A 56952-nucleotide genomic window follows, 5' to 3' on the forward strand; every position below is an offset into this window, starting at 1 on the left:
TTTCGCATGTGGCACCGCCGTCCTTCCCGGGGTCGGCATAAATGCCTCGCCCGGGCTACCCATCCCACAGGCCGCACCACCAGTACCCCGTCCAGGCGCAGCGCCGCCGGGAAAAAACGAAGCTAATCCTCTTCCATCCGCTGATACTCTTCGCTGAGATAATCCACCAGCGCTCTGACGGAAGGTAATAAACCACGCCGCGAGGCGAACACCGCATGAATGACTTCCCGACGTGGTTGCCACTCATCAAGCACGATTTCCAGCTCCCCTGACGCCAGCTGATCGCGCACCATTAATAAAGGAAGTTGAACCACGCCAACGCCCGCCATGGCCGCCTCGCGCAGCGCCAGCATATCGCTGGTCACCATCCGCGGGGTGAAATAAACCTCGGCTCGCGCCCCCTCCGGGCCGGTCAGCTGCCATTTATGCTGATGTTTTCCGGCGCCAATACTTAGCCCCGGCCAGGTACTCAATTCCGCCGGCGCCTGTGGGCGCCCAAGCCGAGCGATCAGCGCCGGACTCGCCACCAGGCGATGACCGCGATCGGCCAACACCCGCATGACCAGGTCGCTATCTTCAAATGGCCTTGGCCGCACGCGGATGGCCACGTCAACCCCCTCGCCCACCACATCCACCCGCCGATTGGTGGCTTCCAGATGCAGCGTTACTCCAGGGTATCGCACCATAAAGCGTGCCAGCATCGGGCCAACATGGGCATGCAGCAGGGTTACCGGGCAGGTGAGCTTGACGCTGCCGCGCGGTTCAGATTGCAGCGTTTCTACCGCCTGATGCGCCGCTTCGGCTTCTATCAACATCGCCTTGCAATGTTGGTAGAAAGTTTGGCCGACTTCCGTGACGGCGAACTGTCGGGTGGTTCGTTGAATCAGGCGCACGCCCAAGCGTTCTTCCAGTTGCGCAATGCGGCGGCTGAGTTTGGATTTAGGCTGGTCGAGCGCCCGACCGGCAGCGGCAAAACCGCCATGGTCTACCACCTGAACAAACCAGGCCAGGTCGTTGAGATCCTGCATCCTTTTCTCCATCGTTCCATTTTTAGAACAGTATAGGTCATTTTCGCTATCTACCGGAGTATTAGCCCCAGATATAAGCTTATTCACATCAGATACAGACACGCAGGAGATAACCATGAAACAGATTACTGGCGTTTACACCGCCCCTTCGCAGCACTGGGTGGGCGACGGTTTCCCGGTTCGCTCAATGTTTTCTTACCAGACCCACGGCGAACAACTGAGCCCATTTTTACTGCTCGACTATGCCGGTCCGCATACTTTTCCGGCGGGAAACGGTAAACGCGGCGTCGGCGAGCATCCGCATCGCGGATTCGAAACCGTCACCATTGTCTACTCCGGTGAAGTAGAGCATCGCGACTCAACCGGCAGAGGCGGCATTATCGGCCCTGGCGACGTGCAGTGGATGACGGCTGGCGCCGGGATCCTGCATGAAGAGTTCCACTCGGAAGCGTTCACCCGCTCCGGCGGTGAACTGAAAATGATGCAGCTGTGGGTCAACCTGCCGGCGAAAGACAAGATGACGACCCCGGGCTATCAGAGCATTACCGCAGACGTCATTCCGCAAGCGACGCTGGAAGACGAGGCCGGCAGCGTCAGAGTGATTGCCGGGCGTTACGGCGATGTCGCCGGCCCAGCGCATACGTTCTCACCGTTGAACGTGTGGGATATGCAGCTCAAACAAAGTCACGATGTGACATTGCATCAGCCGGAAGGCTGGAGCACCGCGTTGGTTGTACTCGAGGGCGAAGTCACCGTCAACGGTACCGAAAACGCACGGGAAGGACAGCTGGTAGTGCTGAGCCAAAAAGGTGAAGCCTTCCATCTGGAAGCGGGCTCCAACGCGAAGGTTCTGCTGATGGCCGGCGAGCCGCTCCAGGAGCCGATCGTGGGCTACGGCCCGTTTGTGATGAATACCAAAACGCAAATTGCCGAAGCAATTCGCGATTTTAACAGCGGCCGTTTTGGCCAAATCTAACGAAATTGAGGTGAAGAATATGTCTACTCCAGCTAACTTTAACGGTTCTCGTCCGGTGATTGATGTTAACGATACCGCGATGCTGTTGATTGACCACCAAAGCGGCCTGTTTCAGACCGTCGGCGATATGCCGATGCCGGAACTGCGCGCTCGCGCCGCCGCGCTGGCGAAAATGGCATCGCTTGCCGGGATCCCGGTGATCACCACCGCTTCCGTGCCGCAGGGCCCGAACGGTCCGTTGATTCCGGAAATTCATGAGAATGCGCCGCATGCGAAGTATATTGCGCGTAAAGGCGAGATCAACGCCTGGGATAACCCGGAGTTTGTCGCCGCGGTGAAAGCCACCGGGCGTAAAACCTTAATCATTGCCGGTACTATTACCAGCGTGTGCATGGCTTTCCCGGCGATTGCCGCCGTCGCCGACGGTTATAAAGTGTTTGCCGTTATCGATGCCTCCGGTACCTACAGCAAAATGGCGCAGGAGATCACCCTGGCACGCGTAGTCCAGGCCGGCGTAGTACCAATGGATACCGCCGCGGTAGCCTCAGAACTGCAGCGCACCTGGAACCGTCCGGATGCCGCCGAGTGGGCTGAGGTGTACACCAAAGTCTTCCCGGCGTATCAGTTGCTGATTGAAAGCTACAGCAAGGCGCAGGACGTCGTGAAGAATAACGAAAAGCTGGACTCCCAGCGTTAAAATAGCTGCCCCGTCGATGAATCGACGGGGCAGTGTTCATTGCTTAACCGAACGGTAAAGAAAGAAAAAAATATGCTTGACCGTTTTAGCTCAACTCCCTATAGTAGCGCCCCGTTGCCCACCCAAGGTGAGCAGCAAGACAATATGGTGAGGTGTCCGAGTGGCTGAAGGAGCACGCCTGGAAAGTGTGTATACGGCAACGTATCGGGGGTTCGAATCCCCCCCTCACCGCCATATTTTAAGAAGAGCTCGTACGAAAGTACGGGCTTTTTTTTCGCATGTGGCACTCGCAGGGGGGATGAGAATCCCCGACCGGGGTTCGACAACTGGCACAGCCAGTTGGACAGACCGCGAACGCAGTAAGCGGGCTGCCCCGCAGGGGCGAGCGAAGCGAGTCAATCCCCCCCTCACCGCCATATTTTAAGAAGAGCTCGTACGAAAGTACGGGCTTTTTTTTCGCATGTGGCACTCGCAGGGGGGATGAGAATCCCCGACCGGGGTTCGACAACTGGCGCAGCCAGTTGGACAGACCGCGAACGCAGTAAGCGGGCTGCCCCACAGGGGCGAGCGAAGCGAGCCAATCCCCCCCTCACCGCCATATTTTAAGAAGAGCTCGTACGAAAGTACGGGCTTTTTTTTCGCATGTGGCACCGCCGCCCTTCCCGGGGTCGGCATAAATGCCTCGCCCGGGCTACCCATCCCACAGGCCGCACCATTAGCCAGTAGCCCGTCCAGGCACAGTGCCGCGGGAAAATGCTGCAAAAACAACAAAGCCCGGGATATCCCGGGCTTTGCACACTCACTAGCGTTTAGTAATAGGCTTTCAACGTTCGTTGGCAGAGCGTTGAACGCACGCAGTCATCGGTGGTAAAGCGCACGATGCCAATCATGTCGTCTTCTTCAAAACGCGACAACGCATCGCTCAGACCCGATTTTACGCCAGAGGGCAAATCACACTGGGTAATATCGCCATTGACGATAACCGTGACGTTCTCCCCGAGGCGGGTCAAAAACATCTTCATTTGCGCCGCGGTCACGTTCTGGGCCTCGTCCAGAATCACCACCGCGTTTTCAAAGGTGCGTCCGCGCATATAGGCGAACGGCGCGATTTCTACCTTGCCGATTTCCGGACGCAGGCAGTATTGCATAAAGGAAGCGCCCAACCGCTTCACCAGCACGTCATATACCGGTCGGAAATAGGGAGCGAATTTTTCGGCGATATCTCCCGGTAAGAAGCCGAGATCTTCGTCGGCCTGCAGAACGGGACGGGTAACAATAATTCTGTCCACATCCTTATGGATCAGGGCTTCAGCTGCTTTAGCCGCGCTGATCCATGTCTTCCCGCACCCGGCTTCGCCGGTGGCGAAAATCAGCTGTTTATTGTCGATGGCATTCAAATAATGCGCCTGAGCTTCATTACGCGCCTCAATCGGCGAAAGATCGCGGCTATCCCGCGCCATGCCGATTGCTTCTACGCCACTCATTTGCACAAGCGATGTGACCGATTCTTCTTCACGTTGTTTATGGCTACGCGAATCCCGTCTCAGCACACGTTTTGCCTCACGACGAGCTTTGATCACTGCTTTTTGTCTTCCCATGGATAGCACCTTGCGTTGTTGGTTTACATCACGCGCGTCAAGAGCAACGCGATTATGCGCACGAACGATTGAGGTTTGGCTTCCTTGTAAGCCATTGCTTGCCGATTGAATGGACAACGAGTCGCGGCTACGCGCACCGCGTACCCTGCCAGAGTTAGCCTGATTAGTAGTGGAAGAGATTGGGGTTACAGAGTGAAAATCGCTGCCGGAAGCTGGGCCTCCGTGCTGGAAAGTACGGTATGTGGTTTTACGTTGTCCGCTACAGGACCTTACCATTCGCGATCTCCATAGTGAGCGACATCACTGCCGGGAACTACCGCGTATGTAATAAGTACATCAAAAATTATTCTTAATGCAACTTATTTTTTACATTGACGCAACAATGGTTTCTAAAATCATTGTAGAAAACTATCCGTCATTTGTATTACAGAAATATAACACATGGCAGGAAATATATTGAATCCGAGAAAAACAGCAGAAAACGCCCTGCCTTCGCCGGCAGGACGTCTATCAGGCTTGCAACAGCGATTGTCCAAGATAATGCTGGTTATTCATCACGCCGGGCAATACAAAGAAGTATCCGCCGCCAATCGGTTTAACGTACTCCTCCAGGGCCTCGCCGTTCAGCCGTTTCTGCACCGTCAGGAATCCCTTTTCCAGATCGTGCTGATAGCAGACGAACAACAACCCCATATCCAGTTGCCCCGAGTTGGTGGCTCCCAACGAATAGCTGTAACCGCGGCGCATCATCAGGCTGGACTGCGTTTCCGGCGTACGCGGGTTCGCAAGGCGAATATGGCTATCAAGGGCAATCACTTCGCCGTTTGGATCGCGACTATAGTCCGGAACATCATGTTCATGCTGCATCCCTAACGGCGCGCCAGAATGTTTATCGCGGCCAAAAATAGTCTGCTGCTCTTTCAGCGGCGTACGATCCCAGAACTCAACGTGGAACTGAATGATACGCGCAGCCTGATAACTACCGCCGATCGCCCAGGCCGGTTCGCCCTGGTCGGCAGTAACCCACACCACATTATCCATTAGCGCTTTATCCTGGCTCGACGGATTAGCGGTACCGTCTTTAAAGCCCAGCAGGTTAATAGGCGTTTCTTTGCCTTTGCTACGGGCCGCGCTATCAGAAATAAACCCTTCCCGCTTCCAGCGCACGCTCAGCAGATCGGGCGTGTGCTTGATAATGTCACGCAGTGCGTGAATGACCGTATCCTGGGTATTGGCACAAATCTGCAGTAGCAGATCGCCATGGCACAGCGCGGCATCCAGCGAATCATTCGGGAAACGCGTCATTGCCTGCAGTTTTTTAGGCGCTTTATCCGCTAATCCAAAGCGCTCATCGAACAGCGAATGGCCGACCGAGACGGTGATAGTCAGGTTATCCGGCGCAATCCACGGCCCTAAAATCCCGGAATCCATCGGCGGCAATCGGGGATTCGGGGTATCCGGCGCCGGACCGCCTGTGGTTAAAAAGGCGATCCGCTGGGTCAACAAGCGGAACAGGCGTTCGAGGTCGGCTTTATCCGCCGCCAGCACATCAAACGCCACCAGCATCATCGAGGCCTGCTGCGGCGTCAGGATGCCCGCCTGATGCGGGCCATAAAATGGCTGTTTTTCCTGACGCGCATCCGGTGCAAGCGTACCGGGAGAGCTTTCCGCTTTCGCCGCCTGCGCCATCGGGCAGCCACCGCTGATGGCCAGCGCGCCGCCAAGCGCGCCGATCCCCTTCAGTAAGCGGCGACGTGACGGTTCATTCACGTCGCGTGATTTTTGTTGTGTCATCGAATTAATCCAGGCCCAAAATCCCACGCAGCTGTGCCAGATCTTCTGCCAGCGTCGTGATCGGCCCTTTCAGCGCATTACGGTCAGCGGTGGTGAGCTTGTCATAGGTCTCGAAACCGTCTTTCGTGCGATATTTAGCGAGGATGGCATCAACTTTTTTAAAGTTGGCGTCAACTTTAGCCAGCAGCGCGCTATTATCTTTTTGCAGCTGCGGGCGCAGCAGGTCAACGATTTTTTGCGCGCCGTCGATGTTAGCCTGGAAGTCCCACAGGTCGGTATGGCTGTAACGATCTTCTTCGCCGCTAATTTTGCTGGCCGCCACTTCTTCGATCAGCCCAGCCGCGCCGCCTACCACTTTCGACGGCGGGAAAGCCAGCTCGCTAATGCGTTTTTGCAGTTCCAGCACATCGCTGTTCAACTGTTCGGCATAGTTTTCCATTCCCTTCACGCTGTTATCGCCAAACAGCGCTTTTTCCAGGCGGTGGAAACCGGTGAATTTCGGATCCTCAGCTTTTTTCTCAAAATCATCTTCACGGGCGTCAATGCTGCCGTCGAGGTCAGAGAACAGCTCAGCAATCGGCTCGATGCGCTCGTAGTGCTGACGGGTCGGGGCGTACAGCGCCTTCGCTTTCTCGATATCACCGGCTTTTACGGCATCGGTAAAGGCTTTAGTGCCGCTAACCAGCTGCGCGGTTTCCGCGGTAACGTAAGCTTTATAGGCAGTAATCGCCTCGCCAAGACTCAGCACCGCATTGGCTTTCGCCGCATCTTTGCTGGTTTCACCGGTGACAATAAGCTTACCTTTCGGGTTAGTCAGCAGGCCGCAGGTCATATCGTATTCGCCCGGCTGCAGGTTGGCCGTCAATTTTTGCGTAAATCCAGGCGCGATGTTTTCACGCTCCTCGACCACCATCACTCCTTTCAGGATCTCCCACTCCAGCGCTTTTTGGCTGTGGTTCTGGATGATGAACTGGGTTTTACCCGCCTTCACCGTCACCTTCATCGGTTCGCACTGCTTGTCGTTGACGGTGACCTTCACCTGCGGGATATCCGCAGCCTGAGCGTAAAATGCGGAACTAAACAGCGCGGCGACGGTTAACTGCAGCGCAGTACGGCGAAAATGAATTATCATGACCATCCCTTTCGAAAAGTATGTTGTAACTATATTAATCAGCGGCGCCTGAATTACGCGGCTCGCGATGCTGTCGTTTTGCTGCCCGGCGGCAAGGCAAAGCACACCAGCGCCGGGATCAAATAGAGGAGATAAACCGCCACTTCACTGACGGTTGGCGTCTCCTGATAACCAAAGATGCCTTCCAGCAACGTGCCGAACAGCGTATGCGTCGATACCACGTTGCTAAGATCAAAGGCGACGTTCTGGAAATAATTCCACAGTCCCGCCTCATGGAAAGCGCGAATCGCCCCGGCGGCCAGACCGGCCGCCACCAGCAGGATAAACAGACTGGTCCATTTGAAGAACACGCCGAGATTAAGGCGGATACCGCCCCAGTAAAGCAGGAAACCTAATACCACCGCCGTGGCCAGGCCGAGCATCGCCCCCAGCGGCGGCCAGATGCCGACATCCTGCTGGAATGCCGCCAGCAGGAAAAAGACCGACTCCAGGCCTTCGCGGGCAACCGCAAAAAACACCATCATCACCAGCGCCCAGCCGTGGTTATTCCCGCGCTGCAGCGCGTTATCCACCGCCTGTTCCAGCTGTTGTTTGACGTTGCGCGACACTTTACGCATCCAGAACACCATCCAGGTGAGGATAAATACCGCTATCACCGCCACGATGCCTTCAAACAGCTCCTGTTCGCGCTGCGGAAATTCTCCGGTGGTCTCGTTAATAAAAATCCCCAGTCCGAGACAGAGCGCCGCCGCGAGGAATACGCCAATCCACATGACGCCGATCCAGCTGCCGCGCTGAGTTCGTTTTAAATAGCTGGCAATCAGGCTGACAATCAGCGCGGCTTCCAGCCCTTCGCGTAACATGATGAGAAATGGAACAAACATGCCGAAACCCTTAAATGTGAACCGCAGTCAACGGATGCAAAGATAGGTAAATATTTCTGATAGTGATTATCATTACAACAATGAGAAACACAAGCGAAATGTTCAGGGAATGATGACTAGTTGTAAATTAATCGCTACAAAATAGTCACTTGCGAAAATATCTCACCAGCTAAGCATTAAAATGGCATATAGCATGATTTTTTATGTCGCATATTTACCGGGCTTGAGCGCTGTGGCTAAATGGCGGTCCTGATTTATCTGCGAAATAAATAACATGACTCAAATTTTGCACTTCCTGCTGGCGCTGGCGGTTATTCTTGGCCTTGCCTGGCTTGCCAGCTATGACCGACAAAAAATCCGCATTCGCTATATTCTGCAGTTAATTATTATTGAAATCGCCCTGGCTTTCTTTTTCCTTCACGCCGAAAGCGGTTTATGGATAGTGAAAAATATCTCTGGCTTTTTTGCTTCGTTACTCGGGTTCGCCGCTGAAGGGACCAACTTCGTATTTGGCGGAATGGGTGAGAAAGGGCTGGCCTTTATTTTCCTCGGCGTACTGTGTCCGATCGTCTTTATTTCCGCGCTGATAGGTATTCTGCAACACTGGCGTATTCTGCCGATCTTTATTCGTCTTATCGGCACCCTACTGTCGAAGGTGAACGGCATGGGCAAGCTGGAATCCTTCAACGCCGTCAGCTCGCTGATCCTCGGCCAGTCGGAAAACTTTATTGCTTACAAAGGCGTACTCGGGGACCTCTCTTCGCGTCGCCTGTTCACGATGGCGGCGACCGCCATGTCAACGGTATCACTGTCGATCGTCGGCGCGTATATGACCATGCTTGATGCGAAATACGTGGTGGCGGCGTTGATTCTTAATATGTTCAGCACCTTTATTGTGCTGTCGATTATTAATCCTACGCGCCCCGGTAGCGAAGCAGAAATAAAGCTTGAAAAGATGCATGAATCGCAGAGCTTCTTTGAAATGCTGGGCGAATATATCCTGGCAGGCTTTAAGGTGGCGATGATTATTCTGGCGATGCTAATCGGCTTTATCGCCCTGATTAGCGCCGTTAATGCGTTATTTGCGACCGTTTTCGGCCTAAGCTTCCAGCAAATCCTCGGTTACGTCTTTTATCCGCTGGCGTGGCTGGTGGGTATTCCTTTAAGCGACGCGTTAAATGCCGGCAGTATTATGGCTACCAAGCTGGTTGCCAATGAATTCGTGGCGATGATCGAGCTGCAGAAAATTGCCGCCAGCATGACGCCGCGCGGGCTAGGGATCCTTTCGGTGTTCCTCGTCTCGTTTGCCAACTTCGCCTCCATTGGCATCATTGCCGGGGCGATTAAAGGGCTTAACGAGCAACAAGGCAACACCGTTTCCCGCTTCGGCCTGCGTCTGGTCTATGGCGCGACGCTGGTGAGCCTGCTGTCAGCCAGTTTTGCCGGACTGGTGCTGTAACTCATCGGGCGGGGGAGCTCCCCGCCCTGCGTTTCAGAAGTGTACGCAGACCGGCTGATCAACGCGCATAACGGACTCCTGGGCGAACCGCGCCTTATAAGTATTACGCAGCGCTTCAATCCCCTGCTCGCTTTTCGCATCTTTGCTATGAATCAGCATGAGCGCCTTGCTGGACTCGCGGGCGACTGCGCCATTGTTGCCTAACCACTGGCCGCGGGCGTCAAAAACCGTCAGGCCATCGCGAAAACGCGGCGTCACATCGCGGTCGACAAACTGCTGCCACTCCTGGGCAGTAATATCTTTCCCCGCCGGCCGGCTAAGGCCGAAATAAAGGGTGGTTTGCATCATCCTGTTATCCGCCGGGCAGGCGTTATTATCAACGTGCGCGGCGCTTTTTTCGGATGGCGCCACGCATCCTGCCAATAGTGCGGCAACGATCAGCGCCGCAGCGCCCTGGGGTAATTTCATTTGCTATCCTCATGGTTTTTTGTACACAGATATCAGCGTATTTTCAGTGAATTAGCAAGAGATGCGCGAACATTACTCTCTGGCGATACGGCGTATTTTCTTTTGTTCTACACTGATAAACACAGCCTGGGCGAAATTCTTTTTTAAATTATTTCCTGCGTTTTTTATTTCAAAGACTTCTCTATAGTTGAGCGTTTTTAACTGGCCTGGCGGCCGCGTAAAATAACAACTGGAATAATTCATGATAGAAAATAATGAGTTAGCTAATATTGAGAAAAGAATTGTCACCCGCTTTCTCGATATGTTTATTAAGTTCGGCTTGATACTGGCGCTGGCCTCCTTCTGCTTTACCGTCTTCTCGCCGTTCCTGAACATGATGCTGTGGGCGCTGATTCTGGCCGTCACCCTCTATCCTTTACATCAACACATCGCGCGACGCATAGGCGGGCGGCAGGGGCTGGCATCGACCATATTAGTATTATTCGGCCTGCTGATTATCGTCATCCCGACCATTTTCATGGTGACCTCGCTTGGCGAAAGCGCCGGTAGCCTGATTGATAAAGTCAGCGGAAGCGATCTGACGCTGCCGCCGCCATCGGCTAACGTCGCCTCTATTCCCCTCGTCGGCGGTAAGCTGTATGCGTTCTGGCTGAAGGCCTCGGCGGACCTGCCGGCGGTACTGAGCAGTTATCACACGCAAATTGGCGAGGCGGCGAAACTGGTGCTCGGCGTGCTGGCAAGTATGGGCGGCGGGCTGCTGGGCTTTGTTCTCTCCTTTATTGTTGCCGGCGCCATCATGACCTGGGGCGCGGCGGGCGCCAACAGCGCCAAACGTATCGCCATCCGTATCACCGATGAAAATAAAGGTCTTGCCCTGAGTCGCCTGTGCACCGGCACCATTCGCGCCGTGGCGCAGGGGGTTATTGGCGTGGCGCTGATTCAGGCCTTGCTGACGGGAATTATCATTGCGTTGGCGGGGATCCCGGCCGCCGGCATCTTCTTCGTGCTGGCGCTGGTGCTCGGCATCGCGCAAATCCCGGTGATTCTGGTTACCGCCCCGGCGATTGCCATTATGTGGATGACCGGCGACCACGGCACCGCGGTGAATGTCGTGTTTACCGTCCTGCTGATTGTCGCCGGGATGGTCGATAACGTCCTCAAACCGCTGATGTTGGGCCGCGGCGTAGATGCGCCGATGCCGATCGTTCTGCTCGGCGCGTTGGGCGGCATGGCCACCGATGGCATTCTCGGGATGTTTATTGGCGCCACCCTGCTCTCCATCGGGTATCTGATCTTCATGAACTGGGTAAACGAAGGCGCGGCGAAGTAACCGCCTTGCCGCCAGTCGCTTTCCGCCGGGCCTTACAGGCGGCGAAAAAAAACGGCTCCCTGATGGGAGCCGTTGCGGTTTCTGATGCTCGCTACTTTTATTCAGCGGTAGCACGTACCGGCGGCGCGGAATGGTAATGCGCGTCCGCTTCGGCAAAACGCTGTTGCATCGCCGCCGATGGCGCTTTGCCCAGCAGGCTGAAGACCACAATCCCGATACTGCCGAACAGGAAGCCAGGGATGATTTCATACAGTCCCAGCCAGCCGAACTGTTTCCAGACGATAACCGTGACCGCGCCAATAATCATTCCGGCCAGCGCGCCGTTACGGGTCATACGCGACCACATCACCGAGAACAGCACGACCGGGCCAAATGCGGCGCCAAAGCCTGCCCATGCGTAGCTGACCAGACCCAGTACGCGGTTTTCCGGGTTAGCGGCCAGCGCAATCGCAATCAGCGCCACCACCAGCACCATAAAGCGGCCGATCCAGACTAACTCTTTCTGACCGGCGTTTTTACGCAGGAAGGCTTTATACAGATCTTCGGTAATAGCGCTGGAGCAGACCAGCAGCTGGCAGCTCAGGGTCGACATGACCGCCGCCAGAATAGCCGACAGCAGGATCCCGGCAATCCACGGGTTAAACAGGATTTGCGCCAGCTCGATAAATACCCGTTCGGCGTTCTGGTTAACCGCGCCCGCCAGGCTCGGGTTGTTATTAAAGTAGGCGATACCGAAGAAACCAACCGATACCGCGCCCGCCAGGCACAGGATCATCCAGGTCATACTAATACGACGCGCATGAACAATGCTGTGATGAGAATCCGCCGCCATAAAGCGCGCCAGAATATGCGGCTGACCGAAATAACCGAGACCCCAACCCATCAGCGAAATAATCGCCACGAAGTTCAGTCCCTTGAGCATATCGATATTTTCGATGCTTTTTTGCTTAATCACTTCCAGCGAATCGCCGAAACCGCCGACCGAGATAATCACCATCACCGGCGTTAAAATCAGCGCGAAGATCATCAGGCTGGCCTGCACGGTATCGGTCCAGCTTACCGCCAGGAAACCGCCCACGAAGGTATAAATGATTGTCGCCGCGGCGCCGGCCCACAGCGCGGTTTCATAGCTCATACCAAAGGTGCTTTCAAACAGACGCGCGCCGGCAACAATCCCGGAAGCACAATAAATAGTGAAGAACAGTAGGATAACCAGCGCGGAGATAATACGCAGCACGCGGCTTTTATCTTCGAAACGGCCGGTAAAATAGTCCGGCAGCGTCAGGGCGTTGTTGTTGACTTCGGTATGCACGCGCAGACGCCCGGCCACCAGTTTCCAGTTAATCCACGCCCCCAGGGTCAGGCCGATGGCGATCCAGCTTTCGGAAATCCCGGAGAGAAAAATCGCTCCCGGTAGCCCCATCAGCAGCCAGCCGCTCATATCCGATGCACCGGCAGAGAGCGCGGTCACAAATGGCCCAAGGCTGCGGCCGCCGAGAATATAATCGTCAAAGTTTTTGGTTGAGCGCCAGGCAATAAAACCTATCAGTACCATGCCAAAAATATAAACAATAAACGTCACCAACATGGGTGTGCTAATAGCCATGCAAATCTCCAGAATTTATTTCGACAACGTCCAACTTTGTCGTTTTAGCCACTACCGGAACGGGGTAATGGCGTATTGGTTGTATTGGGCGAGCGTATCCTGACGGATGCGTCGGTATTTCACAAACGATTTAACACAGCATTTACACGAAAGTTGTCTCAGGAAAAATAGCAATTTTCTATAGGTTGCACTCCCTCACGTTTTTACGGGTTGCACCTGAAAAAACTGTTAAGCAACGCAGATAAATACGTTATTTGAATGAGGCTATTTATTGGAAAATCTTATCAACACTATTAACAATTCATTCATTTCTCAGCTTGCTAGCCAGGTCACAATTAACAAGGTTGCACAAAGTTGCAACATAGGTGATATTTCTACGCAACCGATAAAAGGGCATTACATAGCTAACAGGAGTTCCCGCAATGGGCACCACCACCATGGGTGTAAAACTTGACGACGCCACGCGCGAACGCATTAAGTCCGCCGCGAGCCGTATTGACCGCACGCCGCACTGGCTGATTAAGCAAGCCATTTTCAACTATCTGGAAAAGCTGGAAAACGACGAGACGCTGCCGGAACTGCCGGCGCTCCTCTCCGGCGCCGCCAATGAAAGTGATGAAGCAGGCGCTCCGGCGGACGAGCCGTATCAGCCGTTCCTCGAATTCGCCGAACAAATCCTGCCGCAGTCGGTCAGCCGCGCGGCGATCACCGCGGCCTGGCGTCGCCCGGAAACCGATGCGGTACCGATGTTGCTGGAACAGGCCCGTCTGCCGCAGCCGTTAGGCGAACAGGCGCACAAGCTGGCTTACCAACTGGCGGAAAAACTGCGTAATCAGAAAACCGCCAGCGGCCGCGCCGGGATGGTGCAAAGCTTGCTGCAGGAATTCTCACTCTCCTCACAAGAAGGCGTGGCGCTGATGTGCCTGGCCGAAGCGCTGCTGCGTATTCCGGATAAAGCCACCCGTGATGCGCTAATCCGCGACAAAATCAGCAACGGCAACTGGCAATCGCATATCGGCCGTAGCCCGTCGCTGTTCGTCAACGCCGCCACCTGGGGCTTGTTGTTTACCGGGAAACTGGTGTCGACCCATAACGAGACCAGCCTCTCCCGCTCGCTGAACCGCATTATTGGCAAGAGCGGCGAACCGCTGATCCGCAAAGGCGTCGATATGGCGATGCGCCTGATGGGCGAGCAGTTCGTCACCGGGGAAACCATCGCCGAAGCGCTGGCCAACGCCCGCAAGCTGGAAGAGAAAGGATTCCGTTACTCCTACGATATGCTCGGCGAAGCCGCGCTGACCGCCGCCGATGCGCAGGCCTACATGGTCTCTTATCAGCAGGCGATCCACGCCATCGGTAAAGCCTCCAACGGCCGCGGCATTTATGAAGGTCCGGGTATCTCGATTAAACTCTCCGCGCTGCACCCGCGCTACAGCCGCGCGCAGTATGACCGGGTCATGGAAGAGCTCTATCCGCGCCTTAAATCGCTGACGCTGCTGGCGCGCCAGTACGACATCGGTATTAACATCGACGCCGAAGAGGCCGATCGTCTGGAGATCTCCCTCGATCTGCTGGAAAAACTGTGCTTTGAACCGGAGTTGGCCGGCTGGAACGGAATCGGCTTTGTTATTCAGGCCTACCAGAAACGCTGCCCGTTTGTGATTGATTCGCTGATCGACATGGCGACCCGCAGCCGTCGTCGCCTGATGATCCGCCTGGTGAAAGGCGCCTATTGGGATAGCGAAATCAAACGCGCGCAGATGGAAGGCCTAGAAGGCTATCCGGTTTATACCCGTAAGGTCTACACCGACGTTTCTTATCTCGCCTGCGCCAAAAAGCTGCTGGCGGTACCGAACCTGATTTATCCGCAATTTGCTACCCATAACGCCCACACGCTGGCGGCTATCTACCAACTGGCTGGACAAAACTACTATCCTGGCCAGTATGAATTCCAGTGCCTGCACGGCATGGGCGAACCGCTGTATGAGCAGGTCGTGGGCAAAGTCGCCGACGGCAAACTAAACCGTCCGTGCCGTATCTACGCGCCGGTCGGTACCCATGAAACGCTGCTGGCTTATCTGGTACGTCGTTTGTTGGAAAACGGCGCCAATACCTCCTTCGTTAACCGTATCGCGGATAATACCCTGCCGCTGGACGAACTGGTGGCCGATCCGGTCAGCGCGGTAGAAAAACTGGCGCAGCAGGAAGGCCAGGCCGGCCTGCCGCATCCGAAAATCCCGTTGCCGCGCGATCTCTACGGTAACGGCCGCAGCAACTCCGCCGGTCTGGATCTGGCTAACGAACACCGACTGGCCTCCCTCTCCTCTTCGCTGCTTAACAGCGCGCTGCACAAGTGGCAGGCGCTACCGATGCTGGAGCAGCCGGTGGCCGAAGGCGAAATGCAGCCGGTCATCAACCCGGCAGAACCGAAAGATATCGTCGGCTACGTGCGCGAAGCCAGCGATGCCGAAGTGCAGCAGGCGCTAACCAGCGCTATCAATAACGCGCCAATCTGGTTCGCCACCCCGCCGCAGGAACGCGCCGCCATTCTTGAGCGCGCCGCCGTGTTGATGGAAAGCCAGATGCCGACCCTGATGGGGATCCTGGTGCGCGAAGCTGGCAAAACCTTCAGCAACGCCATTGCTGAAGTGCGCGAAGCCGTCGACTTCCTGCACTATTATGCCGGTCAGGTGCGTGACGATTTCGATAATGAAACCCACCGCCCGTTAGGTCCGGTCGTCTGTATCAGCCCGTGGAACTTCCCGCTGGCGATCTTCACCGGCCAGATTGCCGCGGCGCTGGCGGCAGGCAACAGCGTGCTGGCCAAACCGGCCGAGCAGACGCCGCTTATCGCCGCGCAAGGGGTGGCGATTCTGCTGGAAGCCGGCGTGCCGCCGGGCGTGATTCAACTGCTGCCGGGCCGCGGGGAAACCGTCGGCGCCGCGCTAACCTCAGATGAACGCGTACGCGGCGTAATGTTTACCGGTTCGACCGAAGTAGCGACGCTGCTGCAGCGCAACATCGCTAACCGCCTTGATGCGCAGGGCCGTCCGACACCGCTTATCGCGGAAACCGGCGGTATGAACGCGATGATCGTCGACTCGTCGGCGCTCACCGAGCAGGTGGTGATCGACGTACTGGCCTCGGCTTTCGACAGCGCCGGCCAACGCTGTTCTGCCCTGCGCGTGCTGTGCCTGCAGGAAGAAGTCGCCGACCATACGTTAACCATGCTGCGCGGCGCAATGAGCGAATGCCGGATGGGTAATCCGGGTCGCCTGACCACCGATATCGGCCCGGTAATCGACGCGGAAGCCAAAGAGAATATCGAACGCCATATTCAGGCGCTGCGCGCGAAAGGCCGCAATGTCTTCCAGGCGGTACGTGAAAATAGCGAAGATGCCCGCGAATGGAATCACGGTACGTTCGTCGCGCCGACGCTTATCGAACTCGAAAGCTTCGACGAACTGAAAAAAGAGGTCTTTGGCCCGGTTCTGCACGTGGTGCGCTATAACCGTAACGAACTGGATAAGCTGGTCGAGCAGATTAACGCCTCCGGCTACGGTCTGACCCTCGGCGTGCATACCCGCATCGACGAAACCATCGCTCAGGTCACCGGCAGCGCGAAAGTCGGCAACCTGTATGTTAACCGCAATATGGTTGGCGCGGTGGTCGGCGTACAGCCGTTCGGCGGCGAAGGGTTATCGGGTACCGGCCCGAAAGCCGGCGGCCCACTGTACCTGTATCGCCTGCTGTCCAGTCGCCCGCAGGGCGCGGTCGGCATCACTTTCGCCCGCCAGGATGCGGAGCGTCCGCTGGACGCCCAGTTGAAAACGCTGCTGGAAAAACCGCTGCAGGCGCTGCAGCAGTGGGCGGCAGGCCGTCCTGAACTGCAGGCGCTGTGTCAGCAATACAGCGAGCTGGCGCAAAGCGGCACCCAACGTCTGCTGCCAGGACCAACCGGCGAGCGTAATACCCTGACGCTGATGCCGCGCGAACGCGTATTGTGCGTGGCGGATAACGAGCAGGACGCGCTGATTCAGCTGGCGGCGGCGATGGCGGTTGGCTGTGAAGTGCTGTGGCCGGATAGCGCCCTGCAGCGCGAACTGGCGAAGAAACTGCCGCGTGAGGTCAGCGAGCGGATTCATTTTGCGAAAGCGGATCAGTTGACCAGCCAGGCTTTCGACGCGGTCATTTATCACGGTGATTCCGATCAGTTGCGCGAGCTGTGTGAGCAGGTGGCGGCGCGCGACGGGGCGATTGTATCGGTGCAGGGCTTTGCCCGCGGCGAAACCAATCTGCTGCTGGAGCGCCTGTATATCGAGCGTTCGTTGAGCGTCAACACCGCCGCGGCAGGCGGTAACGCCAGCCTCATGACCATCGGCTAAAACGGGCTCCCCGGTGGCGCTACGCTTACCGGGGCTACATAACCCCGCCAAAGGGTAGCCCGGATGAGGCGCTGTGCGCCGTCTTCCGGGAAATCTACGGCGTGTTCAACTAATGACAGCCGACGTCAGCTGTGCTTAATTAAGGCTCCCGGATGGGAGCTTTTTTTATGGGAGTAGAACGATGAAACGCACTTTAATTGCCGTGGCTGCCCTATTAGCCAGCGGTGCGGCGTGGGCGGATGACTGCAGCAACGCCAACACGCAAACCGAAATGAATCAGTGTGCCGCCGCACAATATCAGGCGGCCGATAAAAAGCTGAATGAGACCTGGCAGCAGGCGCTGAAACGCGCCTCCGGCCAACAGCTGGAATTGCTGAAAAAAGCCCAGCAGGCGTGGATTTCCCTGCGTGACGCCGATTGCGCGTTTCTCGCTTCCGGCGCGGAAGGCGGCAGTATGCAACCGATGCTGATAAGCCAGTGTATGACCGATAAGAGCGTCGAGCGCGAAGCCTTCCTCGCCTCGCTGCTTCAGTGCGAAGACGGCGACCAAAACTGCCCGCTGCCGCCGGCCAATTAACGTACGCGGATCCCTTCGATAATCATCCGCTGCACGTTATCCACGGTTTGCTGGAAAAACAACTCATCCTGCAGCGTTGCGCCGGTCACCGCCTCCACCTGAGTGGCGAAATCGGCGTAATGCTGCGTCGTCGCCCAGATCATAAAGATAAGGTGCTGCGGATCGACCGCCGCCAGCTTGCCGCTATCAATCCATGACGAGATTATCGCCGACTTTTCATCTATCAACGCCTTTAGATCGCCGGTCAGTTCGCCCATCAGCAGCGGCGCCCCCTGCAGCATCTCCAGACAGAACAGCCTGGAGGCCTGAGGATGATCGCGCGATACCTCAAGCTTGAGGCGAATATATTCGCGGATCGCCACCAGCGGACTGATATCTTCGCGAAATGCCCGCAGCGGCGCCAGCCAGATGGCGAGGATCCGCTGCAGCACGGCAACGTACAGCGCCTCTTTTGACGGGTAGTAATAGAGTAAATTGGTTTTCGACACCCCGGCCAGTTCAGCGACCTGCTCCAGCCGCGTACCGTGAATGCCGAACTGCGAGAAGGTCTCCAGCGCAGCGGCCAGAATGGCCTCTTTTTTGGCGCTCACCGCCTGTGAACGCTTGCCGGTTTTTTTCACGGCGCCCTGTGCCATACGTCTTCTCCTTCAGTAGTCGTCTTCAGCATAGCAAAAGCCCCTCGCCGACACGACCCTGCGCACTCCGATCGCGCATGACTGCCGTTTTTTCGTGCACTGATTTTGACCATTCAGTCCACATTTTTACCTTCAAATCCAGCAACCATTACGCAACACATTAATAACAAAACCTTTTTTAAAACTGGCATTACCTTTGCTTTATTTCCACTGCGAGGTGGTTCGGGGAGAGGCAGGATGCCGCACCGCGCGATTTCATCTTCCATGACGACAGAGAGGTAGTTATGAAAATCGGTGTTTTCGTTCCCATTGGTAATAACGGCTGGTTAATCTCCACCCATGCGCCGCAGTATATGCCGTCCTTCGAACTGAATAAGGCGATTGTGCAGAAGGCCGAGCGCTACCATTTCGACTTCGCGCTCTCCATGATCAAACTGCGCGGCTTTGGAGGAAAAACGGAATTCTGGGATCATAACCTGGAATCGTTCACCCTGATGGCCGGTCTGGCGGCGGTGACGTCGAAGATAGAGATTTATGCCACCGCCGCGACGCTGACGCTCCCTCCGGCCATCGTCGCCCGCATGGCGTCCACTATCGACTCTATCTCCGGCGGACGTTTTGGCGTGAATCTGGTGACCGGCTGGCAAAAACCGGAATATGACCAGATGGGGATCTGGCCCGGCGATGAATACTTCGCCAGTCGCTATGACTACCTGACTGAATACGTTACGGTTCTGCGCGACCTGTGGGGCACCGGGCGCAGCGATTTTAAAGGTGATTACTTCACCATGAACGACTGCCGGGTCAGCCCGCGGCCCTCGCAGCCGATGAAGGTTATCTGCGCCGGGCAAAGCGACGCCGGCATGGCGTTCTCCGCCCAACACGCCGACTACAACTTTTGCTTTGGCAAAGGGGTTAATACCCCCGCCGCCTTCGCGCCCACCGCCGCACGTATGATGCAGGCGGCGGAAAAAACCGGTCGCGACGTCGGCTCCTACGTGCTGTTTATGGTGATCGCCGACGAAACCGACGAAGCGGCCCGCGCTAAATGGGAACACTACAAGGCCGGCGCGGATGACGAGGCGCTGGCATGGCTGACCGAACAGAGCCAGAAAGATACCCGCTCCGGCAGCGATACCAACGTCCGCCAGATGGCCGACCCCACCTCCGCGGTCAACATCAATATGGGCACCCTCGTCGGCTCTTATGCCAACGTCGCCCGTATGCTCGATGAGGTGGCAGCGGTCCCCGGTACCGACGGCGTACTACTGACCTTCGATGATTTCCTGCAGGGCATTGACGCCTTCGGCGAACGTATTCAGCCGCTGATGCGCTGCCGTGACCACATTGCTCCCATTAACCGCGAGGTGGCCTGATGATGATTACCCTTCCCGCTCGCCCGGAATCGCTGACCTTGTCGCCGCAGCACAGCGCGCTGATCGTGGTCGATATGCAAAACGCCTATGCAAGCCACGGCGGATACCTGGATCTCGCCGGTTTTGACGTCTCCGCCACCCGGCCGGTTATCGATAATATTAATCTCGCGGTGGCCGCCGCCCGCGCCGCCGGCATGTTAATCATCTGGTTCCAGAATGGCTGGGACGAACAGTATGTGGAAGCCGGCGGTCCCGGCTCGCCGAATTACCATAAATCCAACGCGCTGAAGACCATGCGCCAACGTCCCGAACTGCAGGGTAAATTACTGGCGAAAGGCGGTTGGGATTATCAACTGGTTGATGAATTGCGGCCGCAGGAGGGCGATATCGTCCTGCCGAAACCGCGCTACAGCGGTTTCTTCAATACCCCGCTCGACAGCATTTTACGCAGCCGCGGTATTCGCCACCTGGTGTTCACCGGCATCGCCACCAACGTCTGCGTCGAATCGACGCTGCGCGATGGCTTCTTCCTCGAATACTTCGGCGTGGTGCTGGAAGATGCTACCCATCAGGCAGGCCCCGCCTTCGCGCAACAGGCGGCGTTGTTCAACATTGAAACCTTTTTCGGCTGGGTCAGCGATGTCGGTAGCTTCTGTCGTGCCATAGAAGGCGCCGCCCCGCTCGCTTTTTGCGAGGAGAAACGCTATGCCTAAACAGGTGATTATTCCCCCCGGCACCGCTACGCCGATTGCCCCCTTTGTTCCTGGGACGCTCGCCGACGGGGTGGTATATGTATCCGGCACTCTGCCGTTTGATAAGCAAAACGATGTGCTCTACCCCGGTGACCCAAAGGCGCAAACCCGTCACGTGCTGGAGACCATCAAATGCGTTATCGAAACGGCGGGGGGCAGTATGGCGGATGTGACCTTCAACAGTATCTTTATCACCGACTGGCAAAATTACGCCGCGATTAACGAGGTTTACGCTGAGTTTTTCCCCGGTGATAAACCGGCGCGTTTCTGTATTCAGTGCGGGCTGGTGAAACCCGATGCGCTGGTGGAGATTGCCAGCGTCGCCCATATCGGTACTCCAATATGATGAGGCTCAATATTGCCCCACCGCCGTGGCCCGGCGCGCCGGTGGTGGTGCTGAGCGCCGGTCTTGGCGGCGGTGGCGCGTACTGGCTGGCGCAGCAGGCGGCGCTGGCACAGCATTATCAACTGGTGTTCTATGACCATAACGGTACCGGGGAGAACAACGGCCCGTTGCCGGAAAATTACAGCATGGCGTCGATGGCGCAGGAGCTTTTCCTCGCTCTGCAGGCGGCCGGTCTCATGCGCTTCGCGCTGGTTGGCCACGCGCTGGGGGCGCTGATTGGGATGCAGCTTGCGCTCGACTATCCGCGCGCGGTCCGCGCGCTGGTGCTGGTTAACGGTTGGCTAACCCTTTCCCCGCATACCCGCCGCTGCTTTCAGGTTCGCGAACGCCTGCTGCATGCCGGCGGCGCTCAGGCGTGGGTCGAGGCTCAACCGCTGTTTCTCTATCCGGCGGAGTGGATGGCGGCCCGCCTGCCGCGTCTCGAAGCTGAAGACGCGTTGGCCATTAGCCATTTCCAGGGCAAGGAGAATTTACTGAAACGGCTGCAGGCTCTGAAACAGGCGGATTTTTCGCGCCGCGCGGCGGCTATCGCCTGCCCGACGCTTATCATCAGCGCCGCCGACGACCTGTTGGTACCCGCCTCCTGCTCGCGAATGCTGCAGGCGTCTATCCCCGATAGCCGACTCGTGGAAATGGCCTGGGGCGGCCATGCCTGTAACGTTACCGACAGCGACACTTTTAACCCCCTTTTATGCGACGGACTGGCGGCCCTGCTGCCGGTCGCCGAGGAGAATATATGAGCGAAGCAATCAACCAAAAGGCTTGCGAGACGCTATTCACCCACGCCCGAACCTACAACGGCTGGCGCGAACAGGCGGTTAGCGATCGGCAACTGCAGGAGATTTACGACTTGATGAAAATGGGGCCGACCTCGGCCAACTGTTCACCGGCGCGAATCGTTTTTGTGCGCAGCGCCGAGGGCAAAGCGAAACTCCGCCCAACGCTCTCCAGCGGCAATATGGAAAAAACCATGCAGGCGCCGGTCACCGCCATCGTGGCCTGGGATAGCGCGTTTTACGACCGCTTGCCCGCGCTGTTTCCCCACGGCGACGCCCGGAGCTGGTTTACTTCCAGCCCGCAGCTGGCCGAGGAAACCGCCTTTCGCAACAGCTCGCTGCAGGCGGCGTATCTAATTTTCGCCTGCCGCGCGCTGGGCCTCGACACCGGTCCGATGTCGGGGTTCGACCGCGAGAAAGTCGATGCGGCGTTTTTCGCCGACAGCGGCTGGAAAAGCAATCTGCTGGTGAATATCGGCTATGGCAACCCCGACAAACTGTACGACCGGCTGCCGCGCCCGAGCTTTGATGAAGCCTGCCTGCTGGCATAAGGAGACAGTAATGAACGTAGCGGATCAACACAGTTTTCGTGACGCCATGGCTCATGTCGGCGCGGCGGTCAACATCATCACCACCGAAGGGCCTGCCGGGCGCGCCGGTTTTACCGCCAGCGCAGTATGCAGCGTAACCGATACCCCGCCGACGCTGCTGGTATGTCTCAACCGTTCGGCGTCAGTCTGGCCGGTATTCAGCGAACATCAAACCCTTTGCGTCAATACCCTCTCGGCAGGGCAGGAGACATTATCGAATACTTTTGGCGGCAAAACCCCGATGGCGGAACGTTTCGCCGCCGCCGACTGGCAAACCGGCGCGACCGGCTGCCCGCGGCTGAAAGAGGCGCTGGTCAGTTTCGACTGCCGCATCGACCAGCGGCTGCAGGTCGGCACCCATGACATTCTGTTTTGCCAGGTCGTGGCCATCACCCGCCAACAGGATCCGCGAGGTTTGATGTGGTTTGACCGCAGCTACCACACGCTTATGCGGCCCGTTTGTTAACCTCTCACCCGGGATATCATCATGGCACTCTTCAATTTTCCTCGCTGGCAGTTGACCTCCCCCGCCACGGATGCCGGCGTTGTCGCCCCGGATGAACGTCTATCCGCCGGGCAAACGCTGATCATGGGCGTTCAGCACGCCGTGGCAATGTTTGGCGCAACCGTATTAATGCCTTTATTGATGGGGCTTGATCCGAACCTGGCTATCCTGATGTCGGGAGTGGGCACTCTGCTGTTCTTTGTCGTCACCGGCGGCCGGGTACCGAGCTATCTTGGCTCCAGCGCCGCCTTCGTCGGCGTGGTCATCACCGTGACCGGCTTTACCGGTCAGGGGTTGAATCCTCATCTTAGCATCGCCCTCGGCGGTATTATCGCCTGCGGGTTGCTCTATACCCTGATCGGTCTGGTGGTGATGAAAATCGGCACCGGCTGGATAGAGCGTCTGATGCCGCCGGCGGTAACCGGCGCGGTGGTGATGGCGATCGGTCTTAACCTGGCGCCGATTGCCGTGCACAGCGTTTCCGCCAATGCCTTCGACAGCTGGATGGCGATGCTGACGGTGCTGTGTATCGGCGCCGTCGCGGTGTTTAGCCGAGGACTGCTGCAGCGTCTGCTGATCCTGATGGGGCTTATTATCGCCTGTGCGCTCTATGCGCTGCTGGCCAACGGATTCGGTCTTGGCAAACCGCTGGATTTTGCCCCTGTCGCTCAGGCGGCATGGTTTGGGGTCCCGCAATTTACTTCGCCCACCTTTGACACCCAGGCGATGCTGCTGATTGCGCCGGTGGCGATTATTCTGGTGGCGGAAAACCTGGGGCATTTGAAGGCCGTAGCGGGAATGACCGGGCGTAATCTGGATCCCTGGATGGGGCGCGCGTTTGTCGGCGACGGGCTGGCGACCCTGCTTTCCGGCGCCTGCGGCGGTAGTGGCGTCACCACCTATGCGGAGAATATCGGCGTCATGGCGGTAACCAAAGTCTATTCAACGCTGGTGTTTGTCGCCGCGGCGCTGATCGCCATCCTGCTCGGCTTTTCGCCCAAGTTCGGCGCCCTGATTCATACGATCCCAGGCCCGGTAATAGGCGGCGCGTCAATCGTGGTTTTTGGTTTGATTGCGGTCACCGGGGCGCGGATATGGGTGCAGAATCGGGTCGATCTCAGCCAGAATGCGAATTTAATCATGGTGGCGGTGACGCTGGTTCTGGGCGCAGGCGATTTTACCTTGTCGTTGGGGGGCTTTCGCCTGGGCGGGATTGGCACGGCGACTTTCGGCGCTATTCTACTGCATGCGTTGCTTAACCGCCGCCAGCATCAGGAAAAGGTGGCGAAAGCCACTACGGTATAACGTGAGTATTGGTTCGCCCCGGCGGCGCGGCTGTCGGGGCGAAAATTAGGGCTCGCGCCGATCCGCGAGCTCTGGTGCTTCCTCCGCCACGATCTGCGGCCGCGATTTTTTCTTCCACTTCAGCTCGCTGACCAGCACCCCGGCGAGAATAAACAGACAGCCCACCAGCGCCAGCAGCGGCAGACGCTCGCCGGCGATACGACCAAACACGCCAGCCCAAACCGGCTCGCCGGTGTAAATCAGCGTCGCCCGCGTCGGCGATACGCTACGCTGCGCCCAGTTCATGGTGACCTGAATAATGGCGCTGAAAATCCCCAGTCCCAGCGCGACGGCCAGCAGTTCCGGGCGCATCGGCGGGATAGACTCCCCTGCCGGGCCCATCGCGGCAAAAGCCACCAGCGAGGCGGTCGCCAACTGTACCACCGTCACCCGGCGCACATCGACCTGACGCGCCCACGCGCTGATTAAAATGATCTCGGCAGCGATAGCCACCGCGCTTGCCAGGGTAATCATTTCGCCAATCCCCAAAGCCAGCAGGTTGTTTTCCGGCCCCGCCAGCAGGATCAGCCCGATAAACGCCAGCACGATGCCCACGCAAGACATGACGCCGGGCATGCGCCCCAGACAGAGCCACTGCAACAGCGGCACCAGCGGCACATACATGGCGGTAATAAACGCCGATTTACTGCTGGAGATAGACTGTAAGCCCCAGGTTTGCAGGCTGTATCCGAGCGCAATCGCTACGCCAATCGCCACACCGGCCTTAACCTCAAGCCAGGTCAGGCCGCGTAGCGTACGCAGCGACAGTAGCGCCACCGCCAGCGCGGCGGTGGCGAAGCGCAGGCCGACGAAGAAAAACGGCCCGCTAAAGCTCACGGCGTATTGTACGGCAAGAAAGGTACCGCCCCAGAACATGGTGATCACAATCAGGATCAGTTCCTGCGGCGTTATCGAGAGTTTGAGCGAAGACATGAGGCGACCAATAGAAAAATATAGCTAATCAGTTTCGCAGGCGCTTCAGGCTAAAAGCAACACTCATTGACAAAAAAACCGCCGACATACGTCGGCGGCGAGGGTGATGCGGCAGGGTCGGGGGAGATTAACACCGCATCATTAAAGACAGTCCCGGCTAGCTATTGCGATTACCGTGACTATTTTTACCCCCTTTTTTGCCAGCTTCCGAGGCGCGTTGAGGATCGTTTTTAAAGTTCCCCCCGCTGTGCTGGCCACCTTTACGACCTGCTTCTGATGCTCTGGCACGATCTTCGGCAAAGTTGCCGGAACCGCCACGATGGTTTGCCATTACTGACCTCCATTGGGTTTGACATCATATTGCATTAGGTGAGTTCAGGGCCTAAGCCCCCGCGACATATGGCATGGCCATTATGCATCGCGTGCTTATAAGCGTAGTAAATGAAACTCATTCCCTGGAAAAATAGTCACATCCCGCAACATTTAATCGTTAAAACCAGACGCCAGCCGCCAGCGCAACCGCTAAGCATTTCTTCTCACAGCTGAAATCAGCCCTGCGTAAAATGTATCTATTTGCTACGAGGTATGTTGCAAATTAATCTTTGCCATTTTGTTATAAATCAAACAAATGTTTGTTGGATTTGCACTCTGCGCCACAGGTCTTATCTTTATAGATAGCCAGTCGTTTGGCTGGACAATTACGCAACCGAGGAGTGATGCAAATGGCTAAAATTCTGGTGCTTTATTATTCCATGTATGGACACATCGAAACCATGGCTCATGCCGTTGCCGAAGGGGCAAATAAAGTTGACGGCGTTGAGGTGGTTGTGAAGCGCGTGCCGGAAACTATGCAGGCTGAAGCGTTTGCCAAAGCAGGCGGGAAAACACAAAATGCGCCCGTCGCCACGCCGCAGGAACTGGCGGAGTATGATGCCATCATCTTTGGTACCCCTACCCGTTTCGGCAATATGTCGGGACAGATGCGCACCTTCCTGGATCAGACCGGCGGCCTGTGGGCGTCTGGCGCGCTGTATGGCAAAGTCGCCAGCGTCTTTAGTTCAACCGGTACTGGCGGCGGCCAGGAGCAGACAATTACCTCAACCTGGACTACCCTTGCCCATCATGGGATGATCATTGTGCCGATTGGCTACGGCGCGCAGGAGCTGTTTGATGTCTCCCAGGTGCGCGGCGGCACGCCGTATGGCGCAACCACCATCGCAGGCGGCGACGGCTCCCGTCAACCAAGCCAGGAAGAGCTGGCTATCGCTCGCTATCAGGGTGAACACGTCGCCAATGTGGCTGTGAAATTACACGGCTAACCTTTAACAGGAGGAGTTGCATGCCGAACCAAGAAGCGAAGGCCCACCACGTGGGCGAATGGGCAAGCTTACGTAATACCTCTTTGGAAATCGCCGAAGCCATTTTCGAACTCGCGAATTACGATGAAAAGCTGGCGGAGAAAATTTGGGAAGAAGGCAGCGATGAGGTGCTGTCGCGAGCTTTCGCCAAAACCGACAAAGACAGCCTCTTCTGGGGCGAACAGACCATCGAACGTAAAAACGTCTGATAGCTCAATTGCGCGGGCATAGCGCCCGCGCTAATTCATCACCCGGATTGCTCCGGGTTTATTGTTCTATTTTGCCGCCTCGTTCATGACCTTTTTGAACGTCTCCAGCGGGCAGAATCCCTGATCATCTACCGGACAACCGTTAAGCGCCAGCGTGACCCGCTGCGGCGGGGATTGCAGGCTCAAGGCGTCCGCGTTGCGCAGCTGTTCAGTGCTTTGATAGACATACTCAATCTTCATTAAATCGCGATTGCTGCCGCTATCGTGCCAGCGTTGGAACAGCAGCTTGCCGCCGATGGGGGTGCGCTCATACTGGCCCGGTAACTGGTAGGGTTTAAAGTCCAGCGCCGTCAGCAGCGAAGCGATATTGGAATCATGCCCGACCAGCAGCGTTACTTTCGCCTTACCGGCGCCATCGCCCACCAGCGCATTATCGATATATTTGACCAGCGGCTTAGCGACGTTGCGCGCCACTTCCGCGGAAGTAAACAGGCTGTCCTGATAGCCATTTTTCAGCTTCGACAACACCTGCCACTGCTTATCGCTGGCAATTTCGCCCCACGCCACCTGATCCTTCGGAAAACCTTCGTAGTACTGCAGGGTGAAGGCGTCGACCAGCGAGTTGCCGACCTTCAGCGGCCCGGAGACGCCCGGCTCCTGCTGATATTTGGCGCTAAAGGTATCTTTACCGTCGCTAAGCGAGCAGACATGCTTTTCTTTACAGGATGGCGAATTACGATAGTCGGTCATCTCTTCCAGCAGTTTGTAGCTCTCAGCGAGCTGCATCCCCTGACGCTCTTTTTCCATCGCCAGCACCGCTTTTTGCGCGAATTCGGCTGAATCGTCGGTAATGACCGGGTTGAAAGTGGGATCCATGGTTCCCATCTGCGGCTGATGATGCACAGGCACCCCGCAGCCAGGGAAAGCGCCGGTGATAAAGAACTGCGCGGTTGCGACGGTCCGCTGCAGGCTATTGGCGTAGGCGTAAACCGCATTCTCCGGCGGGCACTCGCCGCTGGTCACCAGCTTCTGCTGCGCCAGCCACTCACGCATATAGTGGCCCATATAGACTTCCAGCACGCCGCCTTTGGTGGTCAACTGGCCGCCAGGCACATCCCACTGCGGCCAGGATTTTGGCGTCGACTGCTCGAGTACGCTGCCGTTATTGGCCAGCGGCGCGCGCAGGTTGTGGCGGCTCATGATCAACACCTGTTGCAGCTGATACCCCTCTGGCGCAGCGGCGTCCTGCGCCTGGGCGCCGGCGGATAACAATACGGCCCCGGCCACCGCGGCGGCAAGTAGACTTTTTTTCATCCCTTCATCCTCAGTCATTTATTATCATCGCCATCATTGTGACGGATTTATGACATTTTTGCGGGCAATGGCTCACAAACTGAGGCGTCGGTCGCTTTTTTAGCGCTTCAGCCGGTCGCCATAATCGCGCATCCATTCCGCCAGCGGTTGCAACGCGCTGCGCATCGACAGGCCCAGCGGCGTTATCTGGTACTCCACACGTGGCGGTATTTCAGCGTACACCTCGCGGGAGACCAACCCGCGCTGTTCGAACAAGCGGAGCTGCCGGGTCAACTCTTTTTGAGTGATCGGGGCCGCCGCCCGCAACAGTTCGCCAAATCGCACCGGTTCATTAAGCACGATCAGCCGATATAAAATCGGAATCGCCCATTTCCCGGCGATCAGATTAACGAAATCCGTCATCGGACAAGGTTGTGGATCAAATTTTTTTTGCGCCGCCCGCGCAGTCTTTACCGTCATTGCACACCTCTTTGCGCATTAGTATCCATTTGGTACCTGGTATCCTTTGGATACTAATTTTTTTATAGTGCCTTTTCCACCCCGCACATTGGAGTTTCACAGATGGCACGTTTAGCAGGTAAATATACGCTGATTACCGGCGGTACCAGCGGTATTGGGTTAGCCACCGCGCAAGCGTTTATCGCCGAAGGGGCGAAAGTGGCAATCACCGGTCGCAATCCTGACGCCCTTGCACAGGCACAGGCGCAATTAGGGGAAAACGGCTGGGCCATCGCAGCGGATGCCGGCGATATTGTGGGACAGCGGCACCTGGCACAAGTAATTAGCCAACGCTGGCCACAGCTGGATGCGGTATTTATCAATGCAGGGGACGTTACCCATGGCGCGATTAGCGACTGGACGCCCGCGCAGTGGGATCAACTGATGAACATCAACCTGAAAGGACCGTTCTTCCTGCTGCAGGCACTACTGCCGCTGCTGGCGAATCCGTCATCGGTCATCCTTTGCGGATCGGTAAGCGCCCATATCGGGCTGCCCGCCAGCAGCGTGTACGCCGCCAGTAAAGCTGGAATATTATCGCTGGCGCGCACGCTGTCAGCGGAGCTGCTGTCGCGGGGAATTCGCGTCAACGGCCTGAGTCCCGGCCCGGTTCGAACTCCGGCGCTGAACAAACTTGGGCTCGGCGCAGATGCGCTGCAGGCGTTACAGGAAGAGATTAAAGCACTGGTACCCCTGGGCCGGATGGGCACGCCAGAAGAGCTGGCGAAAGCGGCGCTGTACCTGGCGTCGGATGAATCAAGCTACGTGGTAGGAACCGAGCTGCTGGTTGATGGCGGCACCGGCAACTTGTAAATCCGGAAGGCGGCGCTTATTCCGGTAAGGGTACCGCCGCCAGCGTACAAATCGCTTCATGTTCGCCGCCCCGGCGATCGACCATAACGACTTTATCGCCGGCTTTTTTTCCTTCACAGGGTTTAAGCACCTGCTCGACGATTCGTTCGCGAACCTGTTGGCCTTCCGACTGTGCCCAACAGGCAAAAGTCGTCAGCATTAGCGCCGAAGCAAACAGGCCAGCGGTACTGTTTTTAAACATGCATTACTCTCAGAAAATTCTCATTCAACGATTAGCGTACCAGCCGCAATCCCGTCCGTCTGTAAAATGACTTAACGGAGTGTTACGTCAGACGCTAAGGCGCTCACAGAGCGCCATCAACACATTAACACCATCAATACTTTAACATAATGAGCCATGGCTGATGCCTTTGGCACTTTTAGGTCATCTTTCGGAAACATCCCGATGTTATCGTCTTCGTGAGGCGTTATTTTTTCTTCTGTTTAAACAAATCATTAGGTTAATTTATGTCGGGTTTTGTGCTCTTTATCGTGGCGATTGCTCTACTGGGAGTCGCCGTTTACAGTCTGGTGTCCTATATCAAAGAACGTCGCGCCGCTCAGCTGCCAACCGATAAAAAAAAGAAATAATTCCCCTTTGCCAATCTTTACACCTGGGCTGCGTAACAAACAGAGAAGGCAGGCTTAGCGCCTGCCTTCTCTCCTGCTATCACTAAAAGTTAAGACTCCCAGGCCTGTTCCGCCTTTGTTGCATCAAACTGCGGCGGCGGTTTACGGAAACGGCGGGTCAGGTAAGTGAGATAAAGCAATCCCAACGCCGCCCAAACCAGGCCCAGCGTCAATGAGGTCGCCTCAAGGTTCAACCACAGCACCCCCACGGTTAATGCGCCTACCATCGGCAACAGCAGATAATGGAAGCGATCTTTCCAGGTTTTGTTATAACCCTTGCGCCGCCAGAAGTGGTTGTATACCGAGAGATTAACGAAGGTAAAGGCCACCAGCGCGCCGAAGTTGATTAGCGCCGTCGCGGTCACCAGGTCGAAGAACAGCGCCGACAGCGCGACGATGCCCACCATAATCACGTTGAGCGCAGGGGTTCGCCATTTCGGATGCACATAGCCGAAAATGCGCTCCGGGAAGACGTTATCGCGACCCATCACGTACAGCAAGCGCGACACGCTGGCGTGCGACGCCAGGCCCGATGCCAGGGTATTAACAAAAGTGGTGCACAGGAAAATCGACTGGAACAGCTTGCCGCCGACGTAGAGCGCAATTTCCGGCAGCGCGGCGTCCGGATCTTTAAAGCGATGGATATCCGGGAAGAACAGCTGCATAAAGAACGAGGCGACGATAAAAATAATGCCGCCGTACATTGCGGTAAGGAAGATGGCCTTCGGGATCACCCGCGCGGCATTCGGGGTTTCTTCTGAAAGCGTGGTAACGGCGTCAAAGCCGAGGAAAGAGAAGCAGACAATCGTCGCGCCGGTAATAATCGGAATCAGATGCGCATTCTCGCTGATGAACGGCTGCAGCGACCAGACGGTACCCACACCCTCGCCTTTATGCAGCCCTTGTACCACCAGAACCACAAACACCACCATGATGGAGATCTGCACCAGCACGAACAAAGTATTGAAGTTGGCCACCAGGTTGACGCTTTTCAGATTCGCCGCGGTCAGAATGGCGACAAAGGTCACCACCCACACCCACGGCGGCACTTCCGGAAACAGCGCGGAGAGGTAGATCTTCGCCAGCAGGACGTTAATCATCGGCAGGAACAGATAGTCCAGCAGTGAGGACCAGCCGACCATAAAACCGATGTGCGGGCTAATTGATTTTTGCGCATAGGTGTAGGCCGAACCCGCTTCCGGGAACTGGCGCACCAGCTTGCCGTAGCTGATGGCGGTGAATAGCACCCCAGCCAGCGCCAGCAGATAAGAGGCTGGAACGTGGCCATTACTGATGCCGGAAACGATGCCGAAGGTATCAAACACCGTCATGGGGGTCAGATAAGCCAGCCCCATCATCACCACTTGCCACAGTTTGAGCGATTTACGCAGACGCGGTTTTCCCGCCTGAGCGGCGTTTTCTGCAGGAAGATTAGCAGCCATGACGCATTCCCCCCATGCCGACGACAGTTTGCGGGCACAAAGACCGGGTAACAAACCTGCTTAGCAAGGGGGTAAGACGTAAATAAAAGGGTAAGACGGACCGATGAACGGCGGTAAGTTGGCATCCAATGCGGCCAAAGAGGCCCCCTTCTCCCTGCGGATATTTGAACATCTGCATCATCTCATTTCCTCGTCACACACTGTGTCGTTAACTGAAGCCCCGTTGCCGCCTGCGCTCCTTAACGCGACATCCGGGAAATGGCTGGGCTCCCAGCAAAAAGGACGACCAGGCTCCGCTCAGGCCGTATGATGCTACTGATTAAACTAATGCGCCCCTTACGGGGCGAACATCAGGCGTTTTTCAACATCCACTCAATTTCTGTTTCTGTGATAAGACGCTCAAACTGCAGTAACTCATCATTCTTACAGGCGTGGTAAACGTGGCAGAAACGCTCGCCAAGACGCTCCCGCAGATGATCGTTTTGCATAAACTCCCACAGCGCGTCGCTCTGGCGGATCGGGAACGGCAAGCCTTCTTGTTCCAGACCGTTACCTTCCACCTCTTCCTGCAGCGGCAGCGGATTATCCAGGCCGTGCAGGATGCCGGCGAAAATCGCCGCCATCACCAGATACGGGTTGGCGTCCGCCCCGGCTACGCGGTATTCAACGCGGTGGTTATGTCGATCGCCGCACGGGATACGCAGCGCTACCGTACGGTTGTTATGCCCCCATGACGCCTGCGTCGGCACATACATGCCCGCCTGGAAGCGACGATACGAGTTTACGTTCGGCGCCAGCAGCGCCATCGACGCCGGCATCAGGTCAATCATCCCGGCCAGCACGCGTTTCAGCAGGGCTGAATCCTCGCCGTCCGCATCCGCCAGCACGTTTTCACCCTTATTGTTTTGCATGCTGATATGGATATGCATCCCGCTACCCGCATGCTCTTCATAAGGTTTCGCCATAAAAGTGGCGTGCATCTTATGCTTCTCCGCCATTAAACGCACGAGACGTTTTAATGCCAGCGCATCATCGCACGCATCCAGCACGTTATCGGTGTGGTGGAGGTTGATTTCGAACTGCCCCGGAGAGGCTTCAGCCACCGCGCCATCCGCCGGGATCAGCTGTAACTGGGCCAGTTCATCAATATCATTCAGTACATCGGCAAAATGGTTGAGGTTATCAACGGAATAGACCTGGCTTTGGGTATTGCGGTCGTCGGTGCCGGGCGCGCACGGCGGCTGCAGGTAGCCTTCGGCATCGCGTTTGCGATCGAGTAAATAGAACTCCAGCTCTACCGCTACCACGGGGAACAATCCGCGCTGGCGGAGCTGCTGCCAGAGGCGGTTGAGTACGTTCCGCGGCTCAACGTCAAAGGGAGCGCCATCTTCATCAACCATGGTCAACAAGACCTGGCCGATGTATTCCGGATCGGCGGCCGAAGGGGTCAACGTACCTAATACCGGGACGCAGCTGCGGTCCGGTTCGCCCATATCCTGGCCAAGCCCGGCCTCTTCCACCACGTTGCCGAGAATATCCATCGCGAAAACGGACGCCGGGAAGTAGCAGCCTTTCTCGAGCTTGCTGAGGCTGGCGACCGGAATGCGTTTGCCGCGGAAGCAGCCGTTAAGGTCTGTGAGGAGTACATCGACGTACTGAGTGTTGGGGTAGGTTTCGAGGTAGCGCTTCACTTCTTTAGCGAACGCGCTTACCCGTCTCTCTTCCGTCTGCTGAACAAAATTCTCAACTTCTACGATATTGGTTTCCATGATTCACCGCCGTTGTTTTAGTTTTCGGACCCTGACTGAAAACGTCAAATATAATGTCCACCCTTCGAATGTGTATGCAAACAAAATGTTTGTCAAATGTTAAATTAAGTTTGCAAACGGCTATTTCCACTGCTAGATTGAGAAAATATTGAACGATATGGCCGTTTATCAGTCACTGGCGGTCATAATTTAGTCCACTTTGTGAGGGCGATCATGGAAAATATAATGTACAAGCCAGTTATTGGCGTCGTGATGTGTAGAAACAGGCTTAAGGGTCACCAGACCCAGACTCTGCAAGAAAAGTACCTGAATGCCATTGTTAACGCTGGCGGACTGCCGATTGCCCTGCCGCACGCGCTGGCCGAGCCGGAACTACTGGATGCGTTAGTCGATAAACTGGACGGGATCTACCTGCCAGGCAGCCCCAGCAACGTGCAGCCGCACCTTTATGGTGAAAACGGCGATGAGCCTGACGCCGACCCCGGGCGTGATCTTCTGAGCATGGCGCTAATTAACGCCGCGCTCGAAAGGCGCATCCCCATTTTCGCCATCTGCCGAGGGCTGCAGGAACTGGTTGTCGCCACTGGCGGGACTCTGTATCGTCGTCTGTTTGAACAGCCGGAACTGCTGGAGCATCGCGAAGATCCTGAACTACCGGTGGAGCAGCAGTATGCGCCGTCCCACCAGGTGGAGGTGCAGGAAGGAGGTTTACTTTCTCAGTTAATACCGGGCTGCAACACGTTTTGGGTAAACTCGCTACACGGCCAGGGCGCAAAAACGCTGGGTTCGCGTCTGCGCGTGGAGGCCCGTTCACCGGATGGGCTGGTTGAGGCGGTCAGCGTCAACGACCACCCTTTCGCGCTGGGCGTACAATGGCATCCTGAATGGAACAGTAGCGAATACGCCCTGTCGCGTATGTTGTTTGATGGTTTTATCACCGCCTGTCAGAGCCATGTCGCCGAAAAGCGGCGGCTCTGACCACTACAGTTAAGGAAATGCAAATATGAGCGATGACGGACTGGCGCCAGGGAAACGTCTGTCAGAGATCCGCCAACAGCTGGGTCTTTCACAGCGTCGTGCCGCCGAACTGTCTGGGTTAACACATAGTGCCATCAGCACCATAGAGCAGGACAAAGTCAGTCCTGCCATCAGTACGCTGCAAAAGCTGCTGAAAGTATATGGGCTGTCGCTCTCGGAATTCTTTTCTGAACCCGAAAAGCCGGATGAACCGCAGGTCGTCATTAATCAGGACGACCTTATCGAAATGGGGAGTCAGGGCGTTTCAATGAAACTGGTTCATAACGGAAATCCGAACCGTACGCTGGCGATGATTTTTGAAACTTACCAGCCTGGGACCACAACCGGGGAGAGAATAAAGCATCAGGGTGAGGAGATAGGCACCATACTGGAAGGTGAAATCGTGCTGACGATTAACGGTCAGTCGTACCACCTGGTGGCTGGACAGAGCTATGCCATTAATACCGGCATCCCTCATAGCTTCAGCAACACCTCGGCAGGTATCTGCCGCATTATCAGTGCCCACACCCCCACCACATTCTAATTTCTTAGCCTGAGCAGGTTTCAGGCTTTCTTCAGGCCTGTCGCGGCGGATGTAATATTTCCGCCGCGGCGAAGAACTCGCAGTAATAATACCTGCGCAGCGCGGAAATCTTATTTCCTGCTGGCCCAAAGATAATTAACGCCAGTGAATGGCGAAGAGACGGTTTTCTACCCCGGGGACGCCCTGCGCCCTGAGCAGCCTGAAAACGCCGAACCCTATATTTTGCCGATGATGTTTTTAAGGAGTCATGATGAATTTTCAGCACCTGGCTTACTGGCAGGAAAAAGCGAAAAACCTGGCCATTGAAACGCGCTTATTTATTAACGGCGAATATTGCGCCGCGGCCGATAATACCACCTTCGAGACTATCGACCCTGCCGCGCAGCAGACATTAGCGCAGGTCGCCCGCGGTAAAAAAGCCGACGTCGAACGGGCAGTGAAAGCCGCGCGCCAGGCCTTTGATAACGGCGACTGGTCGCAGGCCTCCCCGGCCCGGCGTAAAGCGGTTCTCACGAAATTTGCCGACCTGATGGAAACCCATCGTGAAGAGCTGGCGCTGCTGGAAACGCTCGATACCGGCAAACCGATCCGCCACAGCCTGCGCGACGATATTCCCGGCGCCGCCCGCGCCATTCGCTGGTACGCCGAAGCGCTGGATAAAGTCTATGGCGAAGTGGCGCCCACCGGCGGCAACGAGCTGGCAATGATCGTTCGTGAACCGATTGGCGTGGTGGCCGCGATAGTCCCCTGGAACTTCCCGCTGCTGCTGGCCTGCTGGAAACTCGGTCCGGCGCTGGCGGCAGGCAATAGCGTAATCCTCAAACCCTCGGAAAAATCGCCGCTTACCGCCCTGCGTCTGGCAGGGCTTGCAAAAGAAGCCGGACTTCCGGACGGGGTGTTAAACGTGGTCAGCGGCTTTGGCCACGAGGCCGGGCAGGCGCTGTCGCTGCATCCTGACGTTGAAGTCATCACCTTCACCGGATCCACCCGTACCGGCAAACAGCTGCTGAAAGACGCCGGCGACAGCAACATGAAGCGCGTGTGGCTGGAAGCCGGCGGCAAGAGCGCCAATATCGTCTTCGCCGACTGTCCGGATCTGCAAAAAGCGGTCAACGCCACCGCCGGCGGTATCTTCTATAACCAGGGACAGGTCTGCATCGCCGGCACCCGCCTGCTACTGGAAGAGAGCATCGCCGACGAGTTCCTGACGTTGTTGAAAGCGCAGGCGCAAAACTGGCAGCCGGGTAATCCGCTCGATCCCGATACCACCATGGGGATGTTAATTGATAACGCCCATGCCGACAGCGTGCACAGCTTTATCCGCGGCGGTGAGGCCAAAAGCACGCTATTCCTCGACGGGCGGAAAAATCCGTGGCCAGCCGCCGTCGGCCCAACCATTTTCGTCGATGTCGACCCGTCCTCAACCCTCAGCCGCGAAGAGATCTTCGGCCCGGTGCTGGTGGTCACGTGCTTCAAAAGCGAAGAACAGGCGCTGCAACTGGCCAACGACAGCGACTACGGTCTCGGCGCCGCGGTGTGGACCCGCGATCTGTCGCGCGCCCACCGCATGAGTCGCCGCCTGAAGGCCGGCTCGGTCTTCGTCAACAACTACAACGATGGTGATATGACCGTCCCGTTCGGCGGCTATAAGCAGAGCGGCAACGGGCGCGATAAATCGCTGCACGCGCTGGAAAAATTCACCGAACTGAAAACCATCTGGATTGCTCTGGAGTCTTGATCATGACTGAACATACCACTAGCTACTACGCCGCCAGCGCCAACAAGTATGAACCGTTCCCAACGCTGGAGGAATCAATCAACTGTGACGTCTGCGTCGTCGGCGGCGGTTACACCGGCCTCTCCTCGGCCCTGCATCTGGCCGAAATGGGCTACGACGTAGTAGTGCTGGAAGGCGCGCGTATCGGCTTCGGCGCCAGCGGCCGCAACGGCGGACAGCTGGTTAACTCTTATAGCCGCGATATCGACGTTATTGAGAAGAACTACGGCCCGGATGCGGCCAAAATGCTCGGCAGCATGATGTTCGAAGGCGGCGATATTATTCGCGAGCGCATCCAGCGCTACCAGATCCAGTGCGATTACCGCCCAGGCGGCCTGTTTGTGGCCATGAACCATAAGCAAATGGAAACGCTGGAAGAGCAAAAAGCCAACTGGGAGCGCTACGGTAATACCCAACTGGAACTGCTCGACAGCCATGCCATTCGTCGCGAAGTAGACAGCGACCGCTACGTCGGCGCCCTGCTCGACCACAGCGGCGGCCATATTCACCCGCTGAACCTCGCCATCGGCGAAGCGGACGCCATTCGTCTTAACGGCGGCCGGGTGTATGAGCAGTCGCCGGTGACCCGAATTCAGCACACCAGCCCGGCGGTGGTCAGTACCGCGCGCGGCCAGGTAACCGCGCGCTACGTGATCGTCGCCGGTAACGCCTATCTCGGCGACAAGCTTGAACCGGAGCTGGCAAAACGCAGCATGCCGTGCGGCACTCAGGTCGTGACGACCGCTCCGCTGTCGGAAGACTTAGCCCGCTCGCTGATCCCGAAAAACTACTGCGTGGAAGATTGTAACTACCTGCTGGACTACTACCGTCTTACCGGCGACAACCGCCTGCTGTACGGCGGCGGCGTGGTCTACGGCGCCCGTGACCCGGACGACGTAGAGCGGCTGATTATGCCGAAGCTGCTGAAAACCTTCCCGCAGCTGCAGGGGGTGAAAATTGACTACCGCTGGACCGGCAACTTCCTGCTGACCCTGTCACGTATGCCGCAGTTCGGCCGTCTGGATAACAATATTTACTACATGCAGGGCTACAGCGGTCACGGCGTGACCTGTACCCATCTGGCCGGACGCTTGATTTCAGAACTGCTGCGCGGCGATGCCGAGCGCTTCGATGCCTTCGCCAAACTGCCGCACTACCCGTTCCCGGGCGGGCGCAGCCTGCGAATTCCTTTTACCGCCATGGGCGCCGCCTACTACAGCCTGCGCGATCGCCTTGGGGTCTGATTTGCCGTTCGGTTCCGTGATTAACTTTTGCTAAAGGGTGTTTATTATGAGCAACAATGAATTCCATCAGCGTCGTCTTTCCGCTACCCCGCGCGGCGTGGGCGTTATGTGCAACTTCTTTGCCCAGAGCGCGCAAAACGCCACCTTGACCGATGTCGAAGGCAATGAATATATCGATTTCGCCGCCGGCATCGCGGTGCTGAATACCGGCCATCGCCATCCGCGGATGGTCGCCGCGGTTGAACAGCAGCTACAGCAATTTACCCATACCGCCTATCAGATCGTGCCTTATGAAAGCTATGTGTCGCTGGCGGAGAAGCTCAACGAACTGGCGCCGGTGAAAGGCCCGGCAAAAACCGCCTTCTTCTCCACCGGCGCGGAAGCGGTCGAAAACGCGGTGAAAATCGCCCGTGCCCATACCGGACGCCCCGGCGTTATCGCCTTCGGCGGCGGTTTCCATGGCCGTACCTATATGACGATGGCGCTAACCGGTAAGGTCGCGCCGTACAAACTGGGCTTCGGGCCGTTCCCCGGCTCGGTATACCACGTGCCGTACCCGTCAGCGCTGCACGGTATCAGCACCGCCGATTCGATTACCGCCCTTGAACGCCTGTTCAAAGCCGATATCGAAGCCAAACAGGTGGCAGCGATTATTTTCGAACCGGTACAGGGCGAAGGCGGCTTTAACGTCGCGCCGAAAGAGCTGGTTGCCGCAGTACGCCGCCTCTGCGATGAGCACGGCATCGTGATGATTGCCGATGAAGTACAGAGCGGCTTCGCCCGCACCGGTAAATTGTTCGCCATGGATCACTATGCCGATAAACCGGATCTGATGACGATGGCTAAAAGCCTGGCGGGCGGCATGCCGCTTTCCGGCGTGGTCGGTAACGCGCAGATCATGGATGCCCCGGCGCCGGGCGGCTTAGGCGGCACCTACGCCGGCAACCCGCTGGCGGTGGCGGCCGCGCATGCAGTGCTGGATATCATTGATAACGAAGCGCTGTGCGAGCGCGCGCAGTTCCTCGGCGAGCGCCTGCTGGCGACGCTACAGGAAGTTAAGGGCTGGTGTCCAGCGCTGGTGGAAGCGCGCGGCGTGGGTTCGATGATCGCCGCCGAGTTCTTCGATCCGGCGACCGGCGAACCGTCGGCGGCGATTGCGCAGAAAATCCAGCAGCAGGCGCTGGCGCAGGGCCTGCTACTGTTGACCTGCGGCCAGTATGGCAACGTTATTCGCTTCCTCTATCCGTTGACCATCCCGGATGCTCAATTCTCCCGCGCGCTGACGATCCTGCAGAGCGTCACTCGTCTGTAACGCCCTCCGCCGGCGGCGCTGGTCGCCGGCTGTTTTCCTCACTGCTGACGATACACTGCTGGGGATAGTGCTGCTGAAAATAGTGGCGCAGAAACTCCACGGTGGTGCGAATTTTGGCTGAGGTCGCCAGCCGCGACACGTAGACCGCCCAGACGTTGGCGGGCTGATAATAGTCCGGCAGCACGTGTACCAAATGGCCGCTGGCGATATTTTCACTGACATCCCACCATGAACGTAATGCAATCCCCTGTCCATCCAGACACCACTGATGCACAATTTCACCATGGTTGGAGGAGAGCGGCCCGGTTACCTTGATCGCGTGCTGGCCCTCTTTGCTGTGCAGTTGCCAGACGCCAAACGGATGATCGCGCTCTTTAATCACCAGACAGGGTAAGGCTGCCAGGTCGCTTAGCTGTTTCGGCGGCGAGTGGCGGGCAAGAAACTGCGGCGACGCGCAGAGAATACGATGGTTGGTCGCCAGCTTGCGGGCAATCAGATTCGGCGCGATATCGTCGCCGACGCGAATATCGAGATCCACCCCTTCATTGACTAAATCCACCAGCCGGTCCTGGACATCGAAGCGCAGCTCAAGTTGTGGGTACTGGCGCGCCAGCGCCGACAGCGCGGGGGCCACCACCCGACGGCCAAAACCGAAGCTGCTAATAATACGCAGCGTTCCCTGCGGTACCTGACGCACGTCGGAAAGCTCGTCCATCATCTCATCCACATCCTGCAGAATGCGCTGCGCCCATTCGTAGATCCGCTCCCCTTCTTCGGTAATGGTGACCCGACGAGTGGTACGGTGCAGCAACATCACATTCAGGGTTTGCTCCAGCAGCGAAACCCGCTTGCTGACGAACGCCGGTGAGACGCCAAGCTCCTCGGCGGCGGCAGCAAAACCGGCCCGGCGAGCGACCAGCATGAACACGCGTAAATCATTTAGCAGCGGCAGATTATTCATGATCTGTGTTTTATGTTTCACCAGTTAGCGTGATTAATTATGAACCAGTCAATTATAGGATAGGCAGGTGGTCAAACATCATCGCTAAAAAGTGAGAACCGGAATGAAAAAAACCTGTCGTATTGCCGCCATCCCCGGTGACGGAATTGGTAAAGAAGTTCTGCCTGAAGGTATTCGCGTGCTGCAAGCCGCCGCGCAGCGTTGGGATCTGTCGCTGAGCTTCGAACAGATGGAGTGGGCAAGCTGCGAATATTACGCCCATCACGGCAAGATGATGCCGGACGACTGGCGCGAGCAATTGCAGGGCTTCGATGCTATCTATTTCGGCGCCGTCGGCTGGCCGGATACCGTCCCCGACCATATCTCCCTGTGGGGATCGCTACTGAAGTTCCGCCGTGAGTTCGATCAGTACGTCAACCTGCGTCCGGTGCGCCTGTTCCCCGGCGTCCCCTGCCCGCTGGCGGGTAAAAAGGCCGGCGATATCGATTTTTACGTGGTGCGCGAAAATACCGAAGGTGAATATTCCGCCCTCGGCGGTCGCGCCAATGAAGGCACCGAGCATGAAGTGGTGATTCAGGAGTCGGTCTTCACCCGCCGCGGCGTTGACCGGATCCTGCGCTACGCCTTTGAGCTGGCGCAAAGCCGCCCGCGCAAAACGCTGACCTCCGCAACCAAATCTAACGGTCTTGCGATCAGCATGCCCTACTGGGATGAGCGCGTGGAAGAGATGGCCAAAAGCTATCCCGAAATTCGCTGGGACAAGCAGCATATCGATATTCTCTGCGCCCGCTTCGTGCTGCAGCCGGAACGTTTCGACGTGGTCGTCGGCTCCAATCTGTTTGGCGATATTCTGTCGGATCTCGGCCCGGCCTGTACCGGCACTATCGGTATTGCGCCGTCGGCTAACCTCAATCCCGAGCGCGCCTTCCCGTCGCTGTTCGAACCGGTTCACGGGTCGGCGCCGGATATCTACGGTAAAAATATCGCCAACCCGATCGCTACCGTTTGGGCCGGGGCGATGATGCTCGATTTCCTCGGCAACGGCGATGAGCGCTACCACGCCGCGCATAACGGTATTCTGGCAGCGATAGAACAGGTGATCGCCAGCGGGCCGAAAACTCCGGACATGAAAGGCACCGCCTCAACGCAGCAGGTCAGCGACGCTATCTGCAAGGCCATTTTGGCGTAATTACCCGGCCGCTCCCCGGTCGCGCTGCGCTTACCGGGGCTACAATGGCACGAGAATATCGCCCGATCGCGTAGCCCGGGTAAGGCGTAGCCGCTACCCGGGAAAACTCGCGCCAACTCCCCTCTCTCCTCTGAATGCAGAATCCCCCACGATTGACAAGTGAACCGCATCACAGCGGCGAACTTTATTCATTCCCGAAAGGAAAGAACCTGCGCCAATTCACCTTTTATTATTTCCGTTCCGTGTTTTATTGCTTCACGAATCGGCCAATTGTTTAATTCATGTAACGAAGAAATAATCCAATTGTTAATAGCATTTTACTACGAACCCTGACCCTACAGCGTGATAACAACGACAGGCTAAAGCCACCGACGGGCAACCGTGCCCAGGAGATCACTCATGTTGAGCAACGTAAAGAAAAAAGATGTGCCGCTGATTGTCATCAGTCTCGCGGCCATTGTTTTCATCGCCGCTACATTAAGTCTCTTCCCCCAGCAAACCGCGCAGGCGGCTAATTCGATTTTTAACGGCGTTACCCGCCTGCTGGGTTCCGCGGTACAAGTGCTGGTGCTGCTGGCGCTGGGACTGGTGTTGTATCTGGCCACCAGCAAATACGGCAATATCCGGCTCGGCGAAGGCAAAGCCGAGTACAGCACTCTCTCATGGCTGTTTATGTTTATCTGCGCCGGGCTCGGCTCCTCTACGCTGTACTGGGGTGTTGCCGAGTGGGCTTATTACTACCAGACCCCTGGCCTGAATATTGCGCCGCATTCAGCAAAAGCGCTGGAATACAGCATCCCGTACTCTTTCTTCCACTGGGGTATTAGCGCGTGGGCGACCTACACCCTCGCCTCGCTGATCATGGCCTATCACTTCCACGTGCGGAAAAACAAAGGCCTCAGCCTCTCCGGGATCATTTCGGCGATCACCGGCGTCAATCCGCAGGGCTTCTGGGGTCGTCTGGTTGACCTGATGTTCCTGATAGCCACCGTCGGCGCGTTAACCATTTCGCTGGTGGTCACTGCCGCCACCTTCACCCGCGGCCTGTCAGCACTCACCGGACTGCCGGATAACTTCACCGTCCAGGCGTTTGTGATCCTGCTCTCCGGCGGTATTTTCTGCATGAGTTCGTGGATTGGCATCAACAACGGCCTGCAGCGTCTGAGCAAAATGGTCGGCTGGGGGGCGTTCCTGCTGCCGTTGGTGGTATTACTGGTTGGCCCGACCGAATTCATCACCAATAACATCATCAACGCCATCGGTCTGACGACCCAAAACTTCCTGCAGATGAGCCTGTTTACCGACCCGCTCGGCGACGGCGCCTTTACCCGCAACTGGACCGTCTTCTACTGGTTGTGGTGGATCTCCTATACCCCTGGAGTGGCGATGTTCGTCACCCGCGTCTCCCGCGGACGTAAGATTAAAGAGGTGATCTGGGGGCTTATCCTCGGCAGCACCGTCGGCTGCTGGTTCTTCTTCGGGGTGATGGAAAGCTATGCCATGCATCAGTTCGTCAACGGCGTGATTAACGTGCCGCAGGTCATGCAGACCCTCGGCGGCGAAACCGCCGTCCAGCAGGTGCTGATGTCGCTGCCGGCGGGCAAGCTGTTCCTCGCCGCCTATCTGTTCGTGATGATTGTTTTCCTCGCTTCGCACATGGATGCGGTGGCTTACACCATGGCGGCGACCAGTACCCGTAACCTGCGCGAAGGCGAAGATCCGGATCGCGGCATGCGCCTGTTCTGGTGCGTGGTGATAACCCTCATCCCGCTATCGATTCTGTTTACCGGCGCTTCGCTGGAAACCATGAAAACCACCGTGGTGCTAACCGCCTTACCGTTCCTTGCCATTTTACTGATCAAGACCGGCGGCTTCGTACGCTGGCTAAAACAGGACTACGCCCACGTGCCTGTGCATCAGATAGAAACCCATACGCCCGAGCCGATCGTTAAAGCCGAGACGCTGCCGGTTGGCGCGGTACTCAAAGGCGACGGCCAGTCGCTGTAAAAAACGCTTACTGACAATAATCACAAGGTGACCCTACATGAGCAATTTAAGCCCTGACTTTACCCTGCCGATTAACTTTTGCGCCAATCCGCAGGACGCCTGGACCATTCCGGCCCGTTTTTACACTGACAGCCAGGCGTTTGAGCACGAGAAAGAGCGTATCTTCGCCAATAGCTGGATTTGCGTCGCCCACGGCAGCGAAGTCGCCAGGCCGAACGATTACATTACCCGAGAGATCATCGGCGAAAATATCGTTATCGTCCGCGGGCGCGACAACATTCTGCGCGCCTTCTATAACGTCTGCCCACACCGCGGCCACCAGTTGCTGAGCGGCGAGGGTAAAGCCAAAAACGTGATTACCTGCCCCTATCACGCCTGGGCCTTCAAGCTGGACGGCAATCTCGCCCACGCCCGCAACTGCGAAAACGTGGAGAATTTCGATAGCGATAAGGCAACGCTTGTGCCGGTTCGCCTTGAAGAGTATGCCGGCTTTGTGTTTATCAATATGAACCCGCAAGCGGAGAGCGTGGAAACGCAGCTACCGGGGCTGCAGGACAAAGTGCTGGAAGCCTGCCCGGATGTGCATGAGCTGAAACTGGCGGCGCGCTTTACCACTCTTACCCCGGCGAACTGGAAAAATATCGTCGATAACTATCTGGAATGTTACCACTGCGGCCCGGCGCACCCGGGCTTCTCGGATTCCGTGCAGGTTGACCGTTACTGGCACACCATGCACGGCAAATGGACGCTGCAGTATGGCTTCGCCAAACCGTCCGAGCAGTCATTTAAATTCGAAGAAGGCACCGACGCCGCGTTTCACGGCTTCTGGCTGTGGCCGTGCACCATGCTCAACGTCACGCCGATCAAGGGCATGATGACCGTCATTTATGAATTCCCGGTGGATGAAGAGACCACCCTGCAGAATTACGACATCTATTTCACCAACGAAGAGCTGACCGACGATCAGAAAGCGCTGATTGAGTGGTATCGCGACGTGTTCCGCCCGGAAGATTTGCGCCTGGTGGAAAGCGTGCAGAAGGGGCTGAAGTCCCGCGGCTATCGTGGACAGGGACGGATTATGGCGGATAACAGCGGCAGCGGGATCTCCGAGCACGGGATCGCCCATTTCCACAATCTGGTCGCCCAGGTGTTCCAGCCGTAATTGTTGAAGGAGTTAGCCATGTCCGTATTTCACTCAAATCTGTTTCGCCAGCAGGCGCTGATTGCCGGAAGCTGGCGCGACGCCGCCGACGGTACATCGCTTGCCGTCAGCAGCCCCTCCACCGGCGAGGCGCTCGGCCAGATCCCGAATATGGGACGGACGGAAGCGCAGCAGGCGGTGGATGCCGCCGCTGCCGCGCTGCCGGCATGGCGCGCGCTTACCGCCGCCCAGCGCGCAGCGTTATTGAAGAACTGGCACCGCCTGATCCTCGAAAACAAGACCGCGCTGGCGCAGATAATGACAGCCGAGCAGGGCAAGCCGCTGGCGGAAGCGGAAGGCGAAATCGCCTATGCAGCCTCGTTTATCGAGTGGTTTGCCGAACAAGGGAAACGCGCCAACGGCGAGATAATCCCCTCCCCCGGCGCCGATAAACGCCTGATGGTGATCCGCCAGGGCGTGGGGGTCTGCGCGGCGATCACCCCGTGGAACTTCCCGGCGGCGATGATCACCCGTAAGGCCGGCCCGGCGCTGGCCGCGGGTTGTACGATGGTAATTAAGCCTGCCAACGAAACGCCATTTACCGCGCTGGCGATGGCGGAACTGGCGAATCAGGCCGGGATCCCGCAGGGCGTGATTAACGTTGTCACCGGGCAGTCGCGTGAAATTGGCGCGGTGTTCACCGGCGATGAGCGGGTGCGAAAGCTCTCCTTTACCGGCTCGACCGAAGTTGGCCGCGTGCTGATGCGCCAGTGCGCTGAATCCATCAAAAAGCTCTCTTTAGAGCTCGGCGGTAACGCGCCGTTTATCGTCTTTGACGACGCCGATATCGATAAAGCCGTCGAGGGAGCGCTGATCGCCAAGTTCCGCAACGCCGGACAAACCTGCGTTTGCGTCAACCGCTTCTATATTCATCGCGCCGTCTACGACCAATTCTGCGATAAGTTCGTCGCCCGCGTCGCCGCCCTGAAAGTCGGCGATGGCAGCGAGTCCGATGTACAGATTGGCCCACTTATCAACGCCGACGCCGGGCGCAAAGTCCAGTCCCTGCTCGACGATGCGCTCACCCGCGGCGCGACGCTGTTAACCGGCGGAAAAGCACATCCGCTGGGCGGTAATTTCTTCACCCCGACGGTTATCGGCAACGTACAGCCGGGGTCACTGCTGCTGCAGGAAGAGATTTTCGGCCCGGTGGCCGCGCTGGTGAAATTTGAGGATGAGCAAGAGGTCATTGAGCAGGCCAATAACACCATCTACGGCCTCGCCTCCTATTTCTACAGCAACGATGCCGCCCGTATCTGGCGCGTCTCCGAGCAGCTGGAATACGGCATGGTCGGCATCAATACCGGGCTGATTTCCAACGAAGTCGCGCCATTTGGCGGGGTGAAACAGTCGGGTCTTGGCCGCGAAGGCTCGGAACACGGAATCGAAGATTACCTGGAGATGAAGTATCTCTGCCAGGGGTTGTAACTGTATTCTCCCGGCGGCGGCTCTGGCCACGCCGGGATTTTTGATGGAGTTCAGCGATGTCTGATTATCAAATGTTTGAGACGATCGTTCGCGATGTTGAACAGATCACCGCCCAGGTTAAGCGTTTTACGCTGGTATCGTCGACCGGCTCCCCGCTGCCGGAGTTCAGCGGCGGCAGCCATATAATCGTCCAGATGCAGGATGGCGAGCAGCGCTACAGCAATGCCTATTCGCTCATGAGCTCGCCGCTGGATACCACAAGCTGGCAGATTGCGGTGCGTCTTGAGTCGCCTTCCAAAGGCGGCTCGCGTTTTATGCATCAGCAGGTGCGACCGGGCGATACCCTGACGGTGTCCACCCCCAACAACCTGTTCGCCATCGAACCGCAGGCGCGAAAACATCTGCTGATCGCCGGCGGCATCGGCATCACGCCATTTTTAGCGCATATTCCTGAACTGGAACAGCTGCAGGCCGACTGGCAACTGCACTACTGTTTCCACGACGCCGACAATAATGCTTTCGTCGATGCGCTCAGCGCAGCGCCGTGGCGCGACCGGGTCAATATTCACATATCAGCGCTCGGCAGCCGTCTCGATCTGTCGCGCCTGTTCGCCGACATCGAGCCCGGAACCCACGTCTATACCTGCGGCCCGGCTGCACTTAACGAGGCGGTGAAAGCCGCCGCCGAACGGTATCAGGTTCCCGCCAGCCAGCTGCACTTTGAGCAATTTATCCTTGAGGATAAAGGCGGAGAGGCATTTACGCTGGTGCTGGCGCGTTCCGGACGCGAATTTACCGTGCCGCAGGATATGACCATTTTACAGGTGATTGAGAATAACAAAGCGGCGAAGGTGGAATGCCTGTGCCGCGAAGGGGTGTGCGGCACCTGCGAAACGATGATTCTGGAGGGCGAAGCCGACCACCGCGATCAGTACTACAGCGATGAAGAGAAAGCCAGCCAGCAGAGTATGCTGATCTGCTGCTCACGCGCTAAAGGCGGCCGGTTAGTGCTGGATTTATAGCTCGCTCTCCGGCCAGCGGCGCTGGCCGGAGAGACAATCACAATTCCAGCTCGCGGCGCAGCAGTTCGGCGATATCCTCGGGGCTTGCCGCATTTACCAGAGCGGTACGAAAACCCTCATGCATAATGCGCCGCGCCAACCGTGAGAAGATCCGCATATGCTGGTCACCCGCCGAGTGTTTGTTCAGCGTCAGCATAATGACAAATTGCGCTTCTTCATCGCCCCACATCACCGGTTGCGCCAGCCGCGCGACGCTGATGGTCGACTGCTCAATATGCTCGGATTTACTGTGCGGAATGGCGAAGCTAAAGCCCAGACCGGTGGAGAACACCGCCTCGCGGGCCCACAGGTCTGCCTCCAGCTTACGCGGATAGCGGCAACGCCCGGCCAGCAGCAGATTATCAGTCATCCCTTTCAGCACTTCTTCCTTGCTGCGCCAGTCGCTATTAAGCGTAATGCACTGGGTACTCACCAGCGGAACATCCTGCTGACGCATGCGGAACTGGGCCAGCAGATGCTCGACTTCCAGTGAGGTACGGCACTGCATCGCCTGATTCAGTAGCTGGCGGCAGGCGCGGCTATCCAGTTGCGCCAGGCGCGCCTTGGTCGCCGGGATTGCCGGCGCGCTCATACTCAATTCATCTAAACCGAGGCCAACCAGCAGCGGCAGCACCGATCCTTTCGCCCCCAGCTCGCCGCACAGGCCAATCCATTTTCCCTGACGATGCACCGCCTGCACGGCATAGTCCAGCGCGCGCAGGAAGGCCGGGTTCAGGCTGTTGTAATGACGCGTCACTTTAGCGTTATCGCGATCGACCGCCAGCAGATACTGCGTTAAATCGTTGCTGCCGATGCTAAAGAAATCGACCTCTTCACAGCACTGATCGATGATAAACATCACCGAAGGCACCTCCAGCATGATGCCGAGTGGGATCTTTTCATCAAACGGGATCTGTTCGGCGCGCAGCGACTGCTTGGCCTCCGCCAGCCGCTCTTTCACCCACAGAATCTCCTCCATTGATGAAATCATCGGGATCATAATTTTCAGCGAGCCGTGCGCCGAGGCGCGTAAAATGGCCCGCAGCTGAGTATGAAACAACGCTTGATACTCTTCATAGATGCGTACCGCGCGGTAGCCGAGGAACGGATTGTTTTCCGCCGGAATATTGAGATACGCCACCGGCTTATCGCCGCCGATATCCATGGTGCGCACGATAATACTGCGCCCGTTAGCGGGCTCCAGCGCCTGACAAAAGATGTTGTAGAGCTCATTTTCCGACGGCGCGCCGGGACGGTCCATATACAACATTTCGGTACGGAACAGCCCAACCGACTGCGCGCCGTTATTAAATGCCGCCACCGCTTCCACCGAATGCGCGATATTGGCGGCGATCTCTACGCGGATGCCGTCTTGCGTCTGCCCGGCTTTATCAAGCCATACCTGCTGCTGTTGCTGAATTTGCCCCTGTAGCCAGGACTCCTGCTGATAATAGCGCGCTACCGCTGGGCTGGGGTCCACCACCAGCAGCCCGGCATTACCGTCGATCTGTACCTGAGTTTCGACCCACGGCAGCAGCGCCGGCAGGTCAATGCCCACCAACGTAGGAATATTGAACGAACGGGCCAGAATGACAGTATGTGAAGTTGTGCCGCCGCTGCGCAGCAGTAGCCCTTTCAACTGCGACTTATCCAGTTCCAGAAACTGGCTTGGGGTCAGTTCATCGGCAAGACAAATAGCCGCTTCCCGCAGTTGTCCCGGTGCCGGAAAGCGATCTTCGCCATAGATATGCTGCAATAGCTGGAAGCAGACGTCGCGGACATCCAGCACTCGTTCCTGCAGATAGCTGTTGCCGGAATCGCGGAACTGGGCGCAGAAGTGGTCGCCGGTGGCGACAATAGCCTGTGCGCAGCTAAGGCCGGTGAGAATACCGCCAAGCAGGTGCTGGCGCAGCGAAGCATCGGTCGCCAGCGAACGGTGAGCTTGCAGAATCGCGCTGGCGGTGCCGTCATTGTCCAGTAACCGCAGATCGATATCCTGCACCAACAGACGCAAACCGGTATCCAGTGCCGCCTGTTCCTGTTCAAGGCTGGCGACCATCGGCAGTTCGCCAAGGTCGTGAAGATCGCGTGATTTGAGATGAACCAGCTTACCGCCAGCACTGCCGGCGCACACCGGGCGCGCAGGGAACAGCGTTGGGTTCAGCCGCGACAGCGATTCCGGCACCGGCTGGACATCCAGCGTTTGCGCAGAGGGCAGCGGCGCATCGCAGTGCGGAAATTCATTTTCAATAAACGCGGTTAACGCGGCATACGCTTCGTCTTCATCCTCCCCGCTGATAATCAGCTGACAGGCGTCTCCTTTTAGGGTGTTGCTGCCGATAATCGCCAGCGCGCTTTTCGCATTCCCGCGACCGTCGCTCCGCAGATTCCGCCACTCAACCGCCGACGAAAAACGGTTACACAGCGTTTCGACCAGGCTCGCCGGGCGCGCATGCACGCCATTTGGCAAATCACATATGAATTCAATTACCAGTGCCATCGCCTTCCTCCTGAGCAATGCGTTATTTCAGCCAAAGGTAATGAAAGTAGTGGCAATGAACTACGTGATAAAACTGGCAATTACTGGACTATTGTACACATACATCTTTTTTATGCTCGCCATCACAATTCATCAGTTCAGGCGTACGTAGCCCTAATAACAGCTAAGATTTGAGGTGGATCGCAATTCCTTTCTCACCTTACAAATATCCAGTAAATGCACTTTTTCTCTACTATTTTATACCCCGCCCTTTTTCTAATGTTGAGGCATCAATACTGTCACGGGCCACACAGCGCTCAGGAGCAAGCAATGAACGAACTGGTGCACATACTAAAAAATACCCGCCAGCATCTGATGACCGGCGTCTCACACATGATCCCCTTCGTCGTTTCCGGCGGGATCCTGCTGGCGGTGTCCGTCATGTTATATGGCAAAGGCGCGGTGCCCGATGCCGCCACCGACCCTAATCTGAAGAAGCTCTTTGATATCGGCGTCGCCGGGCTGACGCTGATGGTACCTTTCCTTGCCGCCTACATCGGCTACTCCATTTCTGACCGCGCCGCGCTGGCCCCCTGCGCCATTGGCGCCTGGGTCGGCAACGGCTTCGGCGCCGGCTTCTTCGGCGCGCTGATAGCCGGAATGATTGGCGGTCTGGTGGTCTATTACCTGAAAAAAATTCCCGTTCATAAAGTTCTACGCTCGGTGATGCCTATCTTCATTATTCCCATCATCGGCACCTTTATCACCGCCGGGATCATGATGTGGGGCCTCGGCGAACCGGTGGGCGCGCTGACCGCAAACCTGACCAGCTGGCTGCAGGGGATGCGCGAAGGCAGCATCGTGGTGCTGGCCATCATTATGGGCCTGATGCTGGCCTTTGATATGGGCGGCCCGGTTAACAAAGTGGCCTACGCCTTTATGTTGATTTGCGTCTCTCAGGGCGTCTACAGCGTCGTGGCAATCGCCGCGGTCGGCATCGCCGTACCGCCGCTGGGCATGGGGCTGGCGACGTTAATTGGTCGCCAATATTTTACCGCCGAAGAGCGTGAAACCGGCAAGGCCGCGCTGGTGATGGGCTGCGTCGGGGTGACCGAAGGCGCCATTCCTTTTGCCGCCGCCGACCCGCTGCGCGTTATTCCCGCCAACATGATTGGCGCCGCCTGCGGCTGCGTCACCGCCGCGCTGATGGGCGCGCAGTGCTATGCCGGCTGGGGCGGGCTTATCGTGCTGCCGGTGGTCCAGGGCAAACTCGCCTTTGTCACCGCACTCTTTGTCGGCGCCTGCGTCAGCGCGGCCTGCGTCATCGCCCTGAAAGCATTCACCAAAAAGCAACCGTCCGACGCCCAGGCCGACGATGAATTAGATCTTGATTTCGAAATTAACTAACAGACTGGAAGGAACACCTTATGACCCACATTATCGCCGTCACCGCCTGCCCATCGGGCGTCGCCCATACCTATATGGCCGCCGAGTCGCTGGAAAGCGCCGCTAAAGCCAAAGGCTGGCAGGTTAAGGTTGAGACCCAGGGTTCCATCGGCATTGAGAACGAACTCACGGCGGAGGATATCGCCGCTGCCGATATGGTCATTCTGACCAAAGATATCGGCATTAAGTTTGAAGAACGTTTTGCCGGGAAAACCATTGTGCGCGTCAATATCAGCGATGCGGTAAAACGCGCCGACGCCATCATGAACAAGATAGACAGCCACCTTTCCCAGAACGCCTGAAGCCCAAAAGAGGCGCTTACGCGCCTCTTCGCCACAACACGGAGTTTGTCATGACGAATCGTACGCAACGCCTGAAAACCAGCCTGTTCGCCCAGCCGCGCGAAATCTCCCTTGAACGCGCATTGCTTTATACCGCCAGCCATCGGCTGACGGAGGGCGAGCCGGTGATTATCCGCCGGGCGAAAGCCACGGCGTGGATCCTCGATAAGGTGGCCATTTCGATTCGTGATGATGAACTGATTGCCGGCAACCGCACCGTTAAACCACGTGCGGGAATTATATCGCCGGAGATGGATCCATACTGGCTGCTCAACGAACTCGACACCTTCCCGACCCGCCCGCAGGACCGCTTCGCGATAAGCGAAGAAGATAAACGAATTTACCGCGAAACGCTGTTCCCTTACTGGGAAAAGCGCTCAATGAAAGATTTCATCAATGGTCAAATGACCGAGGAAGTAAAGGCTGCTATCAGCACGCAGATTTTCAGCGTTAACCAGACGGATAAAGGCCAGGGCCATATTATTATCGACTATCCGCGGCTGCTGAATAATGGCCTTGACGCGCTGATCGCCGAGCTGAAATCACACTGCGCCCGGCAGCCTGATAACCACTTTTATCAGGCGGTCCTGATCTTGCTTGAAGCTTCGCAGCGTCATATTTTGCGCTACGCCGCGCTGGCGGAAGAGATGGCCGCGAACTGCGCGAATGCCCAGCGTCAGCGGGAGCTGGCAACCATCGCCGCGACCTCACGCCATAACGCGCAGCATCGGCCGCAGGATTTTGCCCAGGCCTGCCAGCTGTTCTGGTATATGAACATTATTTTGCAGTATGAATCCAACGCCAGCTCGATTTCGCTCGGACGCTTTGACCAGTACATGCTGCCTTTTTATCAGGCGTCGCTGACTCAGGGTCAGGATCCCGCGTATCTCAAGGAGCTGCTGGAGTCGCTATGGGTGAAGTGTAACGATATCGTTCTGCTGCGTTCGTCCAGCAGCGCGCGCTATTTCGCCGGTTTTCCCACCGGCTACACCGCCCTGCTTGGCGGACTGACGGAAACCGGGCGTAGCGCGGTAAACGTACTGTCCTTTCTTTCTCTCGATGCTTACCAGAATGTGCAGCTACCGCAGCCGAACCTGGGGGTGCGGGTCAATGAACTAATAGATCGCCCGTTCCTGCGCAAAACCGCTGAGACCATTCGCCTGGGCACCGGGATCCCGCAGATTTTCAACGATGAGGTGGTCGTCCCGGCCTTCCTCAACCGCGGCGTGTCGCTGGAAGATGCCCGCGATTACGCGGTGGTCGGCTGCGTGGAGCTCTCTATTCCGGGGCGTACCTACGGCCTGCACGATATCGCGATGTTTAATCTGCTGAAGGTGATGGAAATTGTGCTGCAGGAAAATGAACAGCAGCCCGATGTCAGCTGGGACGGCCTCATCAGCCAAATCCGCGACAAAATCCGCTATTACATCAAGCTGATGGTTGAAGGCAGCAACATTTGCGATATCGGCCATCGCGACTGGGCGCCGGTGCCCCTGCTGTCATCCTTTATCGAAGATTGCGTGCAGCACGGCAAAGATATCACCGCAGGCGGCGCGCGCTATAACTTCTCCGGCGTTCAGGGTATCGGAATCGCTAACCTGAGCGATTCGCTGCACGCGCTGAAGGGCATGGTCTTCGAGCAACAGCGCCTCAGTTTTGCCGAGCTGATGGCGGTGCTAAAAGCCAACTTCCGCACGCCGGAAGGAGAAAAAATCCGCGCCCGCTTGATCAACCGTTACGAGAAATACGGCAACGATATCGACGAAGTCGATAATATTAGCGCCGATCTGCTGCGTTTTTACTGTAAAGAGGTAGAACGGTATCTGAACCCGCGCGGCGGCCATTTTACCCCTGGCTCCTATACCGTCTCCGCGCATGTGCCGCTGGGCTCGGTCGTCGGCGCGACGCCGGACGGTCGACTGGCTGGCGAACAGCTGGCGGACGGCGGCCTGTCGCCAATGGTTGGACAGGATGCTCAGGGGCCGACGGCGGTGCTGAAATCGGTCAGCAAGCTGGATAACTATCTGCTGTCGAACGGTACGTTGCTGAACGTCAAATTCACCCCGGCAACGCTTGCCGGAGATGGCGGCCTGAACAAACTGGCAGACTTTTTACAGGCCTTCTGCAAGCTCAAGCTGCAGCACATCCAGTTTAACGTGGTCAACGCCGACACCCTGCGTGAAGCGCAGCAGCGGCCGCAGGACTTCGCAGGCCTGGTGGTGCGCGTCGCGGGCTACAGCGCCTTCTTTGTTGAGCTGTCGAAGGAGATACAGGATGACATTATCCGCCGCACCGCGCATCAGCTGTGAGGTCATCGAAACGCGCGCCGATACGGCGCGCATTTTTAACCTCCAACGCTACTCGCTTAATGACGGGCAAGGGATCCGCACGGTGGTGTTTTTCAAAGGCTGCCCCCACACCTGCCCGTGGTGCGCCAATCCTGAATCGATCTCGCCAAAGATCCAGACCGTGCGCCGGGAGAGTAAATGCCTGCGCTGCACGCGCTGCCTGCAGGACGTCGCCGAGTGTCCCTCCGGGGCATGGGAGCAGATTGGCCGGGATGTTACGCTCGATGCCCTGCTGCGCGAGGTGCTTAAGGACGAGGTCTTCTTCCGCGCCTCCGGCGGCGGCGTCACCCTGTCTGGGGGCGAAGTGCTGATGCAGGCCGTGTTTGCCGCCCGCTTCCTCCAGCACCTGCGCCACTGGGGGGTGCGCACCGCTATCGAGACCGCGGGCGACTGCGCCTTTACCCGTTTTCTCCCGGTGGCCGAAGCCTGTGACGAAATACTGTTTGATTTGAAAATCATGAATAGCGAGCAGGCCCATTCACTACTGCAGATGAATCAGCCGCGAGTGCTGGACAACTTCCGTCAGTTGGCCAGCCGCAAAATGAATCTTATCCCGCGCGTGCCGCTGATCCCTGGCTACACGATGAACACGGAGAATTTTAAGCAGATCTTAAAGTTCCTCGCGCCGTTCGGTCTGACGGAGATTCATCTGTTGCCGTTTCATCAATATGGCGAGGCGAAATACCGTCTGCTGGGTAAAACCTGGCCGCTGGCCAACGTCAACGCTCCCCGAGAGGCGGATATTCATCCTTATCAAGCGCTGGCTGAAGCAGCAGGATATCACGTCACTATCGGCGGTTAACGCCTGGAGGATGTTATGGACTTCAACATTGTCGCGGTGACCGCCTGCGTGAGCGGGGTTGCACATACCTATATGGCAGCCGAGCTACTGGAAAAAGTCGGTCATCATGAAAAATGGTCTCTGAAAGTGGAAACCCAGGGCGCGCTCGGCGTGGAAAACCGAATTAGCGAAGAGGATATTGCCCGCGCCACGGTGGTATTACTGGTAACCGATATCGAAATCGATGGCGCTCAGCGCTTTAACGGACTCCGTACCATTAAAACCAGTATCGCCACCTTCCTGTTGCAGCCACAGCAGATTGTCAAAGCCGTTAATAGCATTATGAAAAAGCCGGTCGTTTACCTGGAAGTTCCCTGACCGGCCACGGCGTTTATTGCACGTCGAGCAGCCACTTTTGCGCGGGTGTCAGGCGGCTCGCCGTTTCTGGCGTCAGCCAGCGCTGCTGGTCCTGCTGCGCGGTATCAGCACGATCAATATATAAGCCATGAAGCACGCGCCTTCTGCTGCCTTCACGATTGCGGGTGCCGCCGTGCCAGGCATGCGCGTTATAAATCATTACGCTGCCGGCCGGCGCGGCAAAAACAATTTCATCAGGATGCGTCTTTTCAGGATCCGCCAAAACCTCTTCCGGCAGCTCCGGGCGCAGATGGGTCGCGGGAATAATCCGCGGCGCGCCGTTGGCGGCGCTCAAATCATCAATAGCCCATATCGTATTGACCAGATGCACTTTCGGGAAGTCTACCCGTGGCTTTTTCCAGTCGGCGTGCAGCGGTTGATGACCACCGTTATACAGCGCCTCGCGGGCATTGAGGCTGGAAACTTTAAACGCGCCATTAAAAATATAACGACAGGCGGAAAGAATGAGCGGATGCGACCACACTTTCTCCCAGATAACGCCCTTGTTGATGAGGTTGGCAATACGCGTCGCCGTCGCCTCCTGATGGTGTTCCATCGCCAGATTCTCGCCTTCACGTTCCACCAGCGCGTCAATGCGCTCGCGCATTTCGCTCAGCCACTGAGGATCAACGACGTTGTGCACCACGGTATAGCCAAGCGTATCAAGTTCATGTTTCATTTGGTCGCTTAGCGTCCGGGTCGCGCCAAGCGCCTCCAGATGAATCATCGATTGTGAGTCCATATTGCCTTCCTTTTAACTTTTAGATAACACAATCAAACTCTACGATGCGGCCAACGACCAGGCAGGAAGGAAAAACTACGAAAAACTGGATATCCGTACGCCAGACACAAAAATGTGAGCCTTATCAATAATTGACGGAGGGTGAATTCGTCGAAAATATTCACCCATTTAATAATGCATCCGTAGCGCGCCGTAAGGCGGAACATCAGGATAAAAAAGATTATAATCAAAGAGATAATTTTAACTCGGGGTCGACAGGATGATTGATGATCTGGCGGGCATACTAAATCGTTTAGTTAATCAAAAAGATAGGCTGCAAGTCCGCTTTCCGGAGCCGGATATTCCCGTTCCGGCGCTGGCGCTGAAGGTGCCCTTCCCGCGCCTGGAGATTGTCCTTGAAGGCGAGCTTCATGAACAGGGGCTGCCGCTATCCGCGGCGGTCTTAGCCACATCCCAGGTACTCTACGTACAGGCGGGAAAGTGGACGCTACCCGAGTGGACCGGCCCGGCGGCCACGCTCAGCATTTTATTCGGCCGCCAAAAGCTCGGCTTTTGCCTCCAGCGCTGGGACGGTAAAACACTACATACTGAAAAGCAAAACGTCGCCAGGCTGGGCCCCCGCGTTGGCTCCTATCTGCTGCTGGCGTTGAATGAGGTCTGCCTGCAGCCTGACCCAATAACCGCCCGGCTGGTAGTTTCCGCGCTGTTAAGCCACTGCCTTGAACAACTAGTCGGGCTGGAAATGCGCGTTAGCCGCAGCCGCGATCTGTTTTTAGCCGTTCAGGATTATCTACAAGAAAATCTAAGCCAGCCGCTGACCCGAGAATCGGTGGCCAGACGCTTTCATATTACCCCGAACTATCTTTCGCATATATTTCAGAAGTCAGGCTCGGTGGGCTTTAATGAATATCTAACCGCCGTGCGGCTGGAAAAAGCCAAGCAACTATTACGCGGTTATGATTTAAAAGTAAAAGAAATTGCGCATAATTGCGGCTTTATCGATAGCAACTATTTTTGCCGGGTGTTTAAACGTAATACTGAACGTTCACCCTCGGAATATCGTCGGCACTGCCGTAGCGCGCAGCAACGATAATCATCCCAGGGGAAATAAGAATGGACTGACCTCGCGGAATTATTCCAACGACCTACCACTCCATGGCGACGAGATCAGTGGCGCGGATACTAAAGCGTTCGCTGGTAGTGTAATTAGCACAATGTGCTACATCAGCAGCTAATTAACGTATCTCCGCGCCAAATCAATTTTTATCCCGGCTGAACGTTCACCTTTTCACCGCTATGCGCAAAATATCCTCGCCTGGCCAATAACGTCCAGG

52 protein-coding genes, 1 tRNA gene and 1 pseudogene (1 of these 54 only partly in view) are annotated in these 56952 nt (G+C 56.9%); 35 read left to right on the forward strand and 19 right to left on the reverse strand.

Features of this window, described 5'->3' with window-relative positions; translation table 11 throughout:
• Positions 1-122: 122 nt before the first annotated feature.
• Positions 123-1028, reverse strand: coding sequence for a LysR family transcriptional regulator (locus ACSEMK_RS15830; RefSeq protein WP_015367227.1), 906 nt, complete (start codon positions 1026-1028; stop codon positions 123-125).
• 115 nt (positions 1029-1143) lie between these two features.
• Here ACSEMK_RS15830 and ACSEMK_RS15835 point away from each other — a divergent pair, with 115 nt between their 5' ends.
• The 3 genes from ACSEMK_RS15835 (at position 1144) to ACSEMK_RS15845 (ending at position 2935) form a co-directional block, all read left to right on the forward strand.
• Positions 1144-2004, forward strand: a complete 861-nt coding sequence (locus tag ACSEMK_RS15835; RefSeq protein WP_430915017.1) for a pirin family protein — start codon at positions 1144-1146, stop codon at positions 2002-2004.
• A 19-nt stretch (positions 2005-2023) separates the two neighbouring features.
• Positions 2024-2701, forward strand: a complete 678-nt coding sequence (locus ACSEMK_RS15840) for an isochorismatase family protein (RefSeq protein WP_015367229.1) — start codon at positions 2024-2026, stop codon at positions 2699-2701.
• Positions 2702-2847: 146 nt separating this feature from the next.
• A tRNA-Ser gene (locus ACSEMK_RS15845) sits at positions 2848-2935 on the forward strand.
• Between the two features lie 575 nt (positions 2936-3510).
• On the opposite strand, the gene phoH is transcribed toward ACSEMK_RS15845, so the two are convergent.
• From phoH to efeU, 4 genes are all read right to left on the reverse strand, one after another.
• Positions 3511-4299 (reverse strand): phosphate starvation-inducible protein PhoH, encoded by a 789-nt coding sequence (gene phoH, locus ACSEMK_RS15850; RefSeq protein ID WP_015367231.1) that lies wholly within the window; start codon positions 4297-4299, stop codon positions 3511-3513.
• Between the two features lie 510 nt (positions 4300-4809).
• Positions 4810-6093 (reverse strand): iron uptake transporter deferrochelatase/peroxidase subunit, encoded by a 1284-nt coding sequence (efeB, locus tag ACSEMK_RS15855; RefSeq protein WP_430915016.1) that lies wholly within the window; start codon positions 6091-6093, stop codon positions 4810-4812.
• Between the two features lie 4 nt (positions 6094-6097).
• Entirely contained in the window at positions 6098-7225 is a 1128-nt protein-coding gene (gene efeO / locus ACSEMK_RS15860) for an iron uptake system protein EfeO (protein WP_430915015.1), read from the reverse strand.
• Positions 7226-7278: 53 nt separating this feature from the next.
• Complete coding sequence (efeU, locus tag ACSEMK_RS15865) at positions 7279-8109, reverse strand: iron uptake transporter permease EfeU (RefSeq protein WP_047043553.1); 831 nt, start codon at positions 8107-8109, stop codon at positions 7279-7281.
• Between the two features lie 274 nt (positions 8110-8383).
• Here efeU and ACSEMK_RS15870 point away from each other — a divergent pair, with 274 nt between their 5' ends.
• Positions 8384-9568: a NupC/NupG family nucleoside CNT transporter gene (locus ACSEMK_RS15870; RefSeq protein WP_113374216.1), complete on the forward strand. Its 1185-nt coding sequence runs from the start codon at positions 8384-8386 to the stop codon at positions 9566-9568.
• 33 nt (positions 9569-9601) lie between these two features.
• On the opposite strand, the gene ACSEMK_RS15875 is transcribed toward ACSEMK_RS15870, so the two are convergent.
• Positions 9602-10036, reverse strand: a complete 435-nt coding sequence (locus ACSEMK_RS15875; protein ID WP_430915014.1) for a DUF3574 domain-containing protein — start codon at positions 10034-10036, stop codon at positions 9602-9604.
• Between the two features lie 241 nt (positions 10037-10277).
• Here ACSEMK_RS15875 and ACSEMK_RS15880 point away from each other — a divergent pair, with 241 nt between their 5' ends.
• Positions 10278-11366 (forward strand): AI-2E family transporter, encoded by a 1089-nt coding sequence (locus ACSEMK_RS15880; RefSeq protein ID WP_020079160.1) that lies wholly within the window; start codon positions 10278-10280, stop codon positions 11364-11366.
• Positions 11367-11463: 97 nt separating this feature from the next.
• On the opposite strand, the gene putP is transcribed toward ACSEMK_RS15880, so the two are convergent.
• Positions 11464-12972 (reverse strand): sodium/proline symporter PutP, encoded by a 1509-nt coding sequence (gene putP / locus ACSEMK_RS15885; protein WP_045365591.1) that lies wholly within the window; start codon positions 12970-12972, stop codon positions 11464-11466.
• A gap of 422 nt (positions 12973-13394) precedes the next feature.
• Here putP and putA point away from each other — a divergent pair, with 422 nt between their 5' ends.
• Both putA and ACSEMK_RS15895 read left to right on the forward strand, forming a co-directional pair.
• A complete protein-coding gene (gene putA / locus ACSEMK_RS15890; RefSeq protein WP_271032337.1) occupies positions 13395-17357 on the forward strand; it encodes a trifunctional transcriptional regulator/proline dehydrogenase/L-glutamate gamma-semialdehyde dehydrogenase in 3963 nt (1320 codons plus the stop codon).
• A 181-nt stretch (positions 17358-17538) separates the two neighbouring features.
• Positions 17539-17934, forward strand: coding sequence for a lysozyme inhibitor LprI family protein (locus tag ACSEMK_RS15895; RefSeq protein ID WP_087858034.1), 396 nt, complete (start codon positions 17539-17541; stop codon positions 17932-17934).
• Here the strand turns inward: ACSEMK_RS15895 and rutR are convergent.
• Positions 17931-18569 carry an HTH-type transcriptional regulator RutR gene (gene rutR, locus ACSEMK_RS15900; protein WP_015367241.1) on the reverse strand — a complete coding sequence of 213 codons (639 nt, stop codon included), beginning with the start codon at positions 18567-18569 and terminating at the stop codon, positions 17931-17933. The two genes, ACSEMK_RS15895 and rutR, sit on opposite strands and share 4 nt — an antisense overlap.
• Positions 18570-18853: 284 nt before the next feature.
• Between rutR and rutA the strand changes: the two genes are divergently transcribed.
• Genes rutA through rutG form a run of 7 tightly spaced genes read left to right on the forward strand, consistent with a single transcriptional unit; the run spans position 18854 to position 24279 of the window.
• A complete protein-coding gene (gene rutA, locus ACSEMK_RS15905; protein WP_113374219.1) occupies positions 18854-19945 on the forward strand; it encodes a pyrimidine utilization protein A in 1092 nt (363 codons plus the stop codon).
• A 2-nt stretch (positions 19946-19947) separates the two neighbouring features.
• Positions 19948-20658: a pyrimidine utilization protein B gene (rutB, locus tag ACSEMK_RS15910; RefSeq protein ID WP_113374299.1), complete on the forward strand. Its 711-nt coding sequence runs from the start codon at positions 19948-19950 to the stop codon at positions 20656-20658.
• Positions 20651-21043 (forward strand): pyrimidine utilization protein C, encoded by a 393-nt coding sequence (gene rutC / locus ACSEMK_RS15915; RefSeq protein ID WP_113374220.1) that lies wholly within the window; start codon positions 20651-20653, stop codon positions 21041-21043. The genes rutB and rutC overlap by 8 nt, the downstream gene beginning before the upstream one ends.
• A complete protein-coding gene (gene rutD / locus ACSEMK_RS15920; RefSeq protein WP_430915013.1) occupies positions 21040-21843 on the forward strand; it encodes a pyrimidine utilization protein D in 804 nt (267 codons plus the stop codon). Before rutC ends, rutD begins: the two co-directional genes overlap by 4 nt.
• The gene (locus ACSEMK_RS15925) at positions 21840-22430 is read left to right on the forward strand and encodes a malonic semialdehyde reductase (protein WP_113374222.1); all 591 of its coding nucleotides are present in this window, start codon (positions 21840-21842) and stop codon (positions 22428-22430) included. Before rutD ends, ACSEMK_RS15925 begins: the two co-directional genes overlap by 4 nt.
• A gap of 10 nt (positions 22431-22440) precedes the next feature.
• A complete protein-coding gene (gene rutF / locus ACSEMK_RS15930; RefSeq protein ID WP_113374223.1) occupies positions 22441-22935 on the forward strand; it encodes an NADH-dependent FMN reductase RutF in 495 nt (164 codons plus the stop codon).
• Between the two features lie 21 nt (positions 22936-22956).
• Positions 22957-24279, forward strand: coding sequence for a pyrimidine utilization transport protein G (rutG, locus tag ACSEMK_RS15935; RefSeq protein WP_435336608.1), 1323 nt, complete (start codon positions 22957-22959; stop codon positions 24277-24279).
• A 45-nt stretch (positions 24280-24324) separates the two neighbouring features.
• Here the strand turns inward: rutG and ACSEMK_RS15940 are convergent, their stop codons facing one another.
• Together ACSEMK_RS15940 and ACSEMK_RS15945 are read right to left on the reverse strand one after the other, a co-directional pair.
• Positions 24325-25251: a DMT family transporter gene (locus tag ACSEMK_RS15940; protein WP_113374225.1), complete on the reverse strand. Its 927-nt coding sequence runs from the start codon at positions 25249-25251 to the stop codon at positions 24325-24327.
• A gap of 157 nt (positions 25252-25408) precedes the next feature.
• The gene (locus ACSEMK_RS15945) at positions 25409-25582 is read right to left on the reverse strand and encodes a general stress protein (protein WP_015367250.1); all 174 of its coding nucleotides are present in this window, start codon (positions 25580-25582) and stop codon (positions 25409-25411) included.
• Positions 25583-25973: 391 nt separating this feature from the next.
• Between ACSEMK_RS15945 and wrbA the strand changes: the two genes are divergently transcribed.
• Together wrbA and ACSEMK_RS15955 are read left to right on the forward strand one after the other, a co-directional pair.
• Positions 25974-26570, forward strand: a complete 597-nt coding sequence (gene wrbA / locus ACSEMK_RS15950; RefSeq protein ID WP_015367251.1) for an NAD(P)H:quinone oxidoreductase — start codon at positions 25974-25976, stop codon at positions 26568-26570.
• A gap of 20 nt (positions 26571-26590) precedes the next feature.
• Positions 26591-26818, forward strand: coding sequence for a YccJ family protein (locus ACSEMK_RS15955; RefSeq protein WP_015367252.1), 228 nt, complete (start codon positions 26591-26593; stop codon positions 26816-26818).
• A gap of 66 nt (positions 26819-26884) precedes the next feature.
• On the opposite strand, the gene agp is transcribed toward ACSEMK_RS15955, so the two are convergent.
• Together agp and ACSEMK_RS15965 are read right to left on the reverse strand one after the other, a co-directional pair.
• Positions 26885-28132, reverse strand: a complete 1248-nt coding sequence (gene agp / locus ACSEMK_RS15960) for a bifunctional glucose-1-phosphatase/inositol phosphatase (RefSeq protein WP_271032331.1) — start codon at positions 28130-28132, stop codon at positions 26885-26887.
• A 99-nt stretch (positions 28133-28231) separates the two neighbouring features.
• Complete coding sequence (locus tag ACSEMK_RS15965; RefSeq protein WP_087858043.1) at positions 28232-28591, reverse strand: winged helix-turn-helix transcriptional regulator; 360 nt, start codon at positions 28589-28591, stop codon at positions 28232-28234.
• A gap of 102 nt (positions 28592-28693) precedes the next feature.
• Here ACSEMK_RS15965 and ACSEMK_RS15970 point away from each other — a divergent pair, with 102 nt between their 5' ends.
• Positions 28694-29443, forward strand: coding sequence for an SDR family oxidoreductase (locus ACSEMK_RS15970; RefSeq protein ID WP_087858044.1), 750 nt, complete (start codon positions 28694-28696; stop codon positions 29441-29443).
• Positions 29444-29459: 16 nt separating this feature from the next.
• Here ACSEMK_RS15970 and ACSEMK_RS15975 read toward each other — a convergent pair whose 3' ends face one another.
• Positions 29460-29684, reverse strand: a complete 225-nt coding sequence (locus tag ACSEMK_RS15975; protein WP_430915011.1) for a hypothetical protein — start codon at positions 29682-29684, stop codon at positions 29460-29462.
• Positions 29685-29950: 266 nt separating this feature from the next.
• Here ACSEMK_RS15975 and ACSEMK_RS15980 point away from each other — a divergent pair, with 266 nt between their 5' ends.
• The gene (locus ACSEMK_RS15980; RefSeq protein ID WP_072251592.1) at positions 29951-30073 is read left to right on the forward strand and encodes a small membrane protein; all 123 of its coding nucleotides are present in this window, start codon (positions 29951-29953) and stop codon (positions 30071-30073) included.
• 89 nt (positions 30074-30162) lie between these two features.
• On the opposite strand, the gene ACSEMK_RS15985 is transcribed toward ACSEMK_RS15980, so the two are convergent.
• Together ACSEMK_RS15985 and ACSEMK_RS15990 are read right to left on the reverse strand one after the other, a co-directional pair.
• Complete coding sequence (locus ACSEMK_RS15985) at positions 30163-31554, reverse strand: APC family permease (protein ID WP_087858046.1); 1392 nt, start codon at positions 31552-31554, stop codon at positions 30163-30165.
• Between the two features lie 350 nt (positions 31555-31904).
• Entirely contained in the window at positions 31905-33323 is a 1419-nt protein-coding gene (locus tag ACSEMK_RS15990) for a glutamine synthetase family protein (protein WP_045396993.1), read from the reverse strand.
• 225 nt (positions 33324-33548) lie between these two features.
• Between ACSEMK_RS15990 and puuD the strand changes: the two genes are divergently transcribed.
• The 5 genes from puuD to puuE all read left to right on the forward strand — a co-directional run bounded on the left by puuD (position 33549) and on the right by puuE (position 39217).
• Positions 33549-34301: a gamma-glutamyl-gamma-aminobutyrate hydrolase gene (gene puuD, locus ACSEMK_RS15995; protein WP_161798760.1), complete on the forward strand. Its 753-nt coding sequence runs from the start codon at positions 33549-33551 to the stop codon at positions 34299-34301.
• Positions 34302-34326: 25 nt separating this feature from the next.
• On the forward strand, positions 34327-34884 hold the full coding sequence (puuR, locus tag ACSEMK_RS16000) for an HTH-type transcriptional regulator PuuR (protein WP_002898590.1): 558 nt from the start codon (positions 34327-34329) through the stop codon (positions 34882-34884).
• A gap of 250 nt (positions 34885-35134) precedes the next feature.
• Positions 35135-36622: an aldehyde dehydrogenase PuuC gene (gene puuC, locus ACSEMK_RS16005; protein ID WP_316424520.1), complete on the forward strand. Its 1488-nt coding sequence runs from the start codon at positions 35135-35137 to the stop codon at positions 36620-36622.
• Positions 36623-36624: 2 nt separating this feature from the next.
• Entirely contained in the window at positions 36625-37905 is a 1281-nt protein-coding gene (locus ACSEMK_RS16010) for an NAD(P)/FAD-dependent oxidoreductase (protein WP_045397003.1), read from the forward strand.
• 46 nt (positions 37906-37951) lie between these two features.
• Positions 37952-39217, forward strand: a complete 1266-nt coding sequence (puuE, locus tag ACSEMK_RS16015; protein WP_047065396.1) for a 4-aminobutyrate transaminase — start codon at positions 37952-37954, stop codon at positions 39215-39217.
• Here the strand turns inward: puuE and ACSEMK_RS16020 are convergent.
• On the reverse strand, positions 39204-40199 hold the full coding sequence (locus tag ACSEMK_RS16020) for a LysR substrate-binding domain-containing protein (RefSeq protein ID WP_430915010.1): 996 nt from the start codon (positions 40197-40199) through the stop codon (positions 39204-39206). The two genes, puuE and ACSEMK_RS16020, sit on opposite strands and share 14 nt — an antisense overlap.
• Before the next feature lie 82 nt (positions 40200-40281).
• Between ACSEMK_RS16020 and ACSEMK_RS16025 the strand changes: the two genes are divergently transcribed.
• The 5 genes from ACSEMK_RS16025 to ACSEMK_RS16045 all read left to right on the forward strand — a co-directional run bounded on the left by ACSEMK_RS16025 (position 40282) and on the right by ACSEMK_RS16045 (position 47025).
• Positions 40282-41367 carry a tartrate dehydrogenase gene (locus ACSEMK_RS16025; protein WP_087858052.1) on the forward strand — a complete coding sequence of 362 codons (1086 nt, stop codon included), beginning with the start codon at positions 40282-40284 and terminating at the stop codon, positions 41365-41367.
• Positions 41368-41766: 399 nt separating this feature from the next.
• Positions 41767-43374 (forward strand): BCCT family transporter, encoded by a 1608-nt coding sequence (locus ACSEMK_RS16030; protein WP_213317049.1) that lies wholly within the window; start codon positions 41767-41769, stop codon positions 43372-43374.
• A 37-nt stretch (positions 43375-43411) separates the two neighbouring features.
• The gene (gene yeaW / locus ACSEMK_RS16035; RefSeq protein WP_032711373.1) at positions 43412-44536 is read left to right on the forward strand and encodes a carnitine monooxygenase, oxygenase subunit YeaW; all 1125 of its coding nucleotides are present in this window, start codon (positions 43412-43414) and stop codon (positions 44534-44536) included.
• A gap of 18 nt (positions 44537-44554) precedes the next feature.
• Positions 44555-46003 carry an NAD-dependent succinate-semialdehyde dehydrogenase gene (locus ACSEMK_RS16040; RefSeq protein ID WP_316424519.1) on the forward strand — a complete coding sequence of 483 codons (1449 nt, stop codon included), beginning with the start codon at positions 44555-44557 and terminating at the stop codon, positions 46001-46003.
• Between the two features lie 56 nt (positions 46004-46059).
• Positions 46060-47025: a PDR/VanB family oxidoreductase gene (locus ACSEMK_RS16045; protein WP_316424518.1), complete on the forward strand. Its 966-nt coding sequence runs from the start codon at positions 46060-46062 to the stop codon at positions 47023-47025.
• Positions 47026-47062: 37 nt separating this feature from the next.
• Here the strand turns inward: ACSEMK_RS16045 and ptsP are convergent, their stop codons facing one another.
• Positions 47063-49564: a phosphoenolpyruvate--protein phosphotransferase gene (gene ptsP / locus ACSEMK_RS16050; protein WP_316424517.1), complete on the reverse strand. Its 2502-nt coding sequence runs from the start codon at positions 49562-49564 to the stop codon at positions 47063-47065.
• A gap of 309 nt (positions 49565-49873) precedes the next feature.
• On the opposite strand from ptsP, the gene ACSEMK_RS16055 reads away from it, so the two are divergent.
• The 5 genes from ACSEMK_RS16055 to ACSEMK_RS16075 are packed head-to-tail and all read left to right on the forward strand — an operon-like array spanning position 49874 to position 54837.
• Positions 49874-50950, forward strand: a complete 1077-nt coding sequence (locus ACSEMK_RS16055) for a PTS fructose transporter subunit EIIC (RefSeq protein WP_087858057.1) — start codon at positions 49874-49876, stop codon at positions 50948-50950.
• 20 nt (positions 50951-50970) lie between these two features.
• Positions 50971-51291: a PTS fructose-like transporter subunit IIB gene (locus ACSEMK_RS16060; protein ID WP_087858058.1), complete on the forward strand. Its 321-nt coding sequence runs from the start codon at positions 50971-50973 to the stop codon at positions 51289-51291.
• A 50-nt stretch (positions 51292-51341) separates the two neighbouring features.
• Positions 51342-53639, forward strand: a complete 2298-nt coding sequence (locus tag ACSEMK_RS16065; protein ID WP_316424516.1) for a formate C-acetyltransferase — start codon at positions 51342-51344, stop codon at positions 53637-53639.
• Positions 53605-54480 carry a [formate-C-acetyltransferase]-activating enzyme gene (locus ACSEMK_RS16070; protein WP_316424515.1) on the forward strand — a complete coding sequence of 292 codons (876 nt, stop codon included), beginning with the start codon at positions 53605-53607 and terminating at the stop codon, positions 54478-54480. Before ACSEMK_RS16065 ends, ACSEMK_RS16070 begins: the two co-directional genes overlap by 35 nt.
• Positions 54481-54495: 15 nt before the next feature.
• The gene (locus ACSEMK_RS16075; protein WP_047065412.1) at positions 54496-54837 is read left to right on the forward strand and encodes a PTS fructose-like transporter subunit IIB; all 342 of its coding nucleotides are present in this window, start codon (positions 54496-54498) and stop codon (positions 54835-54837) included.
• 13 nt (positions 54838-54850) lie between these two features.
• Here ACSEMK_RS16075 and ACSEMK_RS16080 read toward each other — a convergent pair whose 3' ends face one another.
• Positions 54851-55555 (reverse strand): phytanoyl-CoA dioxygenase family protein, encoded by a 705-nt coding sequence (locus ACSEMK_RS16080; protein WP_410477032.1) that lies wholly within the window; start codon positions 55553-55555, stop codon positions 54851-54853.
• Between ACSEMK_RS16080 and ACSEMK_RS16085 the strand changes: the two are divergent.
• Positions 55522-55641, forward strand: a pseudogene (locus tag ACSEMK_RS16085) (hypothetical protein); the annotation flags it as partial. The gene ACSEMK_RS16080 and the pseudogene ACSEMK_RS16085 overlap by 34 nt on opposite strands.
• A gap of 236 nt (positions 55642-55877) precedes the next feature.
• Entirely contained in the window at positions 55878-56711 is an 834-nt protein-coding gene (locus ACSEMK_RS16090; RefSeq protein ID WP_087858062.1) for a helix-turn-helix transcriptional regulator, read from the forward strand.
• 201 nt (positions 56712-56912) lie between these two features.
• Here the strand turns inward: ACSEMK_RS16090 and ACSEMK_RS16095 are convergent, their stop codons facing one another.
• Positions 56913-56952 carry the end of an ABC transporter ATP-binding protein gene (locus ACSEMK_RS16095; protein WP_316424513.1) on the reverse strand. The gene runs 989 nt beyond the window's last position, so 40 of the gene's 1029 nt are visible here — the last part of the coding sequence; the start codon falls outside the window, past its right edge; it ends in the stop codon at positions 56913-56915.

The organism is Klebsiella sp. K-3 (assembly GCF_051207495.1).
Classification (GTDB): Bacteria; Pseudomonadota; Gammaproteobacteria; order Enterobacterales; family Enterobacteriaceae; genus Klebsiella; species Klebsiella aerogenes.

Coding starts and splice junctions, on each gene's coding strand:
- ACSEMK_RS15835 (WP_430915017.1), top strand. CDS start 1,144: ATGAAACAGATTACTGGCGTTTACACCGCCCCTTCGCAGCACTGGGTG.
- ACSEMK_RS16065 (WP_316424516.1), top strand. CDS start 51,342: ATGACGAATCGTACGCAACGCCTGAAAACCAGCCTGTTCGCCCAGCCG.
- ACSEMK_RS16090 (WP_087858062.1), top strand. CDS start 55,878: ATGATTGATGATCTGGCGGGCATACTAAATCGTTTAGTTAATCAAAAA.
- ACSEMK_RS15990 (WP_045396993.1), bottom strand. CDS start 33,323: ATGGAAACCAATATCGTAGAAGTTGAGAATTTTGTTCAGCAGACGGAA.
- ACSEMK_RS15955 (WP_015367252.1), top strand. CDS start 26,591: ATGCCGAACCAAGAAGCGAAGGCCCACCACGTGGGCGAATGGGCAAGC.
- ACSEMK_RS15880 (WP_020079160.1), top strand. CDS start 10,278: ATGATAGAAAATAATGAGTTAGCTAATATTGAGAAAAGAATTGTCACC.
- ACSEMK_RS16030 (WP_213317049.1), top strand. CDS start 41,767: ATGTTGAGCAACGTAAAGAAAAAAGATGTGCCGCTGATTGTCATCAGT.
- efeO (WP_430915015.1), bottom strand. CDS start 7,225: ATGATAATTCATTTTCGCCGTACTGCGCTGCAGTTAACCGTCGCCGCG.
- efeB (WP_430915016.1), bottom strand. CDS start 6,093: ATGACACAACAAAAATCACGCGACGTGAATGAACCGTCACGTCGCCGC.
- ACSEMK_RS16040 (WP_316424519.1), top strand. CDS start 44,555: ATGTCCGTATTTCACTCAAATCTGTTTCGCCAGCAGGCGCTGATTGCC.
- yeaW (WP_032711373.1), top strand. CDS start 43,412: ATGAGCAATTTAAGCCCTGACTTTACCCTGCCGATTAACTTTTGCGCC.
- ACSEMK_RS16075 (WP_047065412.1), top strand. CDS start 54,496: ATGGACTTCAACATTGTCGCGGTGACCGCCTGCGTGAGCGGGGTTGCA.
- rutA (WP_113374219.1), top strand. CDS start 18,854: ATGAAAATCGGTGTTTTCGTTCCCATTGGTAATAACGGCTGGTTAATC.
- ACSEMK_RS16060 (WP_087858058.1), top strand. CDS start 50,971: ATGACCCACATTATCGCCGTCACCGCCTGCCCATCGGGCGTCGCCCAT.
- ACSEMK_RS15925 (WP_113374222.1), top strand. CDS start 21,840: ATGAGCGAAGCAATCAACCAAAAGGCTTGCGAGACGCTATTCACCCAC.
- puuE (WP_047065396.1), top strand. CDS start 37,952: ATGAGCAACAATGAATTCCATCAGCGTCGTCTTTCCGCTACCCCGCGC.
- rutD (WP_430915013.1), top strand. CDS start 21,040: ATGATGAGGCTCAATATTGCCCCACCGCCGTGGCCCGGCGCGCCGGTG.
- rutB (WP_113374299.1), top strand. CDS start 19,948: ATGATTACCCTTCCCGCTCGCCCGGAATCGCTGACCTTGTCGCCGCAG.
- ACSEMK_RS16010 (WP_045397003.1), top strand. CDS start 36,625: ATGACTGAACATACCACTAGCTACTACGCCGCCAGCGCCAACAAGTAT.
- ACSEMK_RS16070 (WP_316424515.1), top strand. CDS start 53,605: ATGACATTATCCGCCGCACCGCGCATCAGCTGTGAGGTCATCGAAACG.
- ACSEMK_RS15830 (WP_015367227.1), bottom strand. CDS start 1,028: ATGCAGGATCTCAACGACCTGGCCTGGTTTGTTCAGGTGGTAGACCAT.
- phoH (WP_015367231.1), bottom strand. CDS start 4,299: ATGGGAAGACAAAAAGCAGTGATCAAAGCTCGTCGTGAGGCAAAACGT.
- ACSEMK_RS16055 (WP_087858057.1), top strand. CDS start 49,874: ATGAACGAACTGGTGCACATACTAAAAAATACCCGCCAGCATCTGATG.
- puuR (WP_002898590.1), top strand. CDS start 34,327: ATGAGCGATGACGGACTGGCGCCAGGGAAACGTCTGTCAGAGATCCGC.
- ACSEMK_RS15945 (WP_015367250.1), bottom strand. CDS start 25,582: ATGGCAAACCATCGTGGCGGTTCCGGCAACTTTGCCGAAGATCGTGCC.
- ACSEMK_RS15985 (WP_087858046.1), bottom strand. CDS start 31,554: ATGGCTGCTAATCTTCCTGCAGAAAACGCCGCTCAGGCGGGAAAACCG.
- putA (WP_271032337.1), top strand. CDS start 13,395: ATGGGCACCACCACCATGGGTGTAAAACTTGACGACGCCACGCGCGAA.
- ACSEMK_RS15870 (WP_113374216.1), top strand. CDS start 8,384: ATGACTCAAATTTTGCACTTCCTGCTGGCGCTGGCGGTTATTCTTGGC.
- puuC (WP_316424520.1), top strand. CDS start 35,135: ATGAATTTTCAGCACCTGGCTTACTGGCAGGAAAAAGCGAAAAACCTG.
- ACSEMK_RS15895 (WP_087858034.1), top strand. CDS start 17,539: ATGAAACGCACTTTAATTGCCGTGGCTGCCCTATTAGCCAGCGGTGCG.
- efeU (WP_047043553.1), bottom strand. CDS start 8,109: ATGTTTGTTCCATTTCTCATCATGTTACGCGAAGGGCTGGAAGCCGCG.
- putP (WP_045365591.1), bottom strand. CDS start 12,972: ATGGCTATTAGCACACCCATGTTGGTGACGTTTATTGTTTATATTTTT.
- ACSEMK_RS15980 (WP_072251592.1), top strand. CDS start 29,951: ATGTCGGGTTTTGTGCTCTTTATCGTGGCGATTGCTCTACTGGGAGTC.
- ACSEMK_RS15840 (WP_015367229.1), top strand. CDS start 2,024: ATGTCTACTCCAGCTAACTTTAACGGTTCTCGTCCGGTGATTGATGTT.
- rutR (WP_015367241.1), bottom strand. CDS start 18,569: ATGGCACAGGGCGCCGTGAAAAAAACCGGCAAGCGTTCACAGGCGGTG.
- rutF (WP_113374223.1), top strand. CDS start 22,441: ATGAACGTAGCGGATCAACACAGTTTTCGTGACGCCATGGCTCATGTC.
- rutC (WP_113374220.1), top strand. CDS start 20,651: ATGCCTAAACAGGTGATTATTCCCCCCGGCACCGCTACGCCGATTGCC.
- ACSEMK_RS15965 (WP_087858043.1), bottom strand. CDS start 28,591: ATGACGGTAAAGACTGCGCGGGCGGCGCAAAAAAAATTTGATCCACAA.
- agp (WP_271032331.1), bottom strand. CDS start 28,132: ATGAAAAAAAGTCTACTTGCCGCCGCGGTGGCCGGGGCCGTATTGTTA.
- ACSEMK_RS16045 (WP_316424518.1), top strand. CDS start 46,060: ATGTCTGATTATCAAATGTTTGAGACGATCGTTCGCGATGTTGAACAG.
- ptsP (WP_316424517.1), bottom strand. CDS start 49,564: ATGGCACTGGTAATTGAATTCATATGTGATTTGCCAAATGGCGTGCAT.
- ACSEMK_RS15940 (WP_113374225.1), bottom strand. CDS start 25,251: ATGTCTTCGCTCAAACTCTCGATAACGCCGCAGGAACTGATCCTGATT.
- ACSEMK_RS15875 (WP_430915014.1), bottom strand. CDS start 10,036: ATGAAATTACCCCAGGGCGCTGCGGCGCTGATCGTTGCCGCACTATTG.
- ACSEMK_RS16025 (WP_087858052.1), top strand. CDS start 40,282: ATGAAAAAAACCTGTCGTATTGCCGCCATCCCCGGTGACGGAATTGGT.
- ACSEMK_RS15970 (WP_087858044.1), top strand. CDS start 28,694: ATGGCACGTTTAGCAGGTAAATATACGCTGATTACCGGCGGTACCAGC.
- ACSEMK_RS16080 (WP_410477032.1), bottom strand. CDS start 55,555: ATGAAACATGAACTTGATACGCTTGGCTATACCGTGGTGCACAACGTC.
- rutG (WP_435336608.1), top strand. CDS start 22,957: ATGGCACTCTTCAATTTTCCTCGCTGGCAGTTGACCTCCCCCGCCACG.
- wrbA (WP_015367251.1), top strand. CDS start 25,974: ATGGCTAAAATTCTGGTGCTTTATTATTCCATGTATGGACACATCGAA.
- ACSEMK_RS15975 (WP_430915011.1), bottom strand. CDS start 29,684: ATGTTTAAAAACAGTACCGCTGGCCTGTTTGCTTCGGCGCTAATGCTG.
- puuD (WP_161798760.1), top strand. CDS start 33,549: ATGTACAAGCCAGTTATTGGCGTCGTGATGTGTAGAAACAGGCTTAAG.